The following is a 56049-nucleotide window of genomic DNA, read 5'->3' on the forward strand; positions in this document are numbered from 1 at the left end:
GGGGGGGGTTTTGTGGTGGGTGGGGTGAGGGGCCTGGGGGGCGGGTTTTTGGGACTGCTGTCGCTTTACGTCCCAAACACCGGCCCCTCCGGCCCGTCCCCTCCCGTTGGGGAGAGGGGGAGGGCGGTGGGGGCTGGGGTTGGATTCAGGGGCGGGAGCGCCAGAGGAGGAGGGCAGCGGCCATCAGCGCCACGCCGGCGGCGCCCGCTGACCAGGGGAGCCAATTGGTGGGGGTGTCCTCGGGGGCGTCGTCGGTGGGGCCGGGGCCGAAGTAGCGGCCGTTGTAGGTGGCGGGGGACGGTTTCTGGGGGACGGGGCGCAGGCCGTCTGCGGCGTTGAGGGCGGCGGCGGGGTCGATCAGGCCCGCGCCGTAGTCGTCGTCGCGGCCGCCCTGGGGGGTGTCCTGGGCGGTCGACGTGAGCAGGTGGCGGATCTGGGCGGGGCTCAGGTGGGGGTGGGCCGAGCGGATCAGGGCGATGGCGCCGGAGGTGAAGGCCGCGGCGGGGCTGGTGCCCCAGCCGGAGAGGTAGCCGTCGTCGTTGCCGGCCATGAGGATGTCCTCGCCGGGGGCGCTGACCGTGGCGTACCAGTGGCGGGTGGAGAAGTGGGCGCGGTCGCCCTGGTGGGTGACGGCCGTGGTGGCGATGACGCCCGGGTACGCGGCGGGGTAGGAGACGTGGTTGCCCTTGTCGCCGCCGTTGCCCGCGGAGGCGACGACGGGGATGCCCTTGCCCAGGGCGTACTGGATGGCGGCGTCCTCGCGCGGCTCGGGGTGGGCGGACTCGCTGTCGTCGCCCAGGGACATGCTGATGACGTCGGCACCGTGGTCGGCGGCCCAGCGGATGCCGTCGGCGAGCGCGCCGGCCTTCTCCGTGCGGGCGCGTTCGCGCTGCGGGTCGTTGTCCTCCAGGATCACCCGGACCGGGAGGATCTTGGCGGCGGGGGCGATGCCGAGCACACCGTCCTGGCGGCCGGCGCCGTGGCCGTGGCCCGCGATGACGCTGGCCATGCCGGTGCCGTGCCGGGCCCAGGCCGCGTCGCCCGGGCCGGCACCGAAGCCGACCAGGTCCTTCTCGGGCAGGACCTGGTCCTGGAGGTCGGGGTGGTTGGCGTCGACGCCGGTGTCCAGGACGGCGACCGTGACGCCCTCGCCCTTGGTCGTGCGCCAGGCCTGCTGGGCGTGGACGGCCTGCAGGCCCCATTCCTGGGCGCGGATGGCGTCGGCCCGGGCGGGTACGGCGGGCAGGACGGTGAGTGCGGCGGAGGCCAGGGTGAGGGCGGCCGCGCGCAGCGGGGTCTGCGTCATGGCGCGTCCTCCCGGGGCTGGGTGGGGGTGCCGGCGGCCTTGCGGAAGTCGTTCTCGATGCGGTCGGCGAGGTCCTTGGCGTCGTGGCCGAGGCCGGATTCGGCGGGGGCGGTGGTGGCGCCGGGGCGGACCGCGGCCTCGGCGGGCTGCGGCTCGGTGACGGCGCGGCCGTCGGCGAAGCCGGAGACGGCGTAGACGATCACCGGGACGTCGGTGAGCACCCGGACGGTCCAGCTGGCCCGCTGGGCGCGCCCGAAGCCCTCGGCGGAGGTCCCCTTGGGGGCGTACGGCACCGGCATCAGATCGGTGCGTTCGGCCAGGCTCCTGGTGCTGAAGCGGGTGTTGAGGGCGAGCATGCCGGCCGGGTCGGTCCGGGTGGTCTGGGCGCCGACGGTGATGACGCTGGAGCGGGTGGCGTCGAGATACGTGGCGCGCAGCAGGCGGACGCAGCCGGCCCGGGCGAGGGCCTGGGCGAGCTTGGGGTCGTAGGCGCCGGTGCAGTCGCTGTCGGGGGCGACCGCGATCCGGGTCCAGGTCCGGTCGGCGCCGCCGGGGCCGACGCCCAGGCCCTCGACGGTACGGGGGAAGAGGGTGTCGACCGGGGTGTTTCGCCAGGCGTCGCGGCCCTTGGTGAAGGTGGCCTCGGCGGTGGGCGGGGCGTCCTCGGGGTCGTCGGTGAGCCAGCTGCCGGCCGCGGCGCCGCCGAGCAGGCCGATGCCCAGGACGAGGCAGGCCGCGGCGGCGAGCACCCGGCCGGTGGGGCGGCGGCCCGCGGGGAACCGGCGGGCGGGTGCCGGGCCGGCGGCAACTCCCTGTCCCGGGCGGGGAGTTGTGGGCCAGGACGGCCGGCCGGGCGGGGTGGTCGTCGGGCGGGCGGCGGGTTCCTGGGGGGCGTTCCACAGGTTCTGGCTGTTGGCCAGGTGGAAGGCGGCGGTGTCGCGGAACGCGGCCGGACGCCCGGCCGGGCGCGGCGGCGCGGCGGGGGTGGGCGGCGTCCCGGGGTGGGGCGCCCGGGGCGCGCCGGCGGCGGGTGGCTGCGCGGGGGGCGGGGGCGGCGGGGCGGCGGGGCGCGGCGGTACGCCGTGCGCCGCCGGGGGTGCCTGCGGGGGGACGGACGGCTCGGCCGGGGCCTGGCGGCGCAGGACGGTCGTGTGCGGGTCGTCGTCCGGCTCCGGTGTCGCGGCCGCCGCGGGCTGCCGGGGCGGCCGCGGGGGTATGGGCGGGACGTGCCGCGGATCGACGAAGTCTGCGTCGGTGCTCACCCGCGCTCCCCCTTGCGCCGTGGCCCCCGGCCCCCGATCCGCAATCGGGGCAGGGGGGTTGGTATCCGGACAACACGCCGCTGACCTGCTGGTGGCGGTGTCGGGCCACTCTACGGGCTGCCGCCGCCGGTGCTCCAACCCCTCTCCGCTGGTTGTCCACTCTGTCGGGATCCCTCCCCCTACCCAGTGGTAGGCCGTTCTGGCAGGCTGCGGCCATGTCCCAGCTGAGAGTCGATACGTATGGCGACAAAGCCGCTTATGACCGGGCGACGGCCCCTCTCGACGCGCCGCTGGCCGTCGTCGACCTGCGGGCGTTCGACGCCAACGCGGCCGATCTGGTGCGCCGGGCGAAGGGGAAGCCGATCCGGGTGGCGAGCAAGTCGGTGCGCTGCCGGGCCCTGCTGGAGCGGGTGCTGGCACGGGAGGGCTTCGCCGGGATCATGAGTTTCACGCTGGCCGAGTCGCTGTGGCTGGCGCGCTCGGGCTTCGCGGACGTCCTGCTCGCGTACCCGTCGGCGGACCGGGCGGGGTTCGCCGAGCTGACCGCCGATCCGAAGCTCGCGGCCGCGGTGACGGTGATGGTCGACGATCCGGCGCAGCTGGCGCTGATCGACGCGGTCCGGCCCGCGGGCGGCGGGGAAGAGGTCCGGGTGTGCCTGGAGCTGGACACCTCGTACCGGCTGCTGGGCGGGAAGGTGCGCTTCGGTGCCCGGCGGTCGCCGCTGCGGGAGCCGGCCCAACTGGCCGCGCTGGCGCGGACGGTGGTGCGCCGCCCCGGTTTCCGGCTGGTGGGGCTGATGGCGTACGAGGGGCATGTGGCGGGGGTGGGTGACGAGGTCGAGGGCAAGCCGGTGTTCTCGCGCACGGTCCGGATGATGCAGGCGGCGGCGCGCAGGGAGCTGGCGCAGCGGCGCTGGGAGGCCGTACGGGCGGTGCGGGCGGTGGCTCCGCGGCTGGAGTTCGTCAACGGCGGCGGGACCGGCAGTGTGCAGCACACGGCCGCGGAGGCGGCGGTCACCGAGGTCGCGGCGGGTTCGGGGCTGTACGTGCCGCGGTTGTTCGACAACTTCCGTTCGTTCAGCGGCCGTCCGGCGGCGCTGTTCGCCCTGCCCGTGGTGCGCCGGCCGGGGCCCGGGGTGGTGACGGTGCTGGGCGGTGGCTATCCGGCGTCGGGGGTGGCGGGCGCGGACCGGCTGCCGGTGCCGTATCTGCCGGCCGGGTTGCGCTACGACCCCCAGGAGGGGCCGGGTGAGGTGCAGACGCCGTTGCTGGGGGCGGCCGCGGACGGGCTGGCGATCGGCGACAAGGTGTGGTTCCGGCACGCCAAGGCCGGGGAGTTGTGCGAGCGGTTCGACGCGCTGCGGCTGGTCGACGGGGACCGGGTGGTGGACACCGTGCCGACGTACCGCGGGGAGGGCCGCACCTTCCTCTGAGCGGTGCGGCCCTCCCGTGCGGTGGCGTTCAGCGGGTCAGTAGACGGTGTCCTGCTGGTCCGGGACCACCGAGCCGTCGGCGCGCCGGACCGGGCCGAGGGTGCCGTCCGGCCGGGTGTAGCCGGTGCTCGCGCAGGGGTACGGGTCGGCCTTGCGCGGCTTGGGCTCGATGAACATCGGGTTGACGATCCACCGGTGGTCGGCGTTGTCGTACGCCCGGCACATCAGCTCGGTCTTGTTGCGGTTGACGGCCAGGTGGCCGGCGGTGGCGTCGCCGACGAAGGTCACGTCGGTCTCGGCGTCGCCGGCCGCGAAGGCGGGGCGGTGCGCCCGGTCCTGCTGCTGCCAGGCCTTGGCGCCCTTGACGTGGAAGATCTCCTGGTTGATCCAGCAGCGCTTGCCGTCCATGTACGTCAGGACCTCGCCGTTGGTGTCCTTGACGTCACCGCAGCCCTCGACGCCGGTGGTGAGCTTGCCGTCGCGGACCACGTTGCGGATGCCGATGATGTGGTCGCGGTCGATGCCCACACCGGGTGCCCAGGCGCGGACCAGCGGCTCGGCGGAGGCGGAGACGATGTAGACGTCGAAGCCGGCCTTCTTGAGGGTGCCGATGAGGTCGCGCTGCTGGTCGTAGTAGCGGATGTAGCCGGCCCACTTGTGGGTGCCGACCGTCTGCTCGGTACCGATCGGCGCGGCGAGGTTCTGGGTGCGGGCCTTGGCGGCGTACGAGGTCAGGGTGGCCGGGCTGTGGCCGGCGAACAGCTGGGTGATCCAGACGTAGGAGGGCACCGTGCGCCGGTGGTTCCACTCCCCCGCGAACGCGGGCTTGCCGCCCGAGGTCTCCTCGTCGTTGTAGACGTCGAGGATCTCGTCGGTGCAGTCGGTGTCGGTCGACGTCGGCAGCGGGTGGCCGGCGGGCACGGAGGTGCCGCAGGCCTTGGTGAGCGCGTCGGCGGCGGCGTCGGTCAGCCACTTGTTGGTGGCCTTCCAGCTGGCCGGGCGCAGCACCTTGTCGTGCCGGAGCATCCAGGCCAGTGTGGCGTCGGAGATGTCGTTCTTGACGACGGTGTTGTCCCAGTCGAAGGTCGCGACCGGCCGCGCTCCCCCGGATCCCGAGCAGCTGCCGCGCTCGTCGATCATCTTCTGCAGCTTGGCGTGGTTGTCGCCGTACCAGCCCTTGGTGACCTGGAGGGTGGGACAGCGGTGCGGGGCCGGCTGCGCGGTGGCCGTCTGCGCGACCGCGACGCCGCCTCCGACGACCGCGAGGGCAGCTCCCGCTGCCAGCCAGCGACGCTTGGTGAGCATGGACGTAACTCCTGTCGAACGAAGGATCGAAGGCGGACGCTAGCGTACGGCGGCCGGACGTCGCGCGACATCCGGCCGCCGGGGCGCTTACGCGGAAGTGAACAACGAGCGATCACACCGGCGTGACGTACGCTCCCGCGATGCCTCCGTCGACCAGGAATTCGGCCGCGTTGACGAATGACGAGTCGTCACTGGCGAGGAAGGCGACCGCGGAGGCGATCTCCTCGGGCTCGGCGAACCGGCCGACCGGGACGTGCACCAGACGGCGCGCGGCGCGCTCGGGGTCCTTGGCGAACAGCTCCTTGAGCAGCGGGGTGTTGACCGGTCCGGGGCACAGGGCGTTGACCCGGATGCCCTCCCGGGCGAACTGCACGCCCAGTTCGCGGGACATCGCCAGCACGCCGCCCTTGGAGGCGGTGTAGCTGATCTGCGAGGTGGCCGCGCCCATGACGGCCACGAAGGAGGCGGTGTTGATGATGGAGCCGCCGCGCCCGGTCTCGGCGAACTGGCGCTGCATGTAGGGCAGGGCGTGCTTGCAGCAGAGGTAGACCGAGGTGAGGTTGACCTCCTGGACGCGCTTCCAGGCTTCCAGGCCGGTGGTGAGGATGGAGTCGTCGTCGGGCGGTGAGATGCCGGCGTTGTTGAAGGTGATGTCGACCGAGCCGTAGGTGTCGAAGGCGGTCTTGTAGAGCGCCTCGACCTGCTCGGAGTCGGTCACGTCGACCTGGACGAAGAGGCCGCCGACCTCTTCGGCGGCGGCCTTGCCGGCCGCCTCGTCGATGTCGGCGCAGACGACGTGGGCGCCTTCGGAGGCCAGTCGGCGGGCGGTGGCCAGGCCGATGCCGCTGCCGGCTCCGGTGATCACGGCGGTACGGCCGACGAGGCGGCGGCACACTGCGGTCTGGTCGGTCACGGGGACTCCTCGCTGGGCTCGGTGCTGATGAAGATGTTCTTGGTCTCGGTGAAGGCGGTGAGCGCGTCCGGGCCGAGCTCGCGCCCGAGTCCGGACTGCTTGAACCCGCCGAAGGGGGTCCAATAGCGCACGCTGCTGTGGGAGTTGACGGAGAGGTTGCCGGCCGCGACGGCCCGGGAGACGCGCAGTGCGCGGCCGACGTCGCGGGTCCAGAGGGAGCCGGAGAGGCCGTAGTCGGTGGCGTTGGCGATCCGGACCGCGTCGGCCTCGTCCTCGAAGGGGATGGCGACCGCGACCGGGCCGAAGATCTCCTCGACGGCCGTACGGTCCTCGGGGCGGCCCTCCAGGACGGTGGCGGGGTACCAGAAGCCCTTGCCCGTGGGGGCCTCGCCGCGGATGGCGGCCGGGGCGTCCTCGGGGACGTAGGACCGTACCCGCTCGCGCTGGGCGGCGGAGATCAGCGGGCCCATCTGCGTGGCGGGGTCGGCCGGGTCGCCGACGGTGAACGCCTTGACCGCGGGCTCCAGGAGTTCCAGGAAGCGGTCGTAGACGCTCCGCTGGACGAGGATGCGGCTGCGGGCGCAGCAGTCCTGGCCGGTGTTGTCGAGGAAGGAGCCGGGGGCGGCGGCCGCGGCGGCCTCGATGTCGGCATCGGCGAAGACGATGTTGGGGCTCTTGCCGCCGAGTTCGAGGGTGAGCCGCTTGGTCTGCGCGGCGCAGCGGGCGGCGATCTGCCGGCCGGTGGCGGTGGAGCCGGTGAAGACGACCTTGGCGACGCCGGGGTGGTCGACGAGTGCGGTGCCGGTGACCGGGCCCTCGCCGGGCAGGACCTGGAAGAGGTGCTCGGGGAGGCCGGCCTCCAGGGCGAGTTGGGCGAGTCTGAGGGCGGTGAGCGGGGTGGTCTCGGCGGGCTTCAGCAGGACCGCGTTGCCGGCCGCGAGGGCGGGGGCGGTGCCCCAGGCGGCGATCGGCATCGGGAAGTTCCAGGGGGCGATCACGGCGACCACGCCGAGCGGTTCCTGGACGGTGATGTTGAGGCCGCCGGCGACCGGGATCTGGGTGCCGGTCAGCCGCTCCACTCCCCCGGCGGCGTAGTGCAGCAGATCGCGGACGTTGCCCGCCTCCCACTGCGCGTTGCCCAGGGGGTGGCCGGCCTCGGTCCGTTCCAGTTCGGCGAGCTCGGGGATGTGGGCGTCGACGACGTCGGCGAAGCGGCGCAGGAGGCGGGCGCGGTCGCCGGGGGCCACCGCGGCCCAGGCCTCCTGGGCGGCCGCGGCCCGGCGGACCGCGGCGTCGACCTCTTCGGGAGCGGTGGTGGGGACGGTGGCCACCACTTCCTCGGTGGCCGGGTTGAGGATCTTCAGCTCGTGCGGACCATTGGACACAGCGTGGTTCCTTACATGCGCTCGAAGGAGCGGAAGCGCTCCCAGTCCGTGACGGCGGCGTCGTAGGCGTCCTGTTCGACGCGGGCCATGTGGCGGTAGTGGTCGACGACCTCGTCGCCGAAGGCCTCCCGGGCGATCGGGCTGCGTTCCCACAGCTCGGCGGCCTCGCGCAGGGTGGTGGGGACGTGCGCGGCGTCGCCGGCGTAGGCGTTGCCGGTGGTGGCGTCGGGGAGTTCCAGCTCGTGCTCGATGCCGTACAGGCCGGCCGCGACCATGCCGGCGACCGCGAGGTAGGGGTTGACGTCGCCGCCGGGGAGGCGGTTCTCCAGGCGGTGGGCGCGGCCGTGGCCGACGACGCGCAGGGCGCAGGTGCGGTTGTCGGGGCCCCAGGCGACGGCGGTGGGCGCGAAGGAGCCGGGGCGGAAGCGCTTGTAGGAGTTGATGTTGGGGGCGTAGAAGAGCGTGAAGTCGCGCATCGCGGCGAGCTGGCCGGCGAGGAAGTGCCGCATGGTCTGCGACATGCCGTACGGGCCGGAGTCGTCGGCGAGGACCGGGTGGCCCTGCTCGTCCTGGAGCGAGAGGTGGATGTGGCAGGAGTTGCCTTCGCGCTCGTCGTACTTGGCCATGAAGGTGAGCGCCATGCCCTCCTGGGCGGCGATCTCCTTGGCGCCGGTCTTGTAGATCGAGTGCTGGTCGCAGGTGGTGAGCGCCTCGTCGTAGACGAACACGATCTCGTGCTGGCCGAGGTTGCACTCGCCCTTGGCGGACTCGACGGTCATCCCGGCGGCGCCCATCTCGTTGCGGATCCGGCGCAGCACGGGCTCGACGCGGCCGGTGCCGAGGACGGAGTAGTCGCCGTTCCACTGGTTGGCCGGGTTCATGTCGCGGTAGCCGCGGGACCAGGCGTCCTCGTAGGAGTCCTTGAAGAGCATGAACTCCAGCTCGGTCCCGGCGAAGGCGCGCCAGCCGCGGTCGGCGAGGCGGTCGAGCTGGCGGCGCAGGATCTGCCGGGGTGAGGCGGCGACCGGGGAGCCGTCGTGCCAGGCGAGGTCGGCGGTGATCAGGGCGGTGCCGGGGTTCCAGGGGGTGCGGCGCAGGGTGCCGGTGTCGCCGTGCATGGCGAAGTCGCCGTAGCCGCGTTCCCAGGAGGACATCGCGTAGCCGTCGACGGTGTTGAGGTCGACGTCGACGGCGAGGAGGTAGTTGCAGCCCTCCGTGCCGTGGTCGAGGACGGTGTCGAGGAAGTATCGGGCCGCGAACCGCTTGCCCTGGAGCCTGCCTTGCATATCGGTGAAGGCGAGGACGACAGTGTCGATCTCCCCGGCGTCGACGAGGGCTCTGAGCTCCTCGACGGAGAGTGGGGGCGTGCGGTCTGCCACGGTAATGCCTCCTGTCACTGCATCCGGAGGTCATAAGGTAGGCACACGAACCATTGATTGGGAAGGGGTGTCGATGGACGGGACGGACGACCGGCTGGCGCCGGTGCTGCGGCCGGTGCGCGCGGGCAACGGCTTCGAGGAGGCGCTGGAGCAGATACTCCAGATCGTCCGGCTCGGCCTGGTCCAGCAGGGCGAACGGCTGCCCGCGGAACGGGAGTTGGCCGAGCGGCTGCAGATCAGCCGGGTCACCCTGCGCGAGGTGCTCAAGGTGCTCCAGGACGAGGGGCTGGTGGAGAGCCGGCGCGGGCGGTACGGCGGCACCTTCGTCCGGGTGCGCGCCGAGAACCACGGCGAGGCCGAGCTGCGCCGCCGGATCGAGAAGATCGACGTCGAGGACACCCTGCGGTTCCGGGAGGTGCTGGAGGTGGGCGCGGCCGGGCTGTGCGCGGCGCACGGGCTGACCGGCGAGCAGGCCGGCCGGCTGCGCGAGGCGCTGGCCGCGACGCAGGACGCGCCGCTCGCCGACTACCGCCGGCGCGACACCCTCTTCCACCTCACCCTCGCCGAGCTGTCCGGTTCGGTGTCGCTGGCCGCGCAGTACGCCGCCGTCCGGGCGAACGTCAACGACCTGCTGGACTGCATCCCGCTGCTGGTCCGCAACCTGGAGCATTCGCAGACCCAGCACGCGGCGCTCGTGGAGGCCGTGCTGGAGGGCGATGCGGACGGGGCGCGCGAGGTGATGCGGGAGCACTGCTGCGGCACCGCGGCGCTGCTCCGGGGCTTCCTTTCGTGACGCTTGCGCCACTCGCCGGGCCCGGAAACCCGCCCGTTACAAGATTTTCCCGCCGGGGTCTTGCGCTCAGCCGAGCCGAAGACAAAGGTATCGGCCCATACCTTTATTGCGGGGCTGGTAGCGGTACGGCCGTACCCGCCGCGGATCATCGAGGCCCTCGGAGGCGTGGTGTCCATCAACGAGCACGCGACGAACCCAGAGCAGGAACAACAACCCCCTCAGCTGTCCAGCGATGAACAGCGCCTCCACGAGCTCGGCTACGCCCAGGAGCTGGCCCGCTCGATGTCGGCGTTCTCGAACTTCGCCGTCTCGTTCACGATCATCTCGGTCCTCTCCGGCTGTCTGACGCTGTACGGCTTCGGCATGAACACGGGCGGGCCCGCCCTGATCACCTGGGGCTGGCCGCTGGTCGGCCTGATGACGCTGTTCGTGGGCCTGGCGATGGCCGAGGTCTGTTCCAGCTATCCGACGGCGGGCGGCCTGTACTACTGGGCGGCGAAGCTGGCGCCGTCGCACGGCCCGGCCTGGTCCTGGTTCACCGGCTGGTTCAACTTCCTCGGCCAGGTCGCGGTGACCGCGGGCGTCGACTTCGGCGCCGCGTCCTTCTCGAACGCGCTGCTGGACCTGCAGTTCGGCTTCGCCGCCACCCCGACCCACACGATCATGCTGTTCGGCATCGTGCTGCTGGTCCACGGCCTGCTGAACACCTTCGGCGTGAAGCTGGCCTCCTTCCTCAGCAACGTCAGCGTGTGGTGGCACATCCTCGGCGTGCTGGTCATCGTGGGCGCCCTGGTCGTGGTGCCCTCGAAGCACCAGTCCGCCTCCTTCGTCTTCACCCACTTCACCAACAACACCGGCTGGCACTCCAGCCTCTACGTCGGACTGCTGGGGCTGCTGCTCGCGCAGTACACCTTCACCGGCTATGACGCCTCGGCGCACATGACTGAGGAGACGCACGACGCGGCCAGGTCCGGCCCCCGCGGCATCGTGATGTCGATCCTGGTCTCCCTGGTCGCCGGCTGGGTGCTGCTGGTCGGCATCACCTTCGCCATCCAGAACTACGACGGCGCGCTGGCCAGCAAGACCGGTGTGCCCCCGGCGCAGATCTTCATCGACGCGCTGGGCGCCACCGGCGGCAAGCTGCTCCTCCTGGTCGCCATCGGTGCCCAGTTCTTCTGCGGCATGTCGTCGGTGACCGCCAACTCGCGCATGATCTACGCCTTCTCACGGGACGGCGCGCTGCCCGGTTCGCAGCTGTGGCACCGCATCAACAAGCGGACGAAGACCCCGACCAACGCGGTGTGGCTGGCCGCCGGCGGCGCCTTCCTGCTGGGACTGCCGTACCTGTGGAACGCCACGGCGTACGCGGCCGTCACCTCGATCGCCGTGATCGGCCTCTACATCGCCTACGTCCTGCCGGTCATCCTCCGGCTGCTGCAGGGCGACCGCTTCCAGCGCGGGCCCTGGCACCTCGGCCGCTGGAGCAAGCCCGTCGGCGTCATCGCGGTCGGCTGGACGCTGGTCATCTCCGTCCTCTTCATGCTCCCGACCACCAGCCCGGTCACGGCGGAGACCTTCAACTACACCCCGCTCGCCGTCCTCCTGGTCCTCGGCTTCGCCGGCACCTGGTGGCTGGTGTCGGCCCGCAAGTGGTTCACCGGCCCGAAGGTCCAGGGCAGCGCGGAGGAGCTGGCCGCCATCGAGCACGAACTGGAATTCTGAACAGCCCGGCCGTTGACGCCCCCGCACCCCCTCGGAGGATCCGTGTCCCAGCCGCTCATCGGCATCAGCACCTACCAGCAGGAGGCCAGCTGGGGGGTGTGGACGCTGCCGGCCGCGCTGGTGCCCGCCGGGTACCCGCGGCTGGTGCAGCGCTCGGGCGGGCTGGCCGCGCTGCTGCCGCCGGGCGATCCGGCGACCGCGGCCGCGGCGGTGGCCCGGCTGGACGGGCTGGTGATCGCCGGCGGTGCGGACGTACAGCCGGCGCGGTACGGCGCGGAGCCCGATCCGCGCACCGGGCCGCCGTCGCTCGACCGGGACGCCTGGGAACTCGCCCTGATCGGGGCGGCGTTGACGGCCGGGGTGCCGCTGCTGGGGATCTGCCGCGGGATGCAGCTGCTGAACGTGGCGCTGGGCGGCACGCTCGTACAGCACCTCGACGGGCACGCCGGGCCGCCCGGGGTCTTCGAGAAGCACGAGATCAGGCCGGTCGCCGGGACACTCCTGGCCCGGGCGCTGCCCGAGCCGGTCTCCGTGCCGACCTACCACCACCAGGCCGTGGACCGGCTCGGCAGCGGGCTGCTGGTCTCGGCGCACGCCGCGGACGGCACCGTGGAGGCGCTGGAGCTGCCGGACGGGCCGGGCTTCGCGCTGGCGGTGCAGTGGCACCCGGAGGCGGGGGACGACACGCGTGTCATGGACGCCCTGGTGGCGGCGGCACGCGGGTCGTCCCCCCGGGAGTGACCGGCCGGGTCAGACCCTCCTGCTCCCGCAAGCGCCGGGAATCCAGCCGGTGTTGCCCCGGAACGTGATCTTCAGCCAGTCGTTGCCCGAGCGGCCGCAGAGGTGGTAGCTCTGCCCGGTGCCCCGGCCGGTGATGCAGGTGGTCGCGCCCTTGGTGAAGAGCCCCACCGCGGTGCTGTTCAGCTTCCGCTCCTTGCGGATCCGCACGTTCTCCTGGGCCTGCGCGTTGACGCACGCGACCCGCGCGGTGGCCGTGGCGGCGGGCGCCTTCCCGGGTGTGGCGGCGATGGCGGTCCCGCTGGTCAGTGCGGTGCCGAGCGCGGCCACGGCGATGACGGCGGGAGCCGTCAGCTTCAGCCTCATGTGTCCCCCTCAAGATCGATGAAGCGTTCGCACAGATTATCGATGCGGAAAGTCGTCCGCCACCCCGACCAGGAGGACCCGGGTGCCCGAAGTCAGCGCGCGCCAGCGGTGGGTGACCCCGCCGGAGCAGTAGAGGGTGTCACCGGGGCCGAGTTCATAGGCCTCGCCGGCCGCCTCGGCCTCCACCGCGCCCTCGACGACGTACATCAACTCGTCGTGCGGGTGCCGGAATGCGCGCTGCCAGTCGTGCCGGCCGGTGAACTCCAGGGCGTGCAGCTGCTGCCGGCCGCGGACCAGCGGGCGCACCCGGCCCTGACCGCCGGCACCCCGCTCGCCGCCGCTCCCCCCGCCGCCGCCCGCTGTGACGCCGCTTCCCTCGTCGCCGCCCGTTTCGTCGCCGCCCTCGGGCATCGCCGCGGAGCCGGCCCGGACCACGTCCACGGTGCGCGGGCCGTCGGCGGCGGCCAGCAGCCGGACCGCGGTGGTGTCCAGCGCGTCGGCGATCAGCTGCAGCGAGCGCATGCTGGGGCGCGCCCGGTCGTTCTCGACCTGGCTGAGGAAGGGCGCCGACAGCCCGGTACGGCGGGCGAGTTCGGCCAGGGTCAGCTCGCGGGCCCGGCGGCGCCGCCGTACGCCCGCCCCGACCCGCGGCGCCTCCGTGCCACCCTGTCCGCCGTCCTGTCCGCCGTCCGTCGGCCCGCCCATCCGCCACTCCTCGTTGCCGCGTTTATTGCCGCGTTTATTGCCGCGTTCACAGCCCTGCAACAGACCGCCCCTAGCGTCTACGCTGTTTGATCCCATCAAACAAAGTTTGACAAGGGGAAGTTCTTCATGACCACGGTCGATCAAAACACACGCCGCCGCCGGGGCACCGGCCTGATCGCGCTCGACACCCGCGCCGCCCACGACGGCTACACCCTCTACGCCCCGCTGACCGGCGGCGGCGAGGTGCTGCTCATCGACCTGCACGGCACCGTCGTGCACCGCTGGCACCTGCCGCACCGCCCGGGACGGCACGCCCGCATCCTGCCGAACGGCAACCTCGCCTACAACGCCACCCTCCCGGAGCAGGACGCGCTGTTCCCGATGTGGCACAAGTACCGCGGCGGGCTGATGCAGGAGATCGCCCCGGACGGCACCGTGCTGCGGGAGTTCACCGACCCGCTGCAGCACCACGACGCCCACCACCACGGCGACGGGCGGATCCTGTACACCGCGCTCGAACCGCTCACCGGGGACCGGGCCGCGGCGGTGCGCGGCGGCGTCCCCGGCTCCGAACCGGACGGCACGGTCTGGGCCGACACCATCCGGGAGGTCGACGCGGCGGGCCGGCTGCTGTGGTCCTGGCGGGCCGCCGACCACCTCGACCGGGACGCGTACGCCCTCCACCCGGACTACTCGCGCGAACACTGGCCGCTGATCAACTCGGTGTACCCGCTGGCCGACGGGAACGTCCTCGCCAGCCTGCGCAGCGTCTCCGCGGTCGTGGTGATCAGCCGCGCGACCGGCGAGATCCTCTGGCGCACCGAGCCCGGCCTGGTATCCCAGCAGCACCACCCCACCGAGCTGCCGAACGGCAACTTCCTGATCTTCGACAACGGCGTCTTCCGCCCCGGGCGGGACGTCCCGTTCTCCCGGGTCATCGAGGTGGCACGGGCGACCGGAAAGATCGTGTGGGAGTACCACGACCCGTCCCGGGAGGCGTTCTTCGCACCGTTCATGGGCAGCGCCCAGCGGCTGCCGAACGGCAACACCCTGATCACCGACTCACCCGCCGGCCGGCTCTTCGAGGTGACCGCCGAGGGCCTGCTGGCCTGGGAGTACGTCGTCCCGGAGTTCGGCAGCTACCACGAACCGGAGGTCGGTGCGCTCTTCCCGGCGCAGAACAACGCGGTCTTCCGCGCCCACCGCTACGACGCCGGCCAACTGCCCTGGCTGAAGCGGACGGTGTGAGCGATGGCCGCCTCGGCACCGGACGCCGTCGACGAACGGCTGCCGCCGGCCCGGCTGCTGCCGCTGGCCGCCCAGCACGTCCTGGCGATGATCGCGGCCCCGGTCTCCACGGTCTTCCTGATCGCGACCGGCCTGCGGCTGCCCGCCGACCGCACCGCCGCCCTGCTCAGCGCCACCCTGCTGCTGTGCGGGGCCGGTGCGCTGCTGCAGTCCTTCGGCGTGCTGCGGACCGGGGCCCGGCTGCCGTTCGTGATGCTGCCGGGCGGCGCGGCGGCCGCCCTCTTCCTCCGGACCGCCCAGGAGCACGGCGCGGCCACCGCGTCCGGCTCGGTCCTCCTGGCGGCCGCGCTGCTGCTGGCCGTCACTCCGCTGTACCGGCGGATCGTACGGTTCTTCCCGCCGCTGGTGATGGGCGCGACGGTGCTGGTCATCGGCGTCAACATGATCGACGTGGCGGCGCCGATGGCGGTCGGCGGCACCGGGCTGGCGGTGGTCACGATCGCCGCCACCGCCCTCGGCCTCCTGCTGCTGCGCGGGGTGTGGCGGCAGCTCTCGGTGCTGCTCGGGATGGCCGCGGGGACCCTGACCGCCGTCCTGACCGGGGCGCCCTTCCACCACGTCGCGGGCGGCGGCGTGCTGGCCCTGCCCCGCCTCTTCCCGTACGGCGCCCCGCACTTCGACCCGCTCGCCGCCCTGCCGCTGATGGTCTTCGCGCTCGCCTCGCTGGCCGAGGCGACCGGGCAGACCGTCCTCAACAGCGAGGCGGTGGGCCGTACGCCCGACCCGGCGCGGGACGTCCCGCGCACCGCCCGCGCGGACGCGGTGACCTCCCTGGGCGCCGGGCTGCTCGGCGGGACCGTGATGGTGACCAGCGCCGAGAACATCGGGATCGTCCAACTCACCGGCGTGCGCAGCCGGTTCGTGACGGCCGGGGCGGGCGGGCTGCTGGTCCTCGGCGGTCTGTGCGCGCCGGTGACCCGGCTGCTGGCGGCGCTGCCCACCCCCGTGGTCGGCGGCGCGTCCCTGGTGATCTACGCCGTCATCGCGGCCATGGGCATCGGCCTGCTGCGCCGCACCGACCTCGCCGACCGGGGCGCGGTCACCGTCGTCGCGCTGACCCTGCTCGCGGGGCTGCTGCCCGTCCTGGCCCCGGAGTGGTACCGGCCGCTGCCGGACTGGGCCCGGACGCTCTTCGGCAGCGGGGTGCCGGCCGCCGCCCTGACCGCGGTCGTGCTGTCCGCGCTGTTCGCCCGCCGGGGGCCGGGCCGGCGGCGCCCGGTTCAGGACGCGCCGCGGGTCAGCCCCAGCAGCTGACGAGCCGGGCCCGCCGGCCGCTGCCCGGTGGGCCACACCGCCCGCAGATCACGGCCGAGCCGCAGGTCGCGCACCGGGACCGCGACCAGCCGGCGGGCGGTGAGCTCCTCGCCGACCGCCAGTTCGCTGAGCACCGACGGTGCCGCCCCACTGAGCACCGCGGCCTTCAGGGCGGTGGTCGAGGCGAGTTCGAGCAGCGGCTCGGCCGGCCCGCCGTGCCCGGCGAGCGCCGCGTCCACCACCTGCCGGGTGCCCGAGCCGCGCTCCCGGAGGATCAGCGGGGTCGCGGCCAGCTCGGCGGCGGTCGGTCCGGTACGCCGCCGGGCCCACGGATGGGACGGGGCGGCGACGACCACCAGCCGGTCGTGCCCGATGACCGCGCCGTCCAGCCCGGCCGGCACCTCCAGCCCCTCGACGAACCCCAGGTCCGCCTCGCCCGCCAGCAGCCGCTCGGCCACCACCTTGGAGTTGCCGGTCAGCAGGGACACCGCGGTGCCGGGCAGCTCGGCGCGCAGCGCGATCAGCCAGCCGGGCAGCAGGTACTCGGCGATCGTCATGCTCGCCGCGACCCGCAGCCGGGAGTCGCGCCGGCCGCGCAGCGCCTGGGCCCCCGCGTCGAACGCCTCGGCCGCCTCGACGACCCGGCGCGCCCAGTCCGTCACCAGCACCCCGGCCTCGGTCAGCCGGGAGCCGCGCGGCGACCGCTCGACCAGGCCCACGCCCAACTGCCGCTCCATCGACCGGATCCGGCTGCTGGCCGCGGGCTGGCTGATGCCGCGGGCCCGGGCGGCCCGTCCCAGGCTCCCCAGCCGGGCGACCGCGAGCAGCAGCTCCAGCGCGCCCAGATCCGGCACCCGGTGCGCCAGCGGGACGGCCGGCACCTCACCCGGCCCGTCCCCGGCACCGGCACCGGCCCCATTCGCGTCACTCATCGGTCCCCCAGGCCCCCTGCTCATAACCCCAGCTTATGCCCCCATAGACACGACGTCCCTGGTGGCGGCGGCGGCGACCGCCGACGCTTCCTCCATGGCAACCCTCGCGCACGTACCTTCCCGCCCCGCCGCCCCACCCCTCCCCTCGGCCCCGGCCGGCCGCTCGGGCCCGGTCCGCCATCTCGGCCCGAACTGGTACGCCACCGTGATGGGCACCGCGATCGTCGCCAACGCCGGCGCCGCCCTGCCGCTCGCCGCCCCGGGGCTGCGCACCGCCTACCAGCTCGTCTGGGCGCTGTCGGGGCTGCTGCTGGTCGCCCTGCTGGCCGCCCGCGCCGTCCACTGGCTCCGCCACACCGACCAGGCCCGCCGGCATCTCCTCGACCCGGCCGTGGCGCCGTTCTACGGGTGTCTGTCGATGGCCCTGCTGGCGGTGGGCGGCGGCACGCTGACGGTGGGCCGGGACGTCATCGGCGGGCCGGCCGCGCTCGCCACCGACGCCGTGCTGTGGAGCCTGGGCACCCTCGTCGGGGTGGTCGGGGCCGCCGCGATCCCGTATCTGATGGTGACCCGCCACCGCATCGAGCCGGGCAGTGCGACCCCGGTCTGGCTGCTGCCGCTGGTGGCGCCGATGGTCTCGGCGGCCCTCGGCCCGGGCCTGCTCCCCCATCTGCCGGCCGGCCAGTGGCGGCAGGCGATGCTGGTGGGCTGCTACGCGCTGTTCGGGATGTCGCTGCTGGCGACGCTGCTGGTGCTGCCCCTCGTGGTCTCCCGGCTGCTCCACCACGGACCGCTGCCGCTCGCCCTCACCCCCACGCTGTTCCTCGTGCTCGGCCCGCTCGGCCAGTCCACCACCGCGACCGGAAACCTGGCCGACGTGGCACCGGGCGTCGTCGACGCCCCGACCGCCCACGCGATGGGTGCCTTCGCGGTCCTGTACGGGATCCCGGTGACGGGGTTCGCCCTGCTGTGGCTGGCGCTCGCGACGGCGCTGGTGGTCCGTGCCGTCCGCAACGGGATGCCGTTCGCGATGACCTGGTGGGGCTTCACCTTCCCGCTCGGCACCTGCGTCACCGGGGCGGCGGGCCTGGCCCGGCACACCGGGCTGACCGCCTTCACCTGGCTCGCCGTAGCGCTGTACGCCCTCCTGGTGGCCGCGGTCGCGGTGGCCGCCACCCGCACCGCGAGCGGCCTGGTCCACGGCCGGCTGCTCACGCCTGTGCCGCCGGCCCGGTAGCCGGCCCTGCCGTACGGCTCAGCCGGCCCCGGCCAGCGCCTCGGCGAGGGCTGCCGGGGCGGTCACCAACGACGGGCCGTACCAGGTGAGATCGCGCCCGCTGACCAGCGCGGCGGGCAGCTGGGGGAACGCCTCGGGCCCGTCGTCGGCGGTGAAGCGGTACGGCTCGTCGGGCAGCACGACGAGGTCGGCGCCGGCGGCGTTGAGGGCGTCCAGGGCGATCCGCGGGTAGCGGTCGGGGTGGCCGGCGTAGACGTTCCGTACGCCGAGGCGGGCCAGGAGGTCGCCGGCGAAGGTGTCCCGGCCCAGCACCATCCACGGCCGCCGCCAGACGGGCACCACCGCGGTCCGCTCGCCCGCCGGCCGGGCCGGGTCACGCCAGGCGGCCTCGGCGGCGTCCAGCCACCCGGGCCGGGCCAGTCGGCAGCCGGCGACCAGCACCCGGTGCAGCTCCCGGAAGCCCTGCTCCAGCGTCCGCACCTCGGTGACCAGGACGTCCAGCCCGGCGGCGCGCAGGGCGGCCAGGTCGGCCGGGCGGTTCTCCTCCTCGTTGGCGAGCACCAGATCGGGCGCCAGCGCGGCGATCCGGGCGGTGTCGGGGTTCTTGGTGCCGCCGATCCGCTCCACGTCGAGGTCCGCCGGACGAGCGCACCAGTCGGTCGCCCCGACCAGCAGCCCGGGCGCGCTGACGGCCACGGCTTCGGTGAGGGACGGCACCAGGGACACCACACGACGGGTCATGGCCCCAGGCTAGGGGCCCGCGAAGGAGCGCACCCCGCCTTCCACCCGGCTAACGGCGGACGCTGCGCCGCAGCAGATACGCCGCGCCCCCGGCGAGCAGCAGCAGGGCCAGGCCGCCCGCCGCCTGGGTCGCCGTCAGCCCCTCGACCCGTCCGGCCCGTACGGTCACCAGCTCGGTGAACCGCTCGCCGCCCGGCGTACATTCGATGATCACCCGGTAGCGGCCCGGGGCCGCGCCGTCGGCGACCCTGGCGTGGCCGGTCAGGCCGTCCGCGCCCGGCCGGAGCGCCACCGGCCCGAACAGCTTCGAGGCGGCCCGGGCGCCGTGCACCGCGCCGCACTCCTGCTCGTCGTTGATCCGCACCCGCTGCCCGGCCACCATCGGGTCCGGGTCGACCTCGGCCGCGGCGGCCGGCGCGGCGACGCCCAGACCGGCGGCGCCGATCAGTGCGGCGGCGGCGATGTGCGCAGGGTTCACGTGCCCAGCGAACCATCCCGCACCGGGGTCCGCGACGCATCCGCCGCCGGTCAGGTGAACCGGACACGTCGCGGGCCCCGCCGCCCGGCGACTGCCGGGGAACGGGGCCCGCTGCGGTCCTGGGGAAAAGACCCGCCTACTTCACCGGCGCCATCTTGTCCACCATTCCCGGGTGGTCGTCGATCCACTTCTCGACGCCCTTGTTCTCATTTCCCTTTCCGGCGTCCTGGATGTCCTTCTCCAGGCTGCCGAGTTCCTCGGGGCTCATCTTCCAGTTCTTCAGCCAGCCGTAGAACTCCGGGAATTTCTTCGCCAGGCTCTTGTTGCCGAGCGTCTTGATCTGGTTGTTGGCGCCCCAGGTGCCCTTGGGGTCGGCGAGCTTGGTCAGGTGGTACTTGCTGTACGCCCAGTGCGGCGACCACAGCACGACCGCGATCGGCTCGTGCTTGTGGTAGGCGCGGTCCAGCTCGGCGAGCATGGCGCTGGTACCGGCCGAGGTGACCTCGAAGTCCTGCAGCCCGTACGCCGGTGCCACGGTGTCCTTGAGCCGCTTCATCTCACCCGTGCCGGGCTCGATCCCGATGATTTTGCCCTTGAATTCGTCCTTGTGCGCCCGCAGGTCGTCGAGCGTCTTGACGCCCTTGACGTACGACGGCACGGCGATTTCCAGGGACGTCTTGTCGTACCAGGGGCCGACGTCGACGAGATCGTGTCGGTACTTGTCCCAGTACTGCTTCTGCGCCACCGGCAGCCAGCCGTCCGTCTCCACGTCGATCTGCCCGGTGGACAGCCCGGTCCACATCGGCCCGATGTCGAGGTTGCGGATGTTCGGCCGGTAGCCGCGCTTCTCCAGGACGTTCTTCCAGAGGTACGTGGTGGCGATGCCCTCGTCCCACGCCGGGTAGCCGATGGCGGGCGCCTTGCCCGCGTCCTTGCCCTTGGCGTAGGTGGCGTGGGCGGACGGCGCGATCTTCTCGACCAGGCCGGGGTTCTTCTTCAGCCAGCTGCGCACGCCGTCCTGCTCATGGCCCTCACCGGCGTTCTTGACGTCGTTCTCCAGGCTGGTGAGCTGCTTCTCGTCCAGGTGGAAGTTCTTCATCCACTTGGCGACCTCAGGCTCGTCCTTCGCGAAGCCCTTGCGGCCCAGCAGGTGCAGGCTGTCACCCGAGCCGAACGATCCCTTGGGGTCCTTCAGCTTGGTGAGCGGGTACTTGTCGTACGCCCAGTGCGGCGACCAGAGCGTGACCGCGATCGGCTTCTTCCGGTGGACCGAGCGGTCCAGCTCGCTGAGCATCGACGCGGTGCTGGACTCCTGCACCTTGTACTCACCGCCGAGGCCGTAGTCCTTGAGGACCTTGTCCTTGAGGATCTTCATCTCGCCGGCGCCGGGCTCGATGCCGGTGATTTTGCCGCCGAATTCGCCGGCCTTGCCCTTGAGGTCCTCCAGGGTCTTGACGCCCTTGACGTACGAGGGCACCGCGATCTCCAGCGACGTCTTGTCGTACCAGGCGCCGAGGTCCTCCAGCTGGTCGTGGTACTTCTTCCAGTACGAGGCGTGGGTGGTCGGCAGCCAGGCGTTGGTCTGCACGTCGATGTCGCCGCGGGCCTGCCCGGCGAACAGCGGACCGGCCTCCAGGGCCTGGACCTTGGGCCGGTAGCCGCGCTCCTCCAGGATCTCCTTCCAGAGGTACGTGGTGGCCTTGCCCTCGTCCCAGTTGACGTAACCGAGGCTGATCGGGCGGCCGTTGCCGTCGCCCTGGCCGGCGTTCTTGCCGAACATGCCCATACCGCCGGCGATCAGGGCGAGCACGACCACGCCGACGACGGCCACGGACGTGGCGGGCCGCCACTGCAGGAACTTCAGGCCGCCCAGCGACGCCTGGGCCTTGGCCAGCGCGCGCCGGCCGAGCGGGGAGACCCGCTGGTTGAGGGCGCCGGTCATCCGGTCCAGGTACATGGCGAGGATGACCACCGCGAGGCCGGCCTCGGCGCCCAGCGCCACGTTGACCGAGCTGATCGCGTTGTAGACGGACGCGCCGAGACCGCCGCCGCCGACCATGCCGGCGATGACGACCATGGACAGCGCCAGCATGATGACCTGGTTGATGCCGGCCATGATCGTGGGCAGCGCGAGCGGCAGCTGGACCCGGAAGAGGGTGCGCCGCGGGTGGGTGCCGAACGCCTCGGCGGCCTCGACCAGTTCCTCGTCGACCTGCCGGATGCCCAGCTCCGTCATGCGGACTGCGGGCGGCATGGAGAAGACGATGGTGGCGACGATGCCGGGGACGACACCGAGGCCGAAGAAGAGGATGCCGGGGATCAGGTAGACCATCGCCGGCATGGTCTGCATCAGGTCCAGGACCGGGCGCAGCGCTCCGCCGACGACCCGGCTGCGGGCCGCCCAGATGCCGAGCGGCACCGCGACCACGACGGTGATCAGGCAGGCCACCAGGACCAGCGAGAGCGATTCGACGGTCGGGCCCCACTGTTCGACCGAGTCGATCAGCACGAACCCGAGGAAGGTGAGCACGGCGGCCGGCAGTCCGCGCAGCCACCAGGCGAGCACCGCGAAGATGCCGGCCAGCAGCAGCGGTTCGGGCCCGGCGAGGACCGTGTGGATCGCGTCGTAGAGGCCGTTCAGCACCTTGGTGATGAGGGTGAAGAGCCAGTCGAGGTTGTCGCGCAGCCAGTTGACGGCGTCGTTGGCCCAGCTGCCTATCGGGATCCTAGGCACCGGCGATCACCTGGCCCTCGGCGTCGCCGTCGCCGGGTTCGTCGTCGCCCGTCTCCGCGGCGGTCTTCGTCGTCTCCACGGTGGGCTCCGCCGTCTTCGTGAGGGTCTTCACCGCGGGCTGGGCGGGGATGCCGGGAGCCGTCACCGGCGCCTGCTCCGCGCCCTGTTCGGCGGGCTCGCCGAGCACCGCGAGCAGCCGCTCGGCCGGTACGGCCCCGATCACGGCGCCCGTGGAGTCGGTCACCGCGACGGGCACGCTGCTGGCCGAGCACGGCGTGAACAGCTCCACCAGCGGGGTGTCGACGTCCACGGTGGCCGGCGCCGCGGCACGGAACTCCGCGGCCGTACCGAGCGTGCCGCCCTCCGGCGTGCTGCCGCCGAGCACCGTGCCGACCTCGGCCATGACCGCGCCGGCGGTCAGCACCCGGCTGCGGTCCACGTCCTGGATGAAGGAGGCGACGTAGTCGTTGGCGGGGCGCACGAGGATGTCCTCGGCGCTGCCGGTCTGCACGATCCGGCCGTCCCGCATCACCGCGATCCTGTCACCGAGGCGCATCGCCTCGTTGAGGTCGTGGGTGATGAAGACGATGGTCTTCTTGAGGGTCTTCTGCAGTTCCAGCAGCTGGTCCTGCATGTCGCGCCGGATCAGCGGGTCCAGCGCGCTGAACGACTCGTCCATCAGCAGCAGATCGGCGTCGGTGGCCAGCGCCCGGGCCAGGCCCACCCGCTGCTGCATACCGCCGGACAGCTCGTCGGGCCAGGACTTCTCCCAGCCCTTGAGACCGGTGAGTTCCAGCGCCTCGGTGGCCCGCCGCTCACGCTCGGCGCGCGGCACGCCCTGGACCTCCAGCCCGTAGGCGGCGTTCTCCAGGACGCTGCGGTGCGGGAAGAGCGCGAAGTGCTGGAAGACCATGGAGATCTTCCGGGAGCGGACCGCGCGCAGTTCCTTGCCGCTGAGGGAGGTGAGGTCCTGGCCGTCGATCCGCACGGTTCCGGCGGTCGGCTCCAGCAGGCCGTTGAGCATGCGCAGCAGCGTGGACTTGCCGGACCCGGACAGACCCATGACGACGAAGATCTGGCCCTCGTCCACCTCGATCGACGCGTCGATCACGGCGGCGGTGGTGCCTTCGGCCCGCAACTCGTCCCGGCTCGCGCCGGCTTCGAGCCCGCGTACCGCGTCCTCGGGTCGTCTGCCGAACACCTTGTACAGGTGCTCGGCTTGCAGCCTGGACACATATGCCTCTCTTGTCGCACGAGAAACGACCTGCCACCCCCGCCGGCAGGTCGTGGTGCGGGACGGGGTCCGCCCGCCTTTACCGGGGGAAATGTTGAATCTCCACCGGGTCCGCTCCGGCTGCGCGTCTGCCCTTCTTTATGCGGCGCAAACACATCGGTGTTCCAGATCACATCGCGGCGACGATTGGGGCATACGGCATCATGCGGGGTGTGACTCGACGCCTGATGCTCCTCGACACCGCCTCGTTGTACTTCCGCGCCTATTTCGGGGTACCGGAATCGGTCAGGGCCCCGGACGGCACGCCGGTGAACGCGGTGCGCGGTCTGCTGGACTTCATCGCCCGGCTCGTCCAGGACCACCACCCCGACGATCTGGTCGCCTGTATGGACTTCGACTGGCGTCCGCAGTGGCGGGTCGATCTGATCCCCTCCTACAAGGCGCACCGGGTCGCCGAGGAGGCCCCGGCCGGCTCCGCCGAGCCCGACGAGGAGCAGGTCCCCGACACCCTCTCGCCGCAGGTCCCGGTCATCGAGGAGGTGCTGGACGCGCTCGGCATCGCCCGGATCGGCGCGGCCGGCTACGAGGCCGACGACGTCATCGGCACGCTCGCGGCGCGGGCGCCGGGCCCGGTGGACATCGTCACCGGCGACCGGGACCTCTACCAGCTCGTCGACGACCGGCGCGGCATCCGTGTCCTGTACCCCCTCAAGGGAGTCGGCACCCTCCAGGTCACCGACGAGGCGTGGCTGCGCGAGAAGTACGGCGTGGACGGCCCGGGGTACGCCGATCTGGCGCTGCTGCGCGGCGACCCCAGCGACGGTCTGCCCGGCGTCCCGGGGATCGGTGAGAAGACCGCGGCGAAGCTGCTGGCCACCTACGGCGACCTCGCCGGGATCATGGCCGCCGCGGAGGACCCCGCCTCGAAGGTGACCCCGGCGCAGCGCGCCCGTCTGCTGGAGGCCCGCCCGTACGTCGCGGTCGCCCCGAAGGTGATCAAGGTGGCCACCGACGTGCCCGTTCCGGACGCGGACCTCGCGCTGCCGGCGGAGCCGGCCGACCCCGAGCGCCTGGAGGCGCTGGCCGCGCAGTGGGGCCTGGGTGGCGCTCTGCAGCGGCTGCTCATCACGCTCCGCCGGTGAATTACTGTTAGGTTAGGTATACCTAACCTCGGCGGGTCCGGTTGCTCCGGGCCCGCCGTCCACCACCGCGCAGGGGAGATTGCCGTGGCTGCAGCCGCAACGGAGCGTCCGTCCCGCAAGAAGCCCGCACTGCACCGCGCCCGGGTGCGGCGCACCGAGCAGCTCACCCCCCATATGGTCCGGGTGGTGCTCGGCGGCGAGGGGCTGGCGGAGTTCGCCGCGGGCGAGTACTCCGACCACTACGTCAAGCTGGTCTTCCCGGTCCCCGGCGTGCGCTACCCGGAGCCCTTCGACATCGCGCAGATCCGCGCCGAGTTCCCGCGCGACCGCTGGCCCCGGACCCGTACGTACACCGTCCGCGCCTGGGACCCGGAGAGCCGCGAGCTGACCGTGGACTTCGTGGTGCACGGCGACGAGGGCCTGGCCGGGCCCTGGGCGGCGGCCGCGCAGCCGGGCGACGAGATCTTCCTGCTCGGGCCCGGCGGCGGCTACGTCCCGGACCCGGCCGCCGACTGGCACCTCCTGGCCGGTGACGAGAGCGCCCTGCCGGCCATCGCGGCGTCCCTGGCGCGGATCCCGGCGGGCGCCTCGGTGCATGCGTTCATCGAGGTCGCCGGGCCCCAGGAGCGCCAGGAGCTGACCGCTCCGGCCGGTGCGCGGATCACCTGGATCCACCGCGGCGACGCCCCGGTCGGCCGCCAACTGGTCGCGGCCGTACGGGACTTGGCGTTCCCGGCCGGCCGGGTCCAGGCGTTCGTGCACGGCGAGGCGGGCTTCGTGAAGGAACTGCGCCGGCTGCTCCGCGTCGAGCGCCAGGTCCCGCGCGAGGACCTGTCCATCTCCGGCTACTGGCGCACCGGCCACGACGAGGACGGCTGGCAGGCGTCCAAGCGCGACTGGAACCAGCAGGTCGAGGCGGAGCAGGAGGCCACCCCCGCGGCCGCTTCCTGACGCCACGTCAGCCCCGCCGGAAACTTCCGCCCACCGGCGGGCCCGCGGTCGGACCCCGCACTCCCGGGCCCGCCGGCCACCCCTCAGTCCGCCTCCCCGCCCTCGTACCTGCGGGCCGAGGCCTCCACATGCGCCAGCCGGCGCATCGCACTCAGGACCGCGTCCCCGACCACGGTCCCCACCACCACGCTCTCCACCAGGCGGTCGACCTCCGCGTTGCGGCCCACCCACGCCAGATCAGCGGTGGCCACCCGCTCACAGGCGTCGGCATAGTCGTCGAGGAGCTCGCCGAAGTCGCCGTGCCCGAGGCCCTGGAGAGTGGCCAGCGCGACCGCCAGCGCCTCTACGGACGGATTCTCCGGGGCCACCCGCCAGCCCCGCCGGCGGATCAGCCCGGCGACCGCGTGCCGCGCCTCCGCCATGCCGTCCGGCGCGGCGACCTGCGGCGGGGCGATCGCCAGCTGCGCCGCGCCGAGGACCTTGTGCACCGGCTGCTCGGGTGAGTCGACGGCGGCCAGCACCTCCCGCACCTTCGCGACGGAGAGCCCGCCGACGTCCATCAGCCCCCGGATCAACCGCAGCCGGCGGACGTGACCGTCGTCGTAACGCGCCTGATTGGGGCTGGTCAGCCGGCCCGCGGGCAGCAGCCCCTCGCGGACGTAGTACTTGATGGTCGGCACCGCGACCCCGGTCGCCCGGCTCAGCTCCCCGATGCGCATCCGCACCCGCCGCCCTTTCCCGCGCCGGGGTCCCGCCCCGTCGCCCTGTCCCCCGGGCCCCCGCACACCCGGCCTTGCCAATTCCGCCCCCATCATAGATAGTCCAGCTATCAGATAGCGGCGAGCGCCACTATCCATTCCGTGCCGACTGCCGCCCGCACACACCTACGCACCCGTGCACCCGTACACCCGTACACCCGTACACCTGCGTACCGGTGCCGTCCCTGGGGGATCCATGTCCAGATACCGTTCACTGCTCGCCTTCTCCTGGGCGATGGCCGCGCTCGCGGTCGTCGCCGCGGCCGGCCTGATCGTCGACGACCGCGTCGTCCTCGGGGCGCCGGTCTGGTTCAAGCCGTTCAAGTTCGCGGTGTCGTTCGCCGCCTACGGGCTGACCCTGGCCTGGATGCTCTCCCGGCGCCCCGTGCCCGGCCGGCTGGGCGCGGGGGCGGCCCATGTGGTCGTGGTGTCCGGGCTGATCGAAATGGCCGTCATCACCGGACAGGCCGTCCGCGGCCGGCGCAGCCACTTCAACATCGAAACCCCGCTGGACCAGGGCCTGTTCGTCGCGATGGGGCTCACCATCGTGGCCCTGTGGACCGCCACCCTGGTCATCGCGGTCCTGCTCTTCCGGGCCCGGCTCGGCGACCGGGCCACCACCTGGGCGATCCGCCTCGGCGTGCTGATCGCGCTGGCCGGACTGCTGCTCGGCGGGCTGATGCTGATGCCCACCCCGGAGCAGCAGGCCGACGGGCTGCGCACCGCCGTCGGCGCGCACAGCGTCGGCGTCCCCGACGGCGGTCCGGCCATGCCGGTGACCGGCTGGAACACCACCGGCGGCGATCTGCGCATCCCGCACTTCGTCGGCATGCACGCCCTCCAGGCGCTGCCGCTGTTCCTCTACGGGATCGAGGCGCTGGCCGGACGGTTCGCCCGGCTGCGCGACGCACGGGTCCGGCTGCGGCTGGTGCTGGTCGCGGCCGGGTTCCTCACCGGGCTACTGGCCCTGGTCACCTGGCAGGCACTGCGCGGTCAGGCCCTCATCCACCCGGACCCGGCCACGCTGACCGCACTCGCCGCCCTCGCCACAGCCACCGGCCTCACCACGTACGCGGCCCTCCGCCGCCGCCCCGCGCCCGCGGCCCACGACCTCCCCGCCGCTTCCCCCACCACCACTCCCTCCCTCGCCACGGAGTCCCCGGCATGACCCCCAGCGCCCTGTTCGATCTGGCCTTCCTCCTCGCCGCGCCGTTCTGGGCGCTGCTGATCCTGGCTCCCGGCCGGCGCTGGACCGACCGGATCGCCGCCTCGCCCCTCCCGATGGTCCCGGTCCTGGCGGTCTACCTCGCCCTGGCCGTCCCGGTGTTCCCGCAGCTCTGGGCGGCCGTCAGCCACCCCGGCCTGACCGGCTTCCAGGACCTGCTGCGCCTCGGCGGCGGGGCCGGCGCGATCTGGGCCCAGGTGATCGCCTGGGACCTGTTCCTCGGCCAGTGGATGTACCGCGAGGCCCGCGCCCTGCACCTCCACCCCCTCCTGATGGGCCCCCTGCTCCTCCTGACCGTCCTCCTCTCCCCGATCGGCGTGCTGATCTTCCTCGCGATACGGGCGACGGCGCGGCGGGGGAAGGGACGGGGGGTGGGGGGCCGGGCCCCCGCCCCGCACTGCTGAAGGCCCGGGGCCCGGCCCACCGCGCCCCGCACGGCAGAATGCCGCCATGGACCGGACCGACCGCGCGACAGCCACCGTCCTCGGGTCAGCCGTGGGGGACGCCCTGGGCGCCCCCTTCGAGTTCGGGGAGCCGGGGGCGTACACGGGCACCGTCCAGCAGGCCACCCCAACGCCCCCGCACCGCCCGGCATTTGGTTGACGGTGCATGCATCTTCTGTTCCACTGAGCTCATGCGTCCTCACACGCGGCTGGTCACCCGTGACCACATCGACTTCGGTCGGGTGTGGTCCGCTTCCTGTTGCCGCTGACTTCTCCGTGGCGCGGACTTCCCTCCGCGATTCCCGGCGCCCGGCGCGCCCGCCCTACGAGAAGACGAGGCCTACCCATGCCTGTCGAGTTCCTCGGCATTGCCGCGACCAACGACGGTTCCGAAGTCACCCCCCGCTCCGGCGCGTCCTTCGACAAGGACTACACCCTCAAGCTCGCCCGCGCCCATGAGCAGTACGGCTGGGACCGGGTGCTGTTCGCCTACGGCTCCGGCTCCCCCGACCCCTCGCCGGCCGCCGCCTACGTCGCCGCCCGTACCGACGCCCTGCAGATCCTGGTGGCGCACCGCCCCAACGTGTCGTACCCGACCTTCGCCGCGAAGACCTTCGCCACGCTCGACCGGATCAGCGACGGCCGGCTCGCGGTGCACTTCATCACCGGCGGCAACGACCACGAGCAGCGGCGCGAGGGCGACACCCTGACCAAGGACGAGCGCTACGACCGCACCCGGGAATACATCCGGATCGTCAAGAAGATCTGGACCACCCACGAGCCCTTCGACCACGAGGGCACCCACTACCGCTTCCACGACTTCGTCTCCGACACCTTCCCCCTCCGACAGCCCCACCCGCAGGTGTCGTTCGGGGGCTCCTCACCCGCGGCCTACGCGGCGGGCGGTGCCGAGGCGGACATCTACTGCCTGTGGGGCGAGCCGCTGGCGCAGACCGCCGAGCAGATCGCCTCGGTGAAGGCGGCGGCGCGGGCGGCCGGCCGCAGCGACGTCCCCAGGATCCAGGTCGCCTTCCGGCCGATCATCGCGCCCACCGAGGAACTGGCCTGGGAGAAGGCGCACCGCACCCTGGACCGGATCAAGGCACGCAAGGCGGGCGGCGCGCTCAGCCGCCGCCATCCGGCGACGAATCCGCAGAACGCCGGCTCCCAGCGGCTGCTGGCGGTGGCCGCCGAGGGCGAGCGGCACGACCGGGCGCTGTGGACACCGACCGCGGCGGAGACCGGCGGCGCGGGGAACTCCACCGCGCTGGTCGGTACGCCGGAGACCGTCGCCCAGGCGCTGCTCGACTACTACGACCTGGGCGTGGAGATCCTCTCCGCGCGCGGTTACGACCTGCTCGACGACGCCATCGACTTCGGCCGGTACGTCATCCCGCTCGTCCGCGAGGAGGTCGCCAAGCGCGACGCCGAGCGGGCGGCGGCGGACGCACGGCAGGCGTCGTAACCGCACCGGACCGGCCTACGGCGACGGCGCCGCGCCCCCCCGGGGGGACGCGGCGCCGTCGCCGTGCGGTGCGCCGTCGCGCGGACGGCCCGTCAGCCCACCGAGGAGTACGCGACCACGCCGCGCAGCACGCCGTCCATGGCCCGGCGGGCGTTCTTCGCCACCGAGCTGCCGGCCGGGGCGGCGGCCGCGATCTGGCCGAGGATGTCGAGCAGCTGCTTGCACCAGCGGACGAAGTCGCCGGCGGGCATCTCCGCCTCGCGGAGCACCTCGTCCAGGCCGAAGCCGGCCGCCCAGCGATAGGCGGCCCAGGCGAAGCCGAGGTCCGGTTCGCGCTGGCCGACGCCCTCCGCCTGGTTGATGCGGTGGTCCTCCTCCAGGGCGTCCAGCCGGCCCCAGATGCGGACCATCTCGCCCAGCGCGTCCCGTGCCTTGCCGGCCGGCAGCTTGGGGGCCACCGCGTCGTCCGCCTGCCGGGCCTCGTACACCAACGCGGAGGCACAGGCGGCGAGTTCGGCCGGGCCGAGGTCCTCCCAGACGCCGTCCCGCAGACACTCGCTGGCCAGCAGGTCCAGCTCGCCGTAGAGCCGGGCGAGCCGGCGGCCCTCGTCGGTGACCTCGTCGCCTTCGAGGTAGCCCAGCTCGGTCAGCAGCGCACAGATCCGGTCGAAGGTGCGGGCGATGGTGTTCGTCCGGCCCTCGATGCGGCGCTCCAGCTGGCGGGTGTCCCGCTTGAGGCGGTGGTAGCGCTCCGCCCAGCGCGCGTGGTCCTCGCGCTCGTCACAGCCGTGGCAGGGATGGGCGCGGATCGCGGTGCGCAGCCGGGAGATCTCGCGGTCGTCGACCGCCTCCGACCGGGGCTTGCGGTGGCGCGACGGCACGAGGTGCCCGGCCTTCGTGCGCAGCGCGGACGCCAGATCGCGGCGGGACTGCGGACTACGGGCGTTGAACGACTTGGGGATCCGCATCCGGTCCAGCGCCGTCACCGGCACCGGGAAGTCGATCGAGCCGAGCCGCTTGACCTGCCGCTCGGCGGTCAGCACCAGCGGCCGCGGGCCGTCCTGCGACTCGAAACCGCGGTGGCCGTTGGTCCGGCCCGACGGCATACCGGGGTCGAGGACCAGCGCCAGGCCGGCGTACTTGCCGGTCGGCACATGGATCACATCGCCCGGCTTCAGCTTCTCCAGGGCCGCCGCGGCCGCCACCCGGCGCTGCGCGGCGCCCTGCTTGGCCAGCTCCGTCTCACGGTCCTTCAACTCCCGCCGCAGCCGGGAGTACTCCTCGAAGTCGCCGAGGTGGCAGGTCATCGAGGCGCGGTAGCCGTCCAGGCCCTCCTCGTTGCGCTGCACCTGCCGGGAGATGCCGACCACCGACTTGTCGGCCTGGAACTGCGCGAACGACATCTCCAGCAGCTCGCGCGAACGGTGCCGGCCGAACTGCGAGACGAGGTTGACCGCCATGTTGTACGACGGCTTGAACGACGACCGCAGCGGGTACGTCCGGGTGCCGGCGAGCCCGGCCAGCGCGGCAGGGTTCATCCCGCGCTGCCACAGCACCACCGCATGGCCCTCGATGTCGATGCCGCGGCGCCCGGCCCGGCCGGTCAACTGGGTGTATTCGCCGGGGGTGATGTCGGCGTGCTGCTCGCCGTTCCACTTCACGAGCTTTTCCAACACCACCGAACGCGCCGGCATGTTGATGCCCAGCGCCAGGGTCTCGGTGGCGAAGACCGCCTTCACCAGGCCCTTGACGAAGAGCTCCTCGACGACTTCCTTGAAGGTCGGCAGCATGCCGGCGTGGTGCGCCGCGATGCCCCGCTCCAGGCCCTCCAGCCACTCGTAATAGCCCAGCACATGGAGGTCGTCGTCCGGGATCCCGGCCGTCCGGGCCTCCACTGTGCGGCGGACCTGTTCGCGGCCCTCCGCGTCGTTGAGGCGCAGTCCCGAATACAGGCACTGCTGGACCGCGGCCTCGCAGCCGGCCCGGCTGAAGATGAACGTGATCGCGGGCAGCAGGCCCTCGTTGTCGAGGCGGTCGATGACCTCGGGCCGGCTCGGCGTCCAGATCCGCGCCCGCTGCCGCCGCTCGCGCTCGCGGTCCGCCTCCCGCATCGTGCGGCCCCGGCGCTTGTCCCGGCCGAAGGTCGGCCGGCTGTTCTCCATCCGTGCGAGTCGTTCGAGGTCGGGATTGACCTCCCGGCGACCGCCCTTGGCGCCGTCCCGCTCCTCGAAGAGGTCGTATATCCGGCGGCCGGCGAGGACGTGCTGCCACAGCGGGACGGGGCGGTGCTCCGAGACGATCACGGCGGTGTCGCCACGCACCGTGTCGAGCCAGTCACCGAACTCCTCGGCGTTGGAGACCGTCGCGGACAGCGAGACCAGCGTCACCGATTCGGGGAGGTGGATGATCACCTCTTCCCAGACGGCACCGCGGAAGCGGTCGGAGAGGTAGTGCACCTCGTCCATGACCACGTACGCCAGGCCGATCAGCGACTGGGAGCCGGCGTAGAGCATGTTCCGCAGGACCTCGGTGGTCATCACGATCACCGGCGCCTCGGAGTTGACGCTGTTGTCGCCGGTCAGCAGGCCGACCTTCGCCGCGCCGTACCGCTTGACCAGGTCCTGGTACTTCTGGTTGGACAGTGCCTTGATCGGCGTGGTGTAGAAGCATTTGCGGCCCTGCTCCAGGGCCAGGTGGACGGCGAATTCGCCGACGATCGTCTTGCCGGATCCGGTGGGGGCGGCGACCAGCACGCCCTGGCCGGCCTCCAGGGCCTGGCAGGCATCGACCTGGAACGGGTCCAGCTCGAAGTCGTACAGCTCCCGGAAACCGGCAAGTGCGGTGGCCTGATCGGCCGCCCGGAGCTTGGCGGCGGCATAGCGCTCAGCAGGGGACATGTCCTCGGTCATCGTGCTTACGAGCCTACCGGCCACCTCTGACAACGACCCGATCTTTATGTGCGGCCTTTACCGAGCGGGCGCGAGCACGTCCCGGCGCGCGAAACGGCCCCGGGCTCACGCGAACCCGGGGCCGTCACAGCATGTGAGGGGTAGTCACCTCACGTCACGTCGTCGTAACCGCCCCGCGGCCCGGCGCCGTCGTCCGGTTCGCCGCTCGCCTGCTCCGGCAGCATCCGCCCCGAGGAGACCGGCTCGATCGCACCGACCTCGGACGGCGTCAGATCGAGCTCCGAGGCCTCGTCGTCGCTCAGCCCCGCGTCGGGGTTGCCCAGCCGGCGGCGGCGGTCGTTGAAGAGGCAGATGCCGGCAGCACCGAAGTACAGCACCACGATCGGGGCGGCCAGCAGGCTCATGGTCAGCGGGTCACCGGTCGGGGTGGCGAGGGCCGCGAAGACCGTGATGCCGAGGACCATGAACCGCCACCAGCTCATGATCCGGCGCCCGGTGACCACGCCGCCGAAGTTGAGCAGCACCAGCAGCAGCGGCAGCTCGAAGGCGAGGCCGAAGACCACGATCATGCGCGTGACGATGTCGAAGAACTCGTCGGCCGGGAAGAGGTTGGCCCAGTCGTCCGGGGTCAGACCGACCAGGGCACCCGCCGTGGTCGGCAGCACCGCGTAGGCGAGGTAGGCACCGGCCAGGAAGAGCGGCACACCGGCCCCGACGAAGCTCAGCGCGTACTTCTTCTCGTGCTTGTGCAGGCCGGGCGCGAGGAAGGCCCAGAGCTGGTAGAGCCAGATCGGGCTGGCACCGACGACGCCCACCGTGAGCGACAGCTTGAGCAGGATGGTGAACGGCGCCAGCAGACCGTTGGCGGTGACCTCGGCGCACGGATGCGTACGCGGAGCGGTCACGCTGCCCCGCCCGCAGCCGACCGCGTCGATGACCGGCCCCGTGATGAAGTGGGCGATGGCGTCGTACTGCCACATCGCGACGACGGTGACGACACCGATCGCCAGCACCGACTTCAGCAGTCTGTTGCGCAGCTCACGCAGGTGCGCCGCGAGCGGCATCCGCCCCTCGGGGTCCTTCTCCTGCTTGCGGGCAGACTTGAGCAACCCACTTCCTCGTCTCGTGCATCAGCCGTCCCGGACCGGGCGGGGCGACGGGATCGGTTCGGTCAGCCCTGCTTGGTCGTCTGGTTCGGCTCGGCGACCGGGCGCGAGCTGCTCACGTCGCCGGGGGCCGCCTGGATCGTGCGGGGAGCCTGCTGGCCGGCGTCGGCGGACGCCTCGGACGAGGTGCCGGCCGACGCGCCGTCCGCCTCACCGTCCTTCTTCATCGCCTTGGCCTCGCTCTTGAGGATCCGGGCGGACTTGCCGAGCGAACGCGCCATGTCCGGGAGCTTCTTCGCGCCGAACAGCAGCACGATCACGACGAGGATCAGGATGATCTCGGGGGCCCTCAGGTTGCTCAACATGTGCGACTACCTTCTCGCCGGGGCGGCGTCTGCTGTGGTGCCTGCCGATGGGGTCGGGCTGGCGTCCTGGTGCTCGATCGATCGTAACGTTCGGTGGTGAACGTCCGGCAATCCCCGTGCAACCTCCGGATTGCCACGACCGCCGCGCTCTTCGAACCGCGGAGGAAGCCTACCTCTCCGCCCTGCCGCACAGGAGGGCGCCGACCTCTCCGGCGACGTCCGGGCGCCGGGCCCGGCCCCGGCGTCAGTCCCCGGCCCGGTCCCGGCCGGCCTCGTGCATCCGGGAGGCCAGCGGCACCGCCGCCCGTTCCAGGTCCTGGGCCGCCCGCTGGATCCGCTCCGACGCCGTGCCGACCTGGCGGGCCAGCCGGCGCACCTCGATGAAGACACGGACGGCGAGCACGCCCAGTACGGCGATCCCGAGGAAGCCGAGGGCGATGGCGATCATGGGCCAGAGCATGGGGCGAGCCTATCGGTCAGCCCGAGTGCAGCCGCAGCGTGCGCACCCCGCCGCCGGTCAGCAGCTCGACGATCCGCTCACCGGCCGGCCGGCGCACCGCGCGCCGGCAGTCCGGGCAGGTGAAGGAGTAGAAGGTGGTGCGGCGGCTGCCGCCGATGGCCAGCCGGAAGGCGTCCGAGGCCAGCTCGAAACGGCCCCGGCAGTCCGGGCAGGCCGCCTTGAACAGCACCGGAACCCTCGCGTCCGCCGGAGCGGCGGTCGCCGTCCCGGTCGCCATGGTGGTCGTCATCCCTCGCTGCCTCCTCCTACTGGACACGGCCCTCTCCCTACGGCGTCCCTGCGCGGTGGCCGGGCCGCCCGGCTCACTCGCCGTACGCCGCGAGCGCCTGCTCGGCGGCGCGCCGGGCACTGTCCGCCAGCGCCTGCGGCGCGACGATCCGGCCGTCCCGGCCCAGCCGCAGCGCCAGCCGCCGCAGCGAGGCCGGGTCGGGGGTGCGCAAGGTGATCCGCAGCCCGCCGTCGGGCAGCTCCTCGGCGCTGTCGTGCGGGTAGTACTCGGCGACCCAGCGGCCGCCCGGCCCGACCTCGATGGACACCTCGGGGTCCTCGGCGGCCGGCTGCACCAGGCCCTCGGACAGGTCGCGCAGCTCGACCGGCGGCGGGTCGGCGGGCGCGTCCAGCAGCTTGATCTCGGCGACCCGGTCGAGCCGGAAGGTGCGCCGGGCCTCCGAGAGCCGGCACCAGGCCTCCATGTAGGTGTGGCCGACGGCGAACAGCCGGATCGGGTCCACCTCGCGCTCGGTCAGCTCGTCGCGGGCCGGGGAGTAGTAGCGCAGCCACAGCCGGCGCCGTTCGGCGATCGCCCGGTCGACGTCGGCGAACACCCCGCCCTCGGACTCGAAGGTCACCGAGAGCCGGGAGCTGGCGCCGGCCGCCTCACCGGCCGCCGCCTCCAGCTTGGCGGTGGCCCGCAGCAGCGCCTGCCGGTCGCCCTCCCGCAGCCCCGGGAGCGTGGCGACCGCGCGGGCCGCGACCAGCAGGGCGGTGGCCTCGTCGGCGGCCAGCCGCAGCGGCTCGGCGACGTCGTCGGGGTTGTGCCACCAGATGCGGTCGCCGTCGGTGTCGATGTCCAGCAGGTCGCCGCCGCGGAAGCTCGTGCCGCACATGGGCAGTACGTCGAGGTCGGCGATCAGCTCGTCCTCGGTGATGCCGAAGGCGCGCGCGACGTCGCCGACGCGGGCGCCGGGGCGCTCGCGCAGATACGTCACCAGCGACAGCATCCGGCGGGTCTGGTCGATCGCGTTCGTGGCCATGAGTGAAGCTCCCGTCCCTCTCAGCCCTTGGCCACGGCGCGCAGCCGGTCGATGACGTCGGCGCGCAGTTCCGCGGGTTCCAGTACGACCACGTCGGGCCCGAACTCCACCAGCCAGGCGTCGAGTCCGTGGCCGTTGGGGATCTCCAGCTCGTCCCAGCCGTCGCCCAGGTCCCGGACGGTCAGCGCGCGGGACCGCAGCGGATAGCCGTGCTCGGCACGGAGCCTGATCCGGGCGGTGCCGGTGGCGGTCTCCCCCGCCCAGCTCTCGACGGTCTCGCGGACGGTGACGTGGTCGGGCACCGGCGCGGTGAACTTCCCTTGCCGGGAACGGACCTTGCCGGTGATCCGGGAGAGCCGGAAGACCCGCTCGGCCTGGCGCTCGCGGTCCCAGCCGGCGACGTACCAGTGGCCGCGCCAGCACTCCAGGATCCACGGTTCGACCTGGCGCTGCTCGGGGCGGGCGGCGTTGGACTTGCGGTAGTCGAAGACGACCGGGCGGCGGTCGCGGCAGGCCAGCATCAGCGGTTCGAAGGCGGCTTCGTGGGCGGGGATCCGGGGTTCGAGCGCGCTGTGCGGCTGCCCGGCGTCGTAGTCCTCGCCGTCCCCGGCCAGCGGCATCCCGGCCGCCCGCAGCTTCTGCAGCGCGCCGCTGGCCGCGCCGGCCAGCCGGGCCTGCTGCCAGACCTTGGCGGCCAGCCCGAGGGCGGCGGCCTCCTCGGCGTCCAGGGTGATCGGGGGCAGCCGGTTGCTGTCGCGGCGGGCGAGGTAGCCGATCTCGCCGTCGATGCCCTCGACGGTCTCGATGACCAGGCCCAGCTCGCGCAGGTCGTCCTTGTCCCGCTCGAACATGCGGTTGAAGGCTTCGTCGCCGCCCGGAGTCCCGTGGCCGGCCCCGTGGGCCGCAGCGCGTCCCGGCCCGAAGGCCGCAGCGTGTCCCGGCCCGAAGGCCGCAGCATGTCCCGGCCCGAAGGCCTCGATGTATGCCTCGATGGACGAGCGGAGCTCGCGCTTGGTCAGCGGGCGTCGCGTCCCCAGCAGGCACAGCGCCAGATTCATCAGCCGCTCGGCCTTGGCAATGGCCATCGACGCCCTTTCTCGTTGTTCTCCCGATCGTTGACCGTACCGCTCGGGGTGCGGAAGGTAAAAGCCGAGGGCCCACGGCCGAGGGCCCGTGCCACAAGGTGGCACGGGCCCTCGGGCGCGTCGGCGGCCGTCCCGGTCGGGAGCGGCGGCGGCGTCAGACGGAGACCAGGTCGCAGACGAAGATCAGGGTCTCGTTGGGGGCGATCCGGCCGCCCCCGGCGCCGTGCGCGCCGTACGCCAGGTGCGGCGGGATGGTCAGCCGGCGGCGGCCGCCGACCTTCATGCCCTGGACGCCCTGGTCCCAGCCGGCGATGACCTGGCCGGCGCCCAGCTGGAACTGCAGCGGCTTGCCGCGGTTCCAGCTGGCGTCGAACTCCTCGCCGGTGCTGAAGGACACGCCGACGTAGTGGACGGAGACCGTGTCCCCGGCCTTGGCGACCGGCCCGTCACCCTCCGTCAGGTCCACGATTTCGAGCTCGGTGGGAGCCGGGCCCTCAGGAAAGTCGATCTCGGGCTTGTCGATGCTCACTGATGTGCTCCTACTTGCGAATCTTTACGATTACCGGGCCAGTCTCGCAGATCTTGACGTCGTCGCTGGTCAGACGGTGCCGACGATGTCGACCGAGAAGACCAGGGTGTTCTTGGCCAGCTCGTGCTGCGGGCTCGCGCCGTACCCCAGCTTCGGCGGAATGACGATCTCCACCCGGTCCCCGACGTGCTTGCCGACCAGCGCCTTGTCCCAGCCCTGGACGACCTGCCCGGTACCGATCTGGAACGCGGTCGCACCCCCGTGGTCCCAGGAGGAGTCGAACTTCTTGCCGTCCTCCCACTTCACACCGGTGTACTGCGCGATCAGCCCGTCGCCGGCCTTCACCTCGGGACCCTTGCCCTTGATCAGCACCTGCTGCTCCAGGCCCTTGGGCGCCTTCTCCCCCTTGGGGATGGTGATCTTCGCGGCCTTCTCGTCCGCCGCGGTCACCTCCGGCATCCCGCTCTCGGCGTCGGCCTGCTTGCCCTCGGCCTTCGCCTTCTTGTCGACCTTCTTCGCGCCGACCACATCGACGACCCAGACCAGGCCGTCCCCCGGCTTGATCCCGGACTGCGGATTCAGGCCCGCGCCGATCAGCGCCTTGGCGGTGCCCTCGACCTCGAACCGGCTGCCGACCTTCTGCCCGGCGACCGCCGACATCACCTTCGGCGGCAGCATCTGCTGCGTCATCTGGTCGGTGACCTCGCTGACGACCTGGGTGCGCGGCGCGCCCTTCTCGGCGCCGGGCTGCGGCGCCCAGCTGCTGCCCAGGTTCTGGCCCTTCATGGTCTGCGCCGCGAAGTCCAGGCGGACCAGGTCACCCTTCTTGACGGTCGCGCCCTTGCCCGGGATGAGGGTCTTGGTGACGGCCGTGTCGGACGGCTTGGCGCCCTTCGGCACCGTGATCTTGGGCTGCGCCCCCGGCTTGCCCGTGACCTTCACGACGGCTTCGCCCGACGAGCCCTTGCCGTCGTCGGACCCGCAGGCGGCGGTGATCAGCAGGAGGGGCACGGCCAGCGCGGCGAGGGCGGCGCGACGGGCGTGCTTCGGGAACGAGCGGTGGTGCGGGGGCCGTGCCCCGGAGAGATTCAGCATCAGTCCAACTCGGGCTCGTGGGGTGGTGGGCAATGCCCGCCACTCTACGACCTGTGCCCGTGGACCCTTCCCGGCACAACACAGCAATGTGCCGGGAGCGCTCGGCTCCCGGCACATCTCCGCATTCCCCGCGGGTCACATCCCGGCGATCAGCTTCTCCACCCGGTCGTCCACCGAACGGAACGGGTCCTTGCACAGGACCGTACGCTGCGCCTGGTCATTGAGCTTGAGGTGCACCCAGTCGACGGTGAAATCCCGGCGCTGTTCCTGCGCCCGGCGGATGAAGTCACCGCGCAGCCGGGCCCGAGTCGTCTGCGGGGGCACCGACTTGCCCTCGAAGATCTTCAAGTCATTGCAGATACGCGCCGCTTGGCCCTTCCGCTCCAGGAGGTAGTAAAGCCCCCGGCGGCGGTGGATGTCGTGATACGCGAGGTCTATCTGCGCGACTCGTGGGTGCGACATCGTGATGTTGTTCTTCGTGCGGTACCGCTCGATCAGCTGATGTTTCATCACCCAGTCGATCTCGGTCGAGATGCGGTCCAGTTCCTGGTCCCGGATCGCCTCCAGGGTGCGGCCCCACAGTTCCAGTACGCGCTCCACGAGACCGGTGCGGATTCCGCGGCGGTCGCAGAAATCCACCGCCTTTTCGTAGTACTCCTGCTGGACCTCGAGCGCCGAGGCCTCCCGCCCGCTGGCCAGCCGCACCTTGCGCTGACCGGTGGTGTCGTGGCTGACCTCGCGGATCGCGCGGATCGGATTCTCCAGCGTCAGATCGCGCATGACCGTGCCGGCCTCGATCATCCGCAGGACGAGATCCGTGGCGCCCACCTTGAGCATCATCGTCGTCTCGGACATGTTCGAGTCGCCGACGATGACGTGCAGCCGGCGATAGCGCTCGGCGTCCGCGTGGGGTTCGTCACGGGTGTTGATGATCGGGCGGGAGCGGGTGGTCGCCGAGGAGACGCCCTCCCAGATGTGCTCCGCGCGCTGGCTGACGCAGTAGACGGCGCCCCGCGGCGTCTGCAGGACCTTGCCCGCGCCGCAGAGCAGCTGGCGGGTGACCAGGAACGGAATGAGGATGTCCGCGAGCCGGGAGAACTCGCCGTGGCGGGCGACGAGGTAATTCTCGTGGCAGCCGTAGGAGTTTCCCGCCGAATCGGTGTTGTTCTTGAACAGATAGACGTCGCCCGCGATTCCCTCCTCATGCAGGCGGCGCTCGGCGTCGACGAGCAGGCCCTCGAGAATGCGCTCACCGGCCTTGTCGTGCGTGACCAGCTCGGTCACGTTGTCGCACTCGGGAGTTGCGTATTCCGGGTGCGAGCCCACGTCCAAGTACAGGCGGGCGCCGTTCCGCAGGAAGACATTGCTGCTGCGGCCCCATGACACGACACGGCGGAAGAGGTACCGCGCCACTTCGTCAGGCGACAGTCGGCGCTGTCCCCTGAACGTGCACGTGACGCCGTACTCGTTCTCCAGCCCGAAAATGCGGCGGTCCATGACTGAACATTACGCCTGACGGCCTGCTCTGAAACCGGGTTCGACGGCCCCGTTTCGATCATTTTCCGCCGGGGCCGCACCCGCCGTACGCCGCCCGGGCTCCCCGAGAAATCGCTTCGTCGACAAAAGGACGAGCAGTGCGGCGAGCCCGCCCGCCCCCGCCACCGCGAAGCCGGCCTGTGCTCCGCCGCCCTCCACGGCCGGGCCCGCCACCGACATGCCCACCGCCGACCCCACCCCGAAGGTCGTCACCAGCCACGAAAACGCCTCGGTGACCGTCCCCTTGGGCGCATGCCGGTCCACCACCACGAACGCACACGCCAGCGCCGGCGCAAGGAACACCCCGGCGACACCGGTCAGCGCGGTCATCCCGGCCACGCCCGGGACCAGCACCAGCGGCAGATACCCCAGCGCCAGCAGCCCGATCAGCAGCCGCAGCCGGTTCTCCGGGCGCCCCGGCCAGTCCCGGGCACCGTAGACCAGCCCGCCGGCCAGCGCCCCGGCACCCAGCGCGGAGAGCAGCCAGCTGGAGACCGCCCCGCCGCCGTGCTCGTCCGCGTACGCCACCGCCGCGACCGCGATCGATCCCAGCGCCAGGCCCACGAAGAAGAACGCCCCGATCAGCACCAGCATCCCGGCCGACCGCAGGGCGCCCAGCCAGTGCGCCTCGCGGGGCGCACTGCGCCACTGCCGGGACGGCGGCGAGACGACGACCGATAGCGCGCCGAGCACCCCCACCGCGTTGATGACCAGCAGTGCCGCCCCCGCCGACCACGCCGCCACGCACAGCGTCACCAGCAACGGACCCACCGCGAACATGACTTCCTGCGCCACCGCGTCCAGTGCGTAGGCGGCGTGCACCCGGTCCGGGCGCTTGAGCACGCCCGGCCACAGCGCCCGCAGCCCGCCCTCCAGAGGCGGCGTGAAGAAACCGGCGACCACCATGGCGGCGTAGGCGAGCCACAGCACGTCCAGGCCGACGGCCGCCAGCAGCGCCATGCCGAGGGCGGAGAGCACCGACGCGGGCAGCATCACCCGCGGCTGCCCGTAGAGGTCCACGGCCCGGCCGAGCAGCGGCTGGCCGATCGCGTTGCACACGCCGTAGACCGCCGAGAGCGCGCCGGCCAGGGCGTAGCTGCCGCCCTCGGCCCGTGCGAACAGCACCACCGCCAGCGCGGCGGTGGCGTTCGGCAGCCGGCCGACCAGCGTTCCGGCCAGCAGCCGGGCCGCATGCCGGGTTCTCAGCAGCTCCGCATACCCAGCAGCCATCCCCGCCCCTTTTCTGTCCGGTCCGGCCCGGACGGCAGTGTTACGTATAACGTCCTCCGTCATACGTACCATGGCGGCGACCCGCGGTCCACCCCGCAGCGGCCCGAGCGAGGAGCGAGACACCCCGTGACCAGCCACAAGGCCACGCCCCCCGGCCACCGCCCGGCCGCCGCCCGCGCCACCAGCCGCGATGTGGCCCGGGCCGCCGGCGTCTCCCAGGCCGCCGTCTCGCTCGTCCTCGGTGACAAATGGCGCGGCCGGGTCTCCCCCGGGAAGGCCGAGGCGGTCCGGGCGGCCGCCCGCGAGCTGGGCTACCGCCCCAACCTCGCCGCCCGCAGCCTCCGCATGGGCCGCACCCGCACCGTGCTCCTCGTCGTCCCCGCCCTCACCACGGAATTCTTCGCCCGGGTCTACACCGGAGCCGCCCGGATCGCCGCCGACCACGGCTTCGGCGTCGTCCTCTACCCCTCCCCCGAGGGCATCGGCCCCGCCCGGGACCCCTTCGACTCCGCGGCCGCCACCCTCGACGGAGTGATCGCCTCCTCCATGGCCGCCGAGGCCCTCACCGCCCTGCGCGCCGCCGACCTCCCCCTCGTCATGCTCGACAGCGACCCCGACGACGCGCGCGCGAGCGCCACCGTCAACCTCGACATCGCCTCCGGCGCACGGCAGTTGACCGGCCATCTGACCGCGCTCGGGCACCGCCGCATCACCCACCTCGCCGCCGACGTCCGCTCCTGGACCTTCGAGGTACGCGCCCGGGCCGTCACCGAGGCCCTCGACGCCGTCCCTGGTGCACTGCTGCGCCGGCAGCCCGCCGCCCTCGGCGTCGACGCCGGTCTGCAGGCCGCACACATCGCGCTGACCGGCCCCGGCCCCCGCCCCACCGCCCTGCTCTGCGACGACGACATCATCGCCGCCGGCGCCTGCAAGGCCGTACGCCGCCTCGGCCTGCGCGTCCCCGAGGACGTCTCGGTGACCGGCTTCGACGACCTCGCCCTCGCCCTCGCGGTGGAACCCGAGCTGACCACCGTGCGGCTGCCCGCGGAGGAGTTCGGCGAGGCCGGGATGCGCGCCCTGATGGCCGTGCTCGACGGCCGCCCCGCGCAGGAACCCACCCTGCCGGTCGAACTGGTCACCCGCGGCTCCACCGCCCCGCCGCCGGCCGGGCCGGACAACGCGGCGCGCCCCGGCGGGCAGTGACCCACCGGGGCGCGCACACCGGGCACCGGCCCGGAAACCGTCCTTACAGCAGCGGTTCGCCGTCCGGACCGTCCTTGCCCTTGACGTCCTTGACGTCCTTGTCCTTGTCGTCCTTGACGTCCTTGTCCTTGGCGCCACCGCCCTTGGCGCCCTTGCCGCCGGTGCCCTCCGCACCGGCGTCCGCGTCCGCCGCCGGCTCCTCGGCGCCCGCCGGTCCGCTCTCCTCCAGGAGACGGGACAACTGGCGGCCCAGGATCCGCTTGAACTTGCGCTGCTGCGGCCGCGTACGGTCCAGCGTCGCCACTTCGAGCTGCTCCGCGGTCAGCCGGCGCTCGCCGCCGTTGTTGTCCCGCGACAGGGACTCCACGGCCAGCTTCAGCGCCTCGGACAGCGTCATGCCGTCGCGGTGCCGCTGGTCCAGATAGCTGCTGATCTGGTCCGCATTGCCGCCGACCGCCACCGAGCCGTGCTCGTCGACGATCGAGCCGTCGTGCGGCAGCCGGTAGATCTGGTCCTCCTCGGGGGCACTGCCCACCTCGGCGACGATCAGCTCCACCTCGTACGGCTTCTCGGCGGCGCTGGAGAAGATCGTGCCGAGCGTCTGGGCGTAGACATTGGCCAGACCGCGCGCGGTCACGTCCTCGCGGTCGTAGGTGTAACCCCGCAGATCGGCATAGCGGACACCGCCGATCCGCAGATTCTCGAACTCGTTGTATTTCCCGACCGCCGCAAAGGCGATCCGGTCATAGATCTCGCTGACCTTGTGCAGCGCGCGGGAGGGATTCTCGGCGACGAAAACCACGCCGTCGGTGTATTGCAGCACCACGACGCTACGGCCGCGCGCAATGCCCTTGCGGGCGTATTCGGCGCGGTCGGCCATGGCCTGCTGGGGTGAGACATAGAACGGCGTCGACACCGGCTATCCGTCCCTTCCTGTCAAAAGCTCTCTCAGTGGCGGCATTGCGGAACGTCCGTCCCGTCAGAGCAGCGCGGCCCGCGGGCCGTCGGGCTGGTCGAGGCGGCGCTCGTGGATGGCACGGGCGATGTCCGCGACCTCCTCGTCCGACAGCCTCCGGAAGCCCTCGTCGGTGATCACCGTGACGATCGGGTAGATCCGCCGCGCCATGTCGGGCCCGCCGGTCGCCGAGTCGTCGTCCGCCGCGTCGTACAGGGCCTGGACGACCGCGGTGGCGGCCTGACCCTCCGTGAAGTCCTCCTGGAAGAGCTTCTTCAGCGCGCTGCGCGCGAAGACCGAGCCGGAGCCGGTCGCGGCGAAGCCCTGCTCCTCGGAGCGACCGCCGGTGACGTCGTACGAGAAGATCCGGCCCTTCTCGCGGTCGAGGTCGTAACCGGCGAAGAGCGGCACCACGGCCAGCCCCTGCATCGCCATTCCGAGATTGCTGCGGATCATCGTCGACAGGCGGTTCGCCTTGCCCTCCAGGGAGAGTTGGGCGCCTTCGACCTTTTCGAAGTGCTCCAGCTCCAGCTGGAACAGCTTGACCATTTCGACGGCGAGACCGGCGGTGCCGGCGATTCCGACCGCACTGTATTCGTCGGCCGGGAAAACCTTCTCGATATCACGCTGCGCAATGACATTGCCCATCGTCGCCCGACGGTCGCCGGCCAGCACCACTCCCCCGGGGAACGTCGCGGCCACGATCGTCGTGCCGTGCGGCGCCTCGATGGCGCCCTGCACCGGCGGCAACGGGCGGTTGCCCGGCAGCAGATCGGGTGCGTGCGCACCGAGAAAGTCCATGAACGACGAGGATCCAGGCGTCAGGAAGGCAGCTGGTAGACGCCCGGTGCTTCGAGTATTGGCTTCCACACGTTTCCTTCCGGATATGCGATGGCCCTGCGGAGTGCGCCCGGGTCATCCCTCAACTTGCCGAGTGCCGAGTTGCAGTTGATGCACGGTACGTCCCGGACCTTACCCGGCCCGTGGGCGTGATCCACATGCTGATCGTCCTGCGCGGGCCGGGACCGGGGCGAAGCGTGCGCGCGGTCCGGCCCGGCCGCACCGCGCGCAGCGCTTCGCACGCTGTTCATCCGTCGCTCGCCCACCCCGCCACCTTCGATGCGAAGGCTAAGGTGGTCTACTCTCCGCCCTTTTGCACGAAGGAACGCACGAAGTCCTCAGCATTCTCTTCGAGGACGTCGTCGATCTCGTCCAGGACGGAGTCCACGTCGTCGCTCAGCTTCTCCTGCCGTTCCTTGAGGTCCTCGGAGACCTGCGCGTCCTGCGCCTGCTCCTCGACCTCCTCGGTGGAACGGGTGGCCTTCGCCTGTCCGCCGCCGCTGTCCTTGGTCGCCATATCCCTCACCCCGCTCGGTTTGCCCCGCTCGATGTGACCTTCAAGATCCGACCCTACAAGCAGGGTCCGACATCGGCCCTGCTGTTGCTGCAACGCCCGGGGGTCACCTCGATGATTCCCGTACCGCGACGATTTCAGCCGCGAATCGGCGGGCGATCGCCGCGGATTCTGTCGTGCACCTGCCGCTCCTCAGCGGCCGGACAGCGTCCTCACCAGCTCCTCAGCGGTCCGGCAGCGGTCGAGCAGCTCCTTGACGTGCTTACGGGTACCGCGCAGCGGCTCCAGGGTGGGGACCCGCTGCAGGGAGTCGCGGCCGGGCAGGTCGAAGATGACCGAATCCCACGAGGCGGCCGCGACGTCGTCGGCGTACTGGTCCAGGCAGCGGCCCCGGAAATAGGCCCTGGTGTCCTCCGGCGGCTTCTGCTGGGCCCGGCGGACCTCGGCCTCGTCCAGGAGCCGCTTCATCTTGCCGCGGGCCGCCAGACGGTTGTACAGGCCCTTCTCGGGCCGCACGTCGGCGTACTGCAGGTCGATGAGGTGCAGCCGGGCGGCGTCCCAGTCCAGGCCGTCGCGGCGGCGGTAGCCCTCCATGAGCTCCCGCTTGGCCACCCAGTCCAGCTCGCCCGAGAGGCTCATCGGGTCGTTCTCCAGCCGGCCCAGCACGTCCTCCCACCTGGTCAGGACGTCCTTGGTCTGCTCGTCCGCATCCGCTCCGTAACGGTCCTCCACGTATTTGCGGGCCAGCTCGAAGTACTCCATCTGGAGCTGGACGGCGGTGAGCGTACGGCCGCTGCGGAGGGTGATCAGGCGCTGCAGGGTGGGGTCGTGCGAGACCTGGTGGAGGGTGCGGACGGGCTGGTCGACGGCCAGGTCGACGGCGATGAAGCCGTCCTCGATCATGGACAGGACCAGGGAGGTCGTGCCCAGCTTGAGGTACGTCGAGATCTCGGAGAGGTTCGCGTCACCGATGATCACGTGCAGCCGGCGGTATTTCTCGGCGTCGGCGTGCGGCTCGTCGCGGGTGTTGATGATGGGCCGCTTGAGGGTCGTCTCCAGGCCGACCTCCACCTCGAAGTAGTCGGCACGCTGGCTGAGCTGGAAGCCGTGCTCGTGGCCGTCCTGGCCGATGCCGACCCGTCCGGCGCCGGTGACGACCTGGCGGGAGACGAAGAACGGGGTCAGGTGGCGCACGATGTCCGAGAACGGGGTCTCCCGTTTCATCAGGTAGTTCTCGTGCGTGCCGTAGGAGGCGCCCTTGTTGTCGGTGTTGTTCTTGTAGAGGTGGATCGGCTGGGCGCCGGGTACCTGGGCGGCCCGCTCGGCGGCCTCGGCCATGATCCGTTCGCCGGCCTTGTCCCACAGGACGGCGTCGCGGGGGTTGGTGACCTCGGGGGCACTGTATTCGGGGTGTGCATGGTCGACGTAGAGCCTGGCACCGTTCGTGAGGATCACATTGGCCAGGCCGATGTCCTCGTCCGTGAGCTGGCTGGCGTCGGCGTTCTCGCGTGCGAGGTCGAAGCCGCGGGCGTCCCGCAGCGGGTTCTCCTCCTCGAAATCCCAGCGGGCACGGCGTGCCCGGTGCATCGCGGCCGCGTAGGCGTTGACGACCTGGGATGAGGTGAGCATGGCATTGGCGTTCGGGTGGCCGGGGACGGAGATCCCGTACTCCGTCTCGATTCCCATTACTCGCCGTACGGTCATGCGGCCCTCCTTGCCCGGCGGCGCCCCCGGATGGGGTCGGCGCTCAAGTACCGCTGCGCTTCCGTTCCGCGTGCGTGCCCCACGCCCGCACAGCGTGACGCAGCGGTACCGAAGAGCCTAGAACGCCTTTGCGGCGCTGGGGAGATCATTACAGTCATTGCTCCAGTCCGGTTTTCCCTGGTCCATCGCTCTGGAATGGGGCGGCTGCGGCGTCCCCGGAAATGCGTCCGGCTGCGGACGCCCCGTGCAGGACATCCGCAGCCGGCGAGCGGTGTTACAGGTATTGGCCGGTATTCGCCACCGTGTCGATGGAGCGACCGGTGTCGGCGCCTTGTTTTCCGGTGACCAGAGTGCGGATGTATACGATCCGCTCGCCCTTCTTTCCGGAGATCCGGGCCCAGTCGTCCGGGTTCGTGGTGTTGGGCAGGTCCTCATTCTCCTTGAACTCGTCCACACAAGCCTGGAGGAGGTGGGAGACCCGCAGACCCTTCTGATTGTGTTCGAGGAAGGCCTTGATGGCCATCTTCTTGGCGCGTCCTACGATATTTTCGATCATCGCACCGGAGTTGAAGTCCTTGAAGTAGAGGACTTCCTTGTCACCATTGGCGTAGGTGACCTCCAGGAAGCGGTTTTCCTCGGATTCCGCGTACATCTGCTCGACGACCGACTGGATCATCCCGCTGACCGCCGCCCTGCGCGAGTCGCCGTGCTCGGCGAGGTCGTCGGAGTGCAGCGGGAGGTTTTCCGTGAGGTACTTCGAGAAGATGTCCTTGGCGGCCTCCGCGTCCGGGCGCTCGATCTTGATTTTCACATCGAGACGGCCGGGCCGCAGAATTGCCGGGTCGATCATGTCCTCGCGGTTGGAGGCACCGATCACGATCACGTTCTCCAGGCCCTCGACGCCGTCGATCTCCGAGAGCAGCTGGGGGACGATGGTGTTCTCCACGTCCGAGCTGACGCCGGAGCCGCGGGTGCGGAAGAGCGAGTCCATCTCGTCGAAGAAGACGATGACGGGCGTGCCCTCGCTCGCCTTTTCCCTGGCGCGCTGGAAGACCAGCCGGATGTGCCGCTCCGTCTCACCGACGTACTTGTTGAGCAGCTCGGGGCCCTTGATGTTGAGGAAGAAGCTCTTCCCCGCGGGCTGCCCGGTCACCTCGGCGACCTTCTTGGCAAGGGAGTTGGCGACCGCCTTGGCGATGAGCGTCTTGCCGCAGCCGGGCGGGCCGTAGAGCAACACGCCCTTGGGCGGGCGGAGTTCGTGCTCCTTGAAGAGGTCGGGGTAGAGGTACGGAAGCTCGACCGCGTCCCGGATCTGCTCGATCTGGCCGCCCAGACCGCCGATCTTGGTGTAGTCGATGTCCGGGACCTCTTCGAGGACGAGTTCCTCGACCTCGCTCTTCGGGATGACTTCGTAGACGTAGCCGGAGCGCGGTTCGAGAAGCAGGGCGTCGCCGGGGCGGATGGTGGTGTCCAGCAGCGGCTCGGCGAGCCTCACCACCCGCTCCTCGTCGGTGTGCCCGATGACCAGGGCGCGCACGCCGTCCTCAAGGATTTCCTTGAGGGTGACGATGTCGCCGGCGCTCTCGAACTCCATGGCCTCGACCACATTGAGCGCTTCGTTGAGCATGACCTCCTGGCCGCGCCTGAGGTCCTCGGTCTCCACGCTCGGGCTGACATTGACCCGGAGTTTTCTGCCTCCGGTGAAAATGTCGACCGTGCCGTCCTCGTTCGCCTGCAGGAAGACACCGAAGCCGGCCGGCGGCTGTGCGAGCCGGTCGACCTCTTCCTTGAGGGCGACGATCTGGTCACGGGCCTCGCGGAGCGTATTGGCGAGACGCTCGTTCTGCGCCGAGACGCCGGCCAGGTTGGTCTGCAGCTCGACGATCCGCTCTTCGAGAATCCTCGTGTGACGCGGAGAGTCGGCGAGCTTGCGTCGCAGGACGGCGATCTCCTGCTCGAGATAGGCAACCTGGCCGGCGGGATCTTCAGACCCCCGCCCCGGCCGGATGCCGCGGTTGATGTCGTCGTCGTGGGCTGCCACGGTCCTCACCTCCTCCAAGGAGCTGGACGCTTCCTGACCCTACCTGGGCCGGTGCAGGTTGAAACCCCTAGATCGAAAAGACTGTCGGGGTGTGTCCGATCTTCACCCTTGCGCACGTCCTCCCGCCAAGGGAATACCCACCCATCAACATCGGAAAGCGAGCGGTTGTATCGTCGAGTCGGTCAACACCCGTCAGGGCTGGCGCCACTTAGACAAAAACGGTTCACGTACGCAGGAACGGCAGGCGAGATGACCGCGCAGGACGAAGCCCCAGAGCTGGAAGTCTGGATCGACCAGGATCTCTGCACCGGGGACGGCATCTGTGCGCAGTACGCGCCGGAGGTCTTCGAGCTGGACATCGACGGTCTGGCCTACGTGAAGAGCGCCGATGACGAGCTGCTCCAGGAGGAGGGCGCCACAACGCCCGTCCCGCTGAAGCTGCTCGCCGACGTCCGGGACTCGGCCAAGGAGTGCCCCGGGGACTGCATCCACGTGCGCCGGATCAGCGACCGCGTCGAGGTCTACGGCCCGGACGCCGAGTGAACCGGAGGAAGCGGAAAGCTCCCTCCGCACACCTGCTGTAGCGGCTCAGACACCTGTGGTGCTCGCCGCGGCGGGCAGTTCGCTCTGGATGAACTTCCCGTCCCGCCATTGCCATTTGACGCTCTTGTGCACGTCGGGGCAGCAGCGCGGCACGTTCAGGTCGGAGTAGCCCAGCAGCGCCGCCGAGATCACCCCGTGCTCCACCGCCAGGGACCGGACGCTGAGCTGCTGGGCGGGGGCGACGAGGGTCGCCACGATGCGCGGGGCGGCCTGCGGGTCGGTGGGACGGGCGAGGACGTAGACACCGCTGGGCGGGGTGCCGGTGTCGCTGTGGCAGCGGACCACGGCGACCGTCTCGGTCGTGCCGTCGGCGTCGAGGTCGCCGGACGCCTTCTTGACCACCTCGGGGCGGTTGGGGCCGCAGGTGACCGGAAACGTGACCTTGCCGGGATCGGGGGCGGCGGAGTGCCGGCCGGCCGCGGTGCTGCGGGCGGTGGTGGCGGTGGCGTCGGGGGGCTGGACGAAGGACGCGCCCGCGACGACCGCCGAGAGGGCGGTGGCGGTGGCGAGCCAGTGCATGGGGCGCGGCTGGGTGTGCAAGAGGTCCTGGCCTGCCATGGGCTGCACGCGGGGTAACTCCTGTGAAGTGCTGTGCCGGTGGGAGTGCCCAGCATCGTTCCACAGGACAGGGCGGCAAGGAACCGGCTGGACGGGAGTTTTCGGGGTTTCCCGTGGGGGTTCCGTAAGGGTTGTCGTCGGGGGTCCCTCGGGGGTCCCTTAGGGGATCCCTTAGGGGTCGTGTGAGCCCCTGACCGGTGAACGGAGGGGGGACGGTGGGGGTTCCCGGGGGCGGCGGACGCAGGGGGCGGGGAAGCGCCGTGTCTGGGGCGGGAGATCTGTGGCCGGGAGGGGCCATGTCTGGTGGGCAGGAGACCTGTGGCCGGAGGGTCTGTGTCCGGGGCGGGGGCCCGTGGCCGGGAAGGGCTGTGTCTGGGGGGGGCGGGGGCCCGTGGCCGGGAGGCGGGACAGGGGCCCGTGGCCGGGAAACCAGGGGCGCCATGGCCGGGAACTGGAGGCGCCACGGCCGGGAACTGGAGGCGCCACGGCTGGGAAGTGGGGGTACCGGGGCTGGGAACCGTGGGTGCCGTCGGCCGGTTCTGTGGGGTCGGGACGGAGGCGGCTGAGGGGCGGTCGGGGGAGGGTGCGCGGAGGGTTTGGGTGGCCGGGTGCGGAAGGTGGCGTCAGCGGTTTCTGGGGGCGCGGGCGGCGGCTGCTGCGGGTGGGGAACGGAAGGCGCCGCCGGCGGGTTCCGGGGAGGAACTCGGCGGCGGCGCCCAGGGGTTCGGTGGCCGGTTGCGGGCGGCCGGTGACGGTGTGTGGAGGGGGTCAGGCGCCGTCGGTGGGGTCGACCGTGGTGGCCGTGCCCTTGTCCTTGCCGGCTGCCTTCTCGCGGCCGCCGGGGCCGGTGTAGTCCTCGCCGTACGCGCCCTTGGCCGGGCGGCGGCGGCGGAGCGGGGGCTCGACGCCGTCGGCGAGGCGGCGGGCGGTGAGCAGGAAGCCGGTGTGGCCGATCATGCGGTGGTCGGGACGGACCGCGAGGCCCTCGACGTGCCAGGTGCGGACCATGGTTTCCCAGGCCGACGGCTCGTTGAAGGTGCCGTGCTCGCGGATCGCCTCGACGGTGCGGGCCAGCTGGGTGGTGGTCGCGACGTAGGCGCAGAGGATGCCGCCGGGAACCAGGGCCTTGGAGACGGCCTCCAGGCACTCCCAGGGGGCGAGCATGTCCAGGATGACGCGGTCGACGTCGGTGTCGGAGAGGTTGTCCTGGAGGTCACCGACGGTGAGCGTCCATGCCGGGTGCGGGCCGCCGAAGTAGCGCTCGACGTTCTGCGTGGCGATCTCGGCGAAGTCGGCGCGGCGCTCGTAGGAGTGCAGCATGCCGTCGTCGCCGATGGCGCGCAGCAGGAAGCTGCTGAGCGAGCCGGAGCCCACGCCCGCCTCGACGACGCGCGCGCCGGGGAAGATGTCGGCCATCGCCAGGATCTGCCCCGCGTCCTTGGGGTAGACCACGGCGGCGCCGCGGGGCATGGACAGGACGTAGTCGGGGAGCAGCGGGCGCAGCGCGAGGTAGGCGACGTTCCCGGTGGTACGGACAACGCTGCCCTCGGGAGCACCGATCAGCTCGTCGTGGGGGAAGGCTCCCTTGTGGGTGTGGAAGCTCTTTCCCTCTTCGAGCGTGAAGGTGTAGTGGCGTCCCTTGGGGTCGGTGAGCTGGACCTGGTCCCCGACCTTGAAGGGCCCGCGACGGCGGGCGGCACCGGTCGGTTCGGACATGTGACCAGCCTACCGGGCCGTGGGGCCGCCACTGACCACGGGCGAGTGAGCAGGGGCGGGTGAGCGGGGGCTGCGGCGCCGGCCGCGGCGCGGGAGTGGGCGGAGTCTAGTTGGGGCGGGCCATCGCCGAGACGAAGGCGCGTTCGACGTCGGCGGTGGAGAGGACGCCGTAGATCTCGCCGGTCCGCTCGACGACGAGGTATTCGGTGGCGGGGGTGGCGCGGAGGTATTCCAGCAGGTCCTCGCCGGCGAGCTCGGCGGAGACCCGCATGCCGTCCTTGAGGTCCTGGGCGAGGGTGCCGACGGGTACCCAGGGGCGGCGGTGGTCGGGGACGCCGACGATGGCGGCCTCGCGGACCAGGGCGGTGGGCCGTCCCTGGGGGTCGACGACTACCAGGGCGCGGGCTCCCGCGTCGTTGGCGCGGCGCAGGGCCTCGGAGAGCGGGGTGGCGGTCTCGACGGGCACTGCGCGCCGGGTGAGGGTGCGGGCGGTGAGGTCGGGGAGGCGTTCGCGGAGCCGGGCCATCCGCAGACTGTTGCCGGCGCCGGTCCAGATGATGGCGGCGAGGATCGCGGCGAGCAGGGCGTCGGTGAGGGAGTCGGCGTCGCCGATCTCGGGGCGGGCGTTGCCGAGGGCGCCGGTGTGGGTGAGCAGCGGCAGGCCGATGAGGACGGTGACGGCGAGGGCGCGACCGACCCAGGCGGCGGCGATGGTGCCGGTCATCGGTTTGCCGGTGATCTTCCAGACGACGGCGCGGAGCATCCGGCCGCCGTCCAGCGGGAGGCCGGGCAGCAGGTTGAAGATCGCGACGATGAGGTTGGAGATCATCAGGCCGGCGAGCAGGACGCCGGGGACCGTGCCTGGTTCGACCAGCTGCATCCCTACGTAGAAGACGGCGGCGAGGACGAGGGAGAGCAGCGGGCCGACGAAGGCGAGGACGAATTCCCGGCCGGGGCTCTCGCTCTCCTTCTCGATCTCCGAGACACCGCCGAAGAACTGGAGCTGGATGCGGCGGACGGGGAGCTTGAAGCGGAGCGCGGCGACGGTGTGGGCCAGCTCGTGGACGAGGACCGAGGCGTAGAAGGCGACGGCGAAGAAGAGCGAGACGAGGTAGCGGGCGGCGCCGAGCTCGGGCAGCACGCGCTCCAGTTGCCCGCCGAAGACCCAGGTGATCAGGGCGGCGACCAGGAACCAGCTCGGGGCCACGTAGACGGGCACGCCGAAGGGACGGCCCATCAGGATGCCGCCGCCGCTGCCCTTCCCGCCCGGTGGCGGCGCCTTGGGGGCCTCGGTGTCCTTGGGGCCCTCGGTGTCGCTGGTGTCCGTGTCCTTGGTGTCCTTGGGCGGCTCGGGCGGCTGGGGCCGCACGGACTCCTCGGGGTCCTGCGGCTTCCCGCTCTCGTCCACAGTGTCCCCTCATCGAATACGGCATTCGCCCCTGCTCGGCCTGATATCCCGATCATGCAGGGCGCAGGGGTCCGGCGTCGATGGTATGCGGAGTGGCGTGCGCCGGTCGGCTGCGGGGCGCCTCCGGCGCAGGGCCGTCCGCGCCTGTCAGTGGCGGGCCGTAGGGTTTTGTGCCATGGGATGGAGCACGGAGCAGGACGGCGCGGGCACACAGGGTGTGCAGGACGCCCAGGAGGGGTCCGGCGCGGGGACCGCCGGGGAGCGGGGCGGGGAGCCGGCGCGGCCGCCGGTGGCGCTGTCGCCGTCGCGGGCGAGCGATTTCATGCAGTGCCCGTTGCTCTACCGCTTCCGGGTGATCGACCGGCTGCCGGAGAAGCCGAGCCCGGCGGCGACCCGGGGCACGGTCGTCCATGCGGTGCTGGAGCGGCTCTTCGACGCCCCGGCGGCGGCGCGTACGGCGGCGGGGGCCCGCGCCATGGTGCCGGGCGAGTGGGAGCGGCTGCTGGCCAAGCGGCCGGAGCTGGCGGAGCTGTTCGCGGACGATCCCGGGGGTGAGCGGCTGGCGGCGTGGCTGGCGGAGGCCGAGGCGCTGGTGGAGCGGTGGTTCTCGCTGGAGGATCCGCAGCGGCTGGAGCCGGCCGACCGTGAGCTGTACGTCGAGACGGAGCTCGCGTCGGGGCTGCGGTTGCGGGGCTTCATCGACCGGGTGGACGTCGCGCCGACGGGCGAGGTGCGGATCGTCGACTACAAGACGGGGAAGGCGCCGCGGCCGGAGTTCGCCGAGGGCGCGTTGTTCCAGATGAAGTTCTACGCGCTGGTGATCTGGCGGCTGCGGGGTGTGGTGCCGCGGCGGCTGCAGCTGGTCTATCTGGGCAGCGGCGAGGTGCGGACGTACGACCCGGGTGAGGCCGATCTGCGGACGGTGGAGCGGAAGTTGCTGGCGCTGTGGGAGGCGATCCGGCTGGCGACGGAGACGGGCGACTGGCGGCCGCGGCCGACGAAGCTGTGCGGCTGGTGCGACCACCGGGCGCACTGTCCGGAATTCGGCGGTACTCCCCCGGTCTACCCGCTGCCGGTTGCCCGTGCGGGTGACTGACGGGCCTTCGGCCGGGGGCCCGGAGGTGGGCCCACCGGAAGCACGGTCGCTGCCCGTGCGCCCGGGGGACGGCGGCGGGGCGCCGCAGGGCAGAATGGGGCCGATCTAACGAAGGAGAGCTCGTGGCCATCCGCGTCCTGCTGGTCGACGACCAGCCCCTGCTGCGTACGGGATTCCGGATGATTCTGGAGGCGGAGCAGGACCTGGCCGTCGTCGGTGAGGCCGGTGACGGTCTGCAGGCGCTGGAGCAGGTGCGCGCGCTGCAGCCCGATGTGGTGCTGATGGACATCCGGATGCCCCGGATGGACGGGGTCGAGGCGACCCGGCAGATCACCGGTCCGGCGAAGGACGGGCCGGCGAAGGTGCTGGTGCTGACGACCTTCGACCTCGACGAGTACGTCGTCGAGGCGCTGCGGGCGGGGGCCAGCGGGTTCCTGCTGAAGGACGCGCCGGCGAACGAACTGGTGCAGGCGATCCGGGTGGTGGCGGCGGGCGAGGCGATGCTGGCGCCGAGCATCACCCGCCGGCTGCTGGACAAGTACGCCGGGCATCTGCCGTCGGGTGAGGAGCCGGTGCCGGACACCCTGCACACCCTCACCGACCGGGAGGTGGAGGTCCTCAAGCTGGTGGCCCGCGGGTTGTCGAACGCGGAGATCGCGGCGGACCTGTTCGTCAGCGAGACGACGGTCAAGACCCATGTGGGCCATGTGCTGACGAAGCTGGGGCTGCGCGACCGGGTGCAGGCGGCGGTGTACGCGTACGAGAGCGGCCTGGTGCGCCCGGGAGCGCAGTAGCCGGGCCCGGAGGGCCCACGGGGCTGTTACGGCGCTCGTGAGGGCGGGTACGGCGGCGGGGCCGGTCCGGGGAGGGAAATCCTCCCGGGACCGGCCCCGCTGTCGTGCGGTGCGTCCGTCAGTGGCTCGTCGGGGCCTCGTCAGGGCGTCCGTCAGGCGTCGGTCGCCTTGCTGATCTCCCAGAACCGGAAGACGGTCGAGGAGTCCAGGGTCCATTCCAGGCCGGTGACGCCGTTCCGGGCCACCGCGTACTGCTTGCCCTGCCAGATCGGGATGATCGGCACGTCACGGGCGACGATGTCCTGCAGTTCGCGGAACGCCGTCTTGGTGGCGGCACGGTTCTGCTCGTCGGCCGTCTTGGGCAGCAGCCGGCCGGTGATGGCGGGCGAGTTGTAGTGGTTGAACAGCACGCTGTCCTTGCCGAAGAACGGCTGGGTGAAGTTGTCGGGGTCCGGGTAGTCGGGGATCCAGCCCTTGACGTAGACACCGAACCGGCCGTCGGCGACGCCCTTTTCGTACTCGTCGGTGGGTACCGAGCGCACCTTGGCGTCGAACAGGCCGCTGGCGTTGAGCTGTTGGGCGATCTCCTGGAAGGCCGGGACGGTGCCGGGGCCGAACCGGTCGGGGGTCGCCCACAGGGTCAGCGCGACCTTGCCGGACAGGCCGGAGGCGCGCAGTGCGGCCTTGGCCTTGTCGGGCTGCGGGCGGTCGCCGTAGGTGTTGAAGAAGGAGGTGCTGTGGCCGGTGATGCCGGCCGGGACGACCGAGTAGAGCGGTTCGGCGGTGCGCTGGTAGACGTCCCGGACGAGGGTGGAGCGGTCCAGGAGGTAGGCGATCGCCTTGCGGACGCCGGCCTGCTTGGCGACCGGGTCCTTCATGTTGAAGACCATGTACATGGCCTCGGCGCTGCCGCCCTCGATGACCTGCGTGCCGTGCTGCTGGTTCAGGGAGGCGTTGTCCAGGTGGGCGATGTCCTTCATGGCCAGGCCGCGGTAGGCGAGGTCGACGTCGCCGCTCTCGACGGCCTTCTTGAGCTTGCCCGGCTCGTCGAAGAACTTCACGGTCATCCCGGAGTTCTTGACCTTGGCGGGGCCCTTGTAGGAGCCGTTGACGGCGAAGACTGCCCGGTCCTTGCCGTACGACTTGAGGGTGTAGACGCCGGAGCCGGTGGCCTTGCCGTCGGTGCGCAGCCGGTCGGCCGGGTAGGCGGTGTGGTCGACGATGGAGCCGGCGCCCGAGGCGATCTTCATGGGGAAGGTGGCGTCGGGCGTCTTGAGGTGGAAGACCACGGTCTTGGCGTCCGGCGTCTCGACCTTGTCGAGGGCCGCGAACATCACGGCCGGCCCGTTCTTGTCCTTGATCCGCTGGGTGCGGTCGAAGGAGAACTTGACGTCCTTCGAGGTCAGCGGGTCACCGTTGCTGAAGTGGAGACCGTCCTTCAGGGTGCAGCGGTAGACCTTGCTGTCCGCGTCGGTGAAGCCGCAGCGCTGGGCGGCCTCCGGCTCGGGGGTGTTGCCGCCCTTGGGGAAGCTCAGCAGGGACTGGAAGACGTTGTTGAACAGCAGCCAGGAACCCGGGTCGTAGCCGGCTGCCGGGTCGGTGGCCACGACCTTGTCCGTCATTCCCATGACGACCGGCTCGCCGTGGCCGGCCGCCGCCGAGTCGTCGGTGCCGCACCCGGCGAGCGCGAGCAGGGCTGTCGCCAGCCCCGCTCGGATCGGGGCGGCCAGCCGCGGGTCACGCTTCCTCACTAAAGGTCCTCACGTTCTGGGTGGTGCCT

52 protein-coding genes are annotated in these 56049 nt (G+C 71.9%); 17 read left to right on the forward strand and 35 right to left on the reverse strand.

Annotated elements, in window-relative coordinates:
• Positions 1-145: 145 nt before the first annotated feature.
• The gene (mycP, locus tag ACGF4C_RS33600; RefSeq protein ID WP_393571512.1) at positions 146-1306 is read right to left on the reverse strand and encodes a type VII secretion-associated serine protease mycosin; all 1161 of its coding nucleotides are present in this window, start codon (positions 1304-1306) and stop codon (positions 146-148) included.
• Positions 1303-2568, reverse strand: a complete 1266-nt coding sequence (locus tag ACGF4C_RS33605; RefSeq protein ID WP_393571514.1) for a hypothetical protein — start codon at positions 2566-2568, stop codon at positions 1303-1305. Before ACGF4C_RS33605 ends, mycP begins: the two co-directional genes overlap by 4 nt.
• A 215-nt stretch (positions 2569-2783) precedes the next feature.
• On the opposite strand from ACGF4C_RS33605, the gene ACGF4C_RS33610 reads away from it, so the two are divergent.
• Positions 2784-4001 carry an amino acid deaminase/aldolase gene (locus ACGF4C_RS33610; protein ID WP_393571516.1) on the forward strand — a complete coding sequence of 406 codons (1218 nt, stop codon included), beginning with the start codon at positions 2784-2786 and terminating at the stop codon, positions 3999-4001.
• A 36-nt stretch (positions 4002-4037) separates the two neighbouring features.
• Here ACGF4C_RS33610 and ACGF4C_RS33615 read toward each other — a convergent pair whose 3' ends face one another.
• The 4 genes from ACGF4C_RS33615 to ACGF4C_RS33630 all read right to left on the reverse strand — a co-directional run bounded on the left by ACGF4C_RS33615 (position 4038) and on the right by ACGF4C_RS33630 (position 8983).
• Complete coding sequence (locus ACGF4C_RS33615) at positions 4038-5306, reverse strand: haloacid dehalogenase-like hydrolase (protein ID WP_393571518.1); 1269 nt, start codon at positions 5304-5306, stop codon at positions 4038-4040.
• Positions 5307-5418: 112 nt separating this feature from the next.
• Complete coding sequence (locus ACGF4C_RS33620) at positions 5419-6219, reverse strand: 3-oxoacyl-ACP reductase (RefSeq protein ID WP_393571520.1); 801 nt, start codon at positions 6217-6219, stop codon at positions 5419-5421.
• On the reverse strand, positions 6216-7604 hold the full coding sequence (locus ACGF4C_RS33625; protein WP_393571522.1) for an aldehyde dehydrogenase family protein: 1389 nt from the start codon (positions 7602-7604) through the stop codon (positions 6216-6218). Before ACGF4C_RS33625 ends, ACGF4C_RS33620 begins: the two co-directional genes overlap by 4 nt.
• An 11-nt stretch (positions 7605-7615) precedes the next feature.
• The gene (locus ACGF4C_RS33630) at positions 7616-8983 is read right to left on the reverse strand and encodes a glutamine synthetase family protein (protein ID WP_393571524.1); all 1368 of its coding nucleotides are present in this window, start codon (positions 8981-8983) and stop codon (positions 7616-7618) included.
• A gap of 73 nt (positions 8984-9056) precedes the next feature.
• Here ACGF4C_RS33630 and ACGF4C_RS33635 point away from each other — a divergent pair, with 73 nt between their 5' ends.
• From ACGF4C_RS33635 to ACGF4C_RS33645, 3 genes are all read left to right on the forward strand, one after another.
• Complete coding sequence (locus ACGF4C_RS33635) at positions 9057-9776, forward strand: FadR/GntR family transcriptional regulator (protein WP_393571526.1); 720 nt, start codon at positions 9057-9059, stop codon at positions 9774-9776.
• Positions 9777-10058: 282 nt separating this feature from the next.
• Entirely contained in the window at positions 10059-11498 is a 1440-nt protein-coding gene (locus tag ACGF4C_RS33640; protein ID WP_393571600.1) for an amino acid permease, read from the forward strand.
• Positions 11499-11540: 42 nt separating this feature from the next.
• On the forward strand, positions 11541-12239 hold the full coding sequence (locus ACGF4C_RS33645) for a gamma-glutamyl-gamma-aminobutyrate hydrolase family protein (RefSeq protein ID WP_393571528.1): 699 nt from the start codon (positions 11541-11543) through the stop codon (positions 12237-12239).
• 9 nt (positions 12240-12248) lie between these two features.
• Here the strand turns inward: ACGF4C_RS33645 and ACGF4C_RS33650 are convergent, their stop codons facing one another.
• Positions 12249-12602, reverse strand: a complete 354-nt coding sequence (locus ACGF4C_RS33650) for an SH3 domain-containing protein (protein ID WP_393571530.1) — start codon at positions 12600-12602, stop codon at positions 12249-12251.
• A 36-nt stretch (positions 12603-12638) separates the two neighbouring features.
• Positions 12639-13307: a helix-turn-helix domain-containing protein gene (locus tag ACGF4C_RS33655; RefSeq protein ID WP_393571532.1), complete on the reverse strand. Its 669-nt coding sequence runs from the start codon at positions 13305-13307 to the stop codon at positions 12639-12641.
• A 126-nt stretch (positions 13308-13433) separates the two neighbouring features.
• Between ACGF4C_RS33655 and ACGF4C_RS33660 the strand changes: the two genes are divergently transcribed.
• Positions 13434-14555 (forward strand): arylsulfotransferase family protein, encoded by a 1122-nt coding sequence (locus ACGF4C_RS33660; RefSeq protein WP_393571534.1) that lies wholly within the window; start codon positions 13434-13436, stop codon positions 14553-14555.
• Between the two features lie 3 nt (positions 14556-14558).
• Positions 14559-15869, forward strand: a complete 1311-nt coding sequence (locus tag ACGF4C_RS33665; RefSeq protein ID WP_393571536.1) for a uracil-xanthine permease family protein — start codon at positions 14559-14561, stop codon at positions 15867-15869.
• Here ACGF4C_RS33665 and ACGF4C_RS33670 read toward each other — a convergent pair.
• Positions 15836-16801 carry a LysR family transcriptional regulator gene (locus ACGF4C_RS33670; protein ID WP_393571538.1) on the reverse strand — a complete coding sequence of 322 codons (966 nt, stop codon included), beginning with the start codon at positions 16799-16801 and terminating at the stop codon, positions 15836-15838. The genes ACGF4C_RS33665 and ACGF4C_RS33670 overlap by 34 nt on opposite strands.
• A gap of 94 nt (positions 16802-16895) precedes the next feature.
• Between ACGF4C_RS33670 and ACGF4C_RS33675 the strand changes: the two genes are divergently transcribed.
• The gene (locus tag ACGF4C_RS33675) at positions 16896-18038 is read left to right on the forward strand and encodes a TDT family transporter (RefSeq protein ID WP_393571540.1); all 1143 of its coding nucleotides are present in this window, start codon (positions 16896-16898) and stop codon (positions 18036-18038) included.
• Between the two features lie 18 nt (positions 18039-18056).
• Here ACGF4C_RS33675 and ACGF4C_RS33680 read toward each other — a convergent pair whose 3' ends face one another.
• From ACGF4C_RS33680 to ACGF4C_RS33695, 4 genes are all read right to left on the reverse strand, one after another.
• Positions 18057-18779 carry a helical backbone metal receptor gene (locus tag ACGF4C_RS33680; protein WP_393571542.1) on the reverse strand — a complete coding sequence of 241 codons (723 nt, stop codon included), beginning with the start codon at positions 18777-18779 and terminating at the stop codon, positions 18057-18059.
• A 49-nt stretch (positions 18780-18828) separates the two neighbouring features.
• The gene (locus ACGF4C_RS33685; protein WP_393571544.1) at positions 18829-19257 is read right to left on the reverse strand and encodes a hypothetical protein; all 429 of its coding nucleotides are present in this window, start codon (positions 19255-19257) and stop codon (positions 18829-18831) included.
• Between the two features lie 136 nt (positions 19258-19393).
• Positions 19394-21991 (reverse strand): ABC transporter permease/substrate binding protein, encoded by a 2598-nt coding sequence (locus tag ACGF4C_RS33690; RefSeq protein WP_393571546.1) that lies wholly within the window; start codon positions 21989-21991, stop codon positions 19394-19396.
• A complete protein-coding gene (locus ACGF4C_RS33695) occupies positions 21984-23225 on the reverse strand; it encodes a glycine betaine/L-proline ABC transporter ATP-binding protein (RefSeq protein ID WP_393571548.1) in 1242 nt (413 codons plus the stop codon). The genes ACGF4C_RS33690 and ACGF4C_RS33695 overlap by 8 nt, the downstream gene beginning before the upstream one ends.
• Before the next feature lie 227 nt (positions 23226-23452).
• Here ACGF4C_RS33695 and ACGF4C_RS33700 point away from each other — a divergent pair, with 227 nt between their 5' ends.
• Together ACGF4C_RS33700 and ACGF4C_RS33705 are read left to right on the forward strand one after the other, a co-directional pair.
• A complete protein-coding gene (locus ACGF4C_RS33700) occupies positions 23453-24367 on the forward strand; it encodes a 5'-3' exonuclease H3TH domain-containing protein (RefSeq protein WP_393571602.1) in 915 nt (304 codons plus the stop codon).
• Between the two features lie 84 nt (positions 24368-24451).
• Positions 24452-25318, forward strand: coding sequence for a siderophore-interacting protein (locus tag ACGF4C_RS33705; RefSeq protein ID WP_393571550.1), 867 nt, complete (start codon positions 24452-24454; stop codon positions 25316-25318).
• Positions 25319-25401: 83 nt separating this feature from the next.
• On the opposite strand, the gene ACGF4C_RS33710 is transcribed toward ACGF4C_RS33705, so the two are convergent.
• Positions 25402-26037, reverse strand: a complete 636-nt coding sequence (locus ACGF4C_RS33710; RefSeq protein ID WP_393571604.1) for a MerR family transcriptional regulator — start codon at positions 26035-26037, stop codon at positions 25402-25404.
• A gap of 274 nt (positions 26038-26311) precedes the next feature.
• Here ACGF4C_RS33710 and ACGF4C_RS33715 point away from each other — a divergent pair, with 274 nt between their 5' ends.
• The 4 genes from ACGF4C_RS33715 to ACGF4C_RS33730 all read left to right on the forward strand — a co-directional run bounded on the left by ACGF4C_RS33715 (position 26312) and on the right by ACGF4C_RS33730 (position 29209).
• A complete protein-coding gene (locus ACGF4C_RS33715) occupies positions 26312-27244 on the forward strand; it encodes a hypothetical protein (protein ID WP_393571606.1) in 933 nt (310 codons plus the stop codon).
• Positions 27241-27705 (forward strand): ABA4-like family protein, encoded by a 465-nt coding sequence (locus ACGF4C_RS33720; protein ID WP_393571552.1) that lies wholly within the window; start codon positions 27241-27243, stop codon positions 27703-27705. The genes ACGF4C_RS33715 and ACGF4C_RS33720 overlap by 4 nt, the downstream gene beginning before the upstream one ends.
• A gap of 46 nt (positions 27706-27751) precedes the next feature.
• Entirely contained in the window at positions 27752-27904 is a 153-nt protein-coding gene (locus ACGF4C_RS33725; protein WP_393571554.1) for a hypothetical protein, read from the forward strand.
• 186 nt (positions 27905-28090) lie between these two features.
• A complete protein-coding gene (locus ACGF4C_RS33730; RefSeq protein ID WP_393571556.1) occupies positions 28091-29209 on the forward strand; it encodes an LLM class flavin-dependent oxidoreductase in 1119 nt (372 codons plus the stop codon).
• Positions 29210-29301: 92 nt separating this feature from the next.
• Here the strand turns inward: ACGF4C_RS33730 and ACGF4C_RS33735 are convergent, their stop codons facing one another.
• The 11 genes from ACGF4C_RS33735 to ACGF4C_RS33785 form a co-directional block, all read right to left on the reverse strand.
• Complete coding sequence (locus ACGF4C_RS33735; protein ID WP_393571558.1) at positions 29302-32118, reverse strand: DEAD/DEAH box helicase; 2817 nt, start codon at positions 32116-32118, stop codon at positions 29302-29304.
• A 149-nt stretch (positions 32119-32267) separates the two neighbouring features.
• Complete coding sequence (gene tatC, locus ACGF4C_RS33740; protein WP_393571560.1) at positions 32268-33227, reverse strand: twin-arginine translocase subunit TatC; 960 nt, start codon at positions 33225-33227, stop codon at positions 32268-32270.
• A gap of 62 nt (positions 33228-33289) precedes the next feature.
• A complete protein-coding gene (tatA, locus tag ACGF4C_RS33745) occupies positions 33290-33589 on the reverse strand; it encodes a Sec-independent protein translocase subunit TatA (RefSeq protein WP_030414293.1) in 300 nt (99 codons plus the stop codon).
• A gap of 244 nt (positions 33590-33833) precedes the next feature.
• A complete protein-coding gene (locus tag ACGF4C_RS33750) occupies positions 33834-34049 on the reverse strand; it encodes a hypothetical protein (protein WP_030801807.1) in 216 nt (71 codons plus the stop codon).
• A gap of 16 nt (positions 34050-34065) precedes the next feature.
• On the reverse strand, positions 34066-34338 hold the full coding sequence (locus ACGF4C_RS33755) for a hypothetical protein (RefSeq protein WP_030414295.1): 273 nt from the start codon (positions 34336-34338) through the stop codon (positions 34066-34068).
• A gap of 73 nt (positions 34339-34411) precedes the next feature.
• Positions 34412-35362, reverse strand: coding sequence for a YafY family protein (locus ACGF4C_RS33760; protein ID WP_030801811.1), 951 nt, complete (start codon positions 35360-35362; stop codon positions 34412-34414).
• Positions 35363-35382: 20 nt separating this feature from the next.
• A complete protein-coding gene (locus ACGF4C_RS33765) occupies positions 35383-36447 on the reverse strand; it encodes a helix-turn-helix transcriptional regulator (protein ID WP_393571564.1) in 1065 nt (354 codons plus the stop codon).
• 154 nt (positions 36448-36601) lie between these two features.
• Entirely contained in the window at positions 36602-36976 is a 375-nt protein-coding gene (locus ACGF4C_RS33770) for an FKBP-type peptidyl-prolyl cis-trans isomerase (RefSeq protein WP_261952443.1), read from the reverse strand.
• A 69-nt stretch (positions 36977-37045) separates the two neighbouring features.
• Entirely contained in the window at positions 37046-38071 is a 1026-nt protein-coding gene (locus ACGF4C_RS33775) for an FKBP-type peptidyl-prolyl cis-trans isomerase (RefSeq protein WP_393571566.1), read from the reverse strand.
• Between the two features lie 135 nt (positions 38072-38206).
• Positions 38207-39568 carry a Pup--protein ligase gene (gene pafA / locus ACGF4C_RS33780; RefSeq protein WP_030414300.1) on the reverse strand — a complete coding sequence of 454 codons (1362 nt, stop codon included), beginning with the start codon at positions 39566-39568 and terminating at the stop codon, positions 38207-38209.
• 9 nt (positions 39569-39577) lie between these two features.
• Positions 39578-40837 (reverse strand): MFS transporter, encoded by a 1260-nt coding sequence (locus ACGF4C_RS33785; protein WP_393571569.1) that lies wholly within the window; start codon positions 40835-40837, stop codon positions 39578-39580.
• Between the two features lie 126 nt (positions 40838-40963).
• On the opposite strand from ACGF4C_RS33785, the gene ACGF4C_RS33790 reads away from it, so the two are divergent.
• A complete protein-coding gene (locus ACGF4C_RS33790) occupies positions 40964-42040 on the forward strand; it encodes a LacI family DNA-binding transcriptional regulator (RefSeq protein ID WP_393571571.1) in 1077 nt (358 codons plus the stop codon).
• A gap of 43 nt (positions 42041-42083) precedes the next feature.
• Here the strand turns inward: ACGF4C_RS33790 and prcA are convergent, their stop codons facing one another.
• From prcA to arc, 6 genes are all read right to left on the reverse strand, one after another.
• Positions 42084-42956 carry a proteasome subunit alpha gene (gene prcA / locus ACGF4C_RS33795; protein WP_393571573.1) on the reverse strand — a complete coding sequence of 291 codons (873 nt, stop codon included), beginning with the start codon at positions 42954-42956 and terminating at the stop codon, positions 42084-42086.
• A 63-nt stretch (positions 42957-43019) separates the two neighbouring features.
• A complete protein-coding gene (prcB, locus tag ACGF4C_RS33800) occupies positions 43020-43865 on the reverse strand; it encodes a proteasome subunit beta (RefSeq protein ID WP_030414304.1) in 846 nt (281 codons plus the stop codon).
• Positions 43817-44086: an endonuclease domain-containing protein gene (locus tag ACGF4C_RS33805; RefSeq protein WP_393571608.1), complete on the reverse strand. Its 270-nt coding sequence runs from the start codon at positions 44084-44086 to the stop codon at positions 43817-43819. The genes prcB and ACGF4C_RS33805 overlap by 49 nt, the downstream gene beginning before the upstream one ends.
• 47 nt (positions 44087-44133) lie before the next feature.
• The gene (locus ACGF4C_RS33810; protein ID WP_030414306.1) at positions 44134-44352 is read right to left on the reverse strand and encodes a ubiquitin-like protein Pup; all 219 of its coding nucleotides are present in this window, start codon (positions 44350-44352) and stop codon (positions 44134-44136) included.
• Positions 44353-44541: 189 nt separating this feature from the next.
• Positions 44542-46053 carry a depupylase/deamidase Dop gene (gene dop / locus ACGF4C_RS33815; protein WP_078866244.1) on the reverse strand — a complete coding sequence of 504 codons (1512 nt, stop codon included), beginning with the start codon at positions 46051-46053 and terminating at the stop codon, positions 44542-44544.
• A gap of 274 nt (positions 46054-46327) precedes the next feature.
• Positions 46328-48094 (reverse strand): proteasome ATPase, encoded by a 1767-nt coding sequence (arc, locus tag ACGF4C_RS33820; protein WP_030801834.1) that lies wholly within the window; start codon positions 48092-48094, stop codon positions 46328-46330.
• 249 nt (positions 48095-48343) lie between these two features.
• Here arc and ACGF4C_RS33825 point away from each other — a divergent pair, with 249 nt between their 5' ends.
• Positions 48344-48637 (forward strand): ferredoxin, encoded by a 294-nt coding sequence (locus ACGF4C_RS33825; RefSeq protein ID WP_030414309.1) that lies wholly within the window; start codon positions 48344-48346, stop codon positions 48635-48637.
• 45 nt (positions 48638-48682) lie between these two features.
• Here the strand turns inward: ACGF4C_RS33825 and ACGF4C_RS33830 are convergent, their stop codons facing one another.
• The 3 genes from ACGF4C_RS33830 to ACGF4C_RS33840 form a co-directional block, all read right to left on the reverse strand.
• On the reverse strand, positions 48683-49264 hold the full coding sequence (locus ACGF4C_RS33830) for a hypothetical protein (RefSeq protein WP_393571578.1): 582 nt from the start codon (positions 49262-49264) through the stop codon (positions 48683-48685).
• A 759-nt stretch (positions 49265-50023) separates the two neighbouring features.
• Positions 50024-50971, reverse strand: a complete 948-nt coding sequence (locus ACGF4C_RS33835) for a tRNA (adenine-N1)-methyltransferase (protein ID WP_351532370.1) — start codon at positions 50969-50971, stop codon at positions 50024-50026.
• A gap of 106 nt (positions 50972-51077) precedes the next feature.
• Positions 51078-52379 (reverse strand): site-2 protease family protein, encoded by a 1302-nt coding sequence (locus tag ACGF4C_RS33840; RefSeq protein WP_393571580.1) that lies wholly within the window; start codon positions 52377-52379, stop codon positions 51078-51080.
• 175 nt (positions 52380-52554) lie between these two features.
• Between ACGF4C_RS33840 and ACGF4C_RS33845 the strand changes: the two genes are divergently transcribed.
• The gene (locus ACGF4C_RS33845; protein WP_393571582.1) at positions 52555-53475 is read left to right on the forward strand and encodes a RecB family exonuclease; all 921 of its coding nucleotides are present in this window, start codon (positions 52555-52557) and stop codon (positions 53473-53475) included.
• A 122-nt stretch (positions 53476-53597) separates the two neighbouring features.
• Complete coding sequence (locus tag ACGF4C_RS33850) at positions 53598-54269, forward strand: response regulator transcription factor (RefSeq protein ID WP_030801847.1); 672 nt, start codon at positions 53598-53600, stop codon at positions 54267-54269.
• 152 nt (positions 54270-54421) lie between these two features.
• Here ACGF4C_RS33850 and ACGF4C_RS33855 read toward each other — a convergent pair whose 3' ends face one another.
• Positions 54422-56020, reverse strand: a complete 1599-nt coding sequence (locus tag ACGF4C_RS33855) for an ABC transporter substrate-binding protein (RefSeq protein ID WP_393571585.1) — start codon at positions 56018-56020, stop codon at positions 54422-54424.
• Between the last annotated feature and the right edge of the window lie 29 nt (positions 56021-56049).

Origin of the sequence: Streptomyces sp. NPDC048197, assembly GCF_043202395.1 — a bacterium.
GTDB classification, from domain to species: domain Bacteria; phylum Actinomycetota; class Actinomycetes; order Streptomycetales; family Streptomycetaceae; genus Streptomyces; species Streptomyces siderophoricus.

Excerpts from the sequence above, each read along its gene's own strand:
- mycP (WP_393571512.1), bottom strand. The coding sequence starts at position 1,306 with ATGACGCAGACCCCGCTGCGCGCGGCCGCCCTCACCCTGGCCTCCGCC.
- ACGF4C_RS33610 (WP_393571516.1), top strand. The coding sequence starts at position 2,784 with ATGTCCCAGCTGAGAGTCGATACGTATGGCGACAAAGCCGCTTATGAC.
- ACGF4C_RS33615 (WP_393571518.1), bottom strand. The coding sequence starts at position 5,306 with ATGCTCACCAAGCGTCGCTGGCTGGCAGCGGGAGCTGCCCTCGCGGTC.
- ACGF4C_RS33635 (WP_393571526.1), top strand. The coding sequence starts at position 9,057 with ATGGACGGGACGGACGACCGGCTGGCGCCGGTGCTGCGGCCGGTGCGC.
- ACGF4C_RS33640 (WP_393571600.1), top strand. The coding sequence starts at position 10,059 with ATGTCGGCGTTCTCGAACTTCGCCGTCTCGTTCACGATCATCTCGGTC.
- ACGF4C_RS33650 (WP_393571530.1), bottom strand. The coding sequence starts at position 12,602 with ATGAGGCTGAAGCTGACGGCTCCCGCCGTCATCGCCGTGGCCGCGCTC.
- ACGF4C_RS33655 (WP_393571532.1), bottom strand. The coding sequence starts at position 13,307 with ATGGGCGGGCCGACGGACGGCGGACAGGACGGCGGACAGGGTGGCACG.
- ACGF4C_RS33660 (WP_393571534.1), top strand. The coding sequence starts at position 13,434 with ATGACCACGGTCGATCAAAACACACGCCGCCGCCGGGGCACCGGCCTG.
- ACGF4C_RS33665 (WP_393571536.1), top strand. The coding sequence starts at position 14,559 with ATGGCCGCCTCGGCACCGGACGCCGTCGACGAACGGCTGCCGCCGGCC.
- ACGF4C_RS33670 (WP_393571538.1), bottom strand. The coding sequence starts at position 16,801 with ATGAGTGACGCGAATGGGGCCGGTGCCGGTGCCGGGGACGGGCCGGGT.
- ACGF4C_RS33675 (WP_393571540.1), top strand. The coding sequence starts at position 16,896 with ATGGCAACCCTCGCGCACGTACCTTCCCGCCCCGCCGCCCCACCCCTC.
- ACGF4C_RS33680 (WP_393571542.1), bottom strand. The coding sequence starts at position 18,779 with ATGACCCGTCGTGTGGTGTCCCTGGTGCCGTCCCTCACCGAAGCCGTG.
- ACGF4C_RS33700 (WP_393571602.1), top strand. The coding sequence starts at position 23,453 with ATGCTCCTCGACACCGCCTCGTTGTACTTCCGCGCCTATTTCGGGGTA.
- ACGF4C_RS33710 (WP_393571604.1), bottom strand. The coding sequence starts at position 26,037 with ATGCGCATCGGGGAGCTGAGCCGGGCGACCGGGGTCGCGGTGCCGACC.
- ACGF4C_RS33715 (WP_393571606.1), top strand. The coding sequence starts at position 26,312 with ATGGCCGCGCTCGCGGTCGTCGCCGCGGCCGGCCTGATCGTCGACGAC.
- ACGF4C_RS33720 (WP_393571552.1), top strand. The coding sequence starts at position 27,241 with ATGACCCCCAGCGCCCTGTTCGATCTGGCCTTCCTCCTCGCCGCGCCG.
- ACGF4C_RS33725 (WP_393571554.1), top strand. The coding sequence starts at position 27,752 with ATGGACCGGACCGACCGCGCGACAGCCACCGTCCTCGGGTCAGCCGTG.
- ACGF4C_RS33730 (WP_393571556.1), top strand. The coding sequence starts at position 28,091 with ATGCCTGTCGAGTTCCTCGGCATTGCCGCGACCAACGACGGTTCCGAA.
- ACGF4C_RS33735 (WP_393571558.1), bottom strand. The coding sequence starts at position 32,118 with ATGACCGAGGACATGTCCCCTGCTGAGCGCTATGCCGCCGCCAAGCTC.
- tatA (WP_030414293.1), bottom strand. The coding sequence starts at position 33,589 with ATGTTGAGCAACCTGAGGGCCCCCGAGATCATCCTGATCCTCGTCGTG.
- ACGF4C_RS33750 (WP_030801807.1), bottom strand. The coding sequence starts at position 34,049 with ATGCTCTGGCCCATGATCGCCATCGCCCTCGGCTTCCTCGGGATCGCC.
- ACGF4C_RS33755 (WP_030414295.1), bottom strand. The coding sequence starts at position 34,338 with ATGACGACCACCATGGCGACCGGGACGGCGACCGCCGCTCCGGCGGAC.
- ACGF4C_RS33760 (WP_030801811.1), bottom strand. The coding sequence starts at position 35,362 with ATGGCCACGAACGCGATCGACCAGACCCGCCGGATGCTGTCGCTGGTG.
- ACGF4C_RS33765 (WP_393571564.1), bottom strand. The coding sequence starts at position 36,447 with ATGGCCATTGCCAAGGCCGAGCGGCTGATGAATCTGGCGCTGTGCCTG.
- ACGF4C_RS33775 (WP_393571566.1), bottom strand. The coding sequence starts at position 38,071 with ATGCTGAATCTCTCCGGGGCACGGCCCCCGCACCACCGCTCGTTCCCG.
- pafA (WP_030414300.1), bottom strand. The coding sequence starts at position 39,568 with ATGGACCGCCGCATTTTCGGGCTGGAGAACGAGTACGGCGTCACGTGC.
- ACGF4C_RS33785 (WP_393571569.1), bottom strand. The coding sequence starts at position 40,837 with ATGGCTGCTGGGTATGCGGAGCTGCTGAGAACCCGGCATGCGGCCCGG.
- ACGF4C_RS33805 (WP_393571608.1), bottom strand. The coding sequence starts at position 44,086 with ATGAACAGCGTGCGAAGCGCTGCGCGCGGTGCGGCCGGGCCGGACCGC.
- ACGF4C_RS33810 (WP_030414306.1), bottom strand. The coding sequence starts at position 44,352 with ATGGCGACCAAGGACAGCGGCGGCGGACAGGCGAAGGCCACCCGTTCC.
- dop (WP_078866244.1), bottom strand. The coding sequence starts at position 46,053 with ATGACCGTACGGCGAGTAATGGGAATCGAGACGGAGTACGGGATCTCC.
- ACGF4C_RS33825 (WP_030414309.1), top strand. The coding sequence starts at position 48,344 with ATGACCGCGCAGGACGAAGCCCCAGAGCTGGAAGTCTGGATCGACCAG.
- ACGF4C_RS33835 (WP_351532370.1), bottom strand. The coding sequence starts at position 50,971 with ATGTCCGAACCGACCGGTGCCGCCCGCCGTCGCGGGCCCTTCAAGGTC.
- ACGF4C_RS33845 (WP_393571582.1), top strand. The coding sequence starts at position 52,555 with ATGGGATGGAGCACGGAGCAGGACGGCGCGGGCACACAGGGTGTGCAG.